The organism is Kitasatospora sp. NPDC092286 (genome assembly GCF_044755565.1).
GTDB lineage: Bacteria > Actinomycetota > Actinomycetes > Streptomycetales > Streptomycetaceae > Kitasatospora.
Genome location: NZ_JBIVRD010000018.1, coordinates 94,017 through 150,871 on the forward strand (window position 1 = coordinate 94,017; position 56,855 = coordinate 150,871).

Sequence of the window (56,855 nt, forward strand, 5' to 3'; positions counted from 1 at the left end):
GGCCGTCGGCCCCCCCCCCCGGCGCGGCTGAGCCGCGCCGCCGCGGCCGCGACGGGCCCCCCCCCCCCCGGGGGGGGGGGGCGGGCCCCATCGCCGTGCCGGCCCCGGGGGCCGGCGGCGATCAGTGGTGGCCGTGGCCGCTGCTGATCTCCTGGTGCTCCTCGGCGGTGGGCTTGGGGATCTGGCTGCCCTTGCCGTAGAAGCCGCGCGAGAGCTTCGCCCGGGTGCGCGCGAGCAGGCCGACCTTGCGGACCACCCCGTTCTCGTCCACCTCGGCCGGCAGGTCGACGGGCTCCGGCTGGTCGTGCGCGGTGAGGGTGTACAGCCGGCCCGGCGGGAGCGGGGTGTGCACCTCGACGTACTCGCCGTGCGGCAGTCGCTTGATGACGCCGCTCTCCCGGCCGTGCAGCACCTTCTCCTTGTCCCGGCGCTGGAGGCCGAGGCACCAGCGCTTGGTGATCACGAACACCACCACCGGTGCCACGAAGAAGCCGATCCGCACGGCGTTGGTGATCGCGTTGATCGACAGGTGGAAGTGGGTGGCGAGCAGGTCGTTGCCACCACCGGCCAGGAGGACCAGGTAGAGGCTGATCCAGGCCGCGCCGAAGCCCGTTCGGACGGGCGCGTTGCGCGGCCGGTCGGCGATGTGGTGCTCACGCTTGTCGCCGGTGACCCAGGCCTCCAGGAACGGGTAGCTCCAGATGACGAGCAGGACGGTCGGGAAGACCAGCAGCGGGACGAGCACCCCCATGTTCAGGGTGTGGCCGCCCCAGACGCCGATCTCCCAGCCCGGCATGATCCGGACCAGGCCCTCGGAGAAGCCCATGTACCAGTCCGGCTGGGCGTCGGTGGAGACCTGGTCCGGCCGGTACGGGCCGTACGCCCAGATCGGGTTGACGGTGGCGATCGCCGCCATCGCGGAGACGACGCCGAAGACCAGGAAGAAGAAGCCGCCGGCCTTGGCCATGTAGACCGGCATCAGCGGCATGCCGACCACGTTCTCCTGGGTGCGGCCGGGTCCGGCGAACTGGGTGTGCTTGTGATAGAAGACGAGCATCAGATGGGCTGCCAGCAGGCCCAGCATGATCCCGGGGATCAGCAGGATGTGCACGGTGAACAGTCGCGGCACGATGTCCGTACCCGGGAACTGCCCGCCGAACATGAACATCTGAAGGTAGGTGCCGACCAGCGGCACCGCCAGCACCGCGCCCTCCATGAACCGGATGCCGGTGCCGGAGAGCAGGTCGTCGGGCAGCGAGTAGCCCATGAAGCCGTCGAACATGCCGAGGATGAGCAGCAGCGCGCCGAAGATCCAGTTGATCTCGCGGGGCTTGCGGAACGCGCCGGTGAAGAAGACGCGCATCATGTGCACGAACATGCCGGCGACGAACACGATCGCGGCCCAGTGGTGGATCTGCCGCATCAGCAGACCGCCGCGGACCTCGAAGCTGATGTCGATCGTCGAGGCGTACGCCTCGGACATCTGGATGCCCCTGAGCGGGATGTACGACCCGTCGTAGATGGTCTCGGCCATGCTGGGCTTGAAGAAGAAGGTCAGCCAGACGCCCGTCAGGATGATGATGACGAAGGTGTACAGGCAGATCTCGCCCAGCATGAAGGACCAGTGGTCCGGGAAGATCTTGCGCAGGTTGGACCTGGACAGGGTGTAGATGCCCAGCCGTCCGTCGGTCCAGTCGGCGAGGGCCTCGGCCTTGTTCGCGGGTGCCGCGCGTGTGCTGGTGACCGGTCCCGGGCGCGACTGCTGGTCGGTTCTCACGACGGGCTCCCCGGCGTCCGCTGCGTGTCGCCCGGCAAGCCCACCTGCGGAGCTGCCGGCCGGCCAAGTGATGTGATCATGGGACCTCTCGATACGGGTTCGCCGGGTTCGCCGGCACGCGGGTCCGCCGACCCGCTGGCCCCGTTGCTCAAAGTGATGGATCGCTTACTCTGCCATGCTGTCGGCAGGGGGCCGACTGTGCACGTCCATCGGCGCGTCCGGCCGGTCGTGTCGGGGCGGAACGGGCGCGCCGACGGGGAGGGAACGGCCGGTGAACGCCCGCCCGCAAGGCCGGAAGTGGTGCGCCCGAGTGCTGTTGGCGGGGTGGTGAACCGTTTCGGCGCGCGCCGTGCGCCGGGCCGCCGACGTCCCCGGCCTACGCTGCGCCAATGGTGGATCACCGTGAACTCTTCGAGGACGTGACCGCGACCCTGGCCGGAGCCGGGTTCGACACCGCGCGGGGGCCTTCCGGCCTGAGGGTCGGCCACTGGCCGCAGGGCGTGGTCGTCGGCTGGCCCTCCCGGGAGGAGCCCGCCGCCGGGGAGGACCCTCCGGCGAGGCTGCCCGCCGAGGGCATCCGAGCGGCCGTCAGCGGGGCCGTCGCCGCGGTGCTGCGGGAGTCCGGCTACCGGGTGGCGGACGCCGGCGGCGACGCGGTGCTGGTGACGGCCGGCCCGGAACGGGCCGCCGCCGAGCCGGCGGACCCGCAGGGGGAGACCGCCTCCGGGCCCGAGCAGTGGTGGGGCTGAGGCCCGGCCGGCTGCCGGGGTGTCAGTGGCGGCGCCTAGATTGAGGGACTGTCGGCGGGCACCGCCCGCCGCGATCACCTCCACCGCTTCGCCGCCGCCCGGAAGGGGCCTTCGCCATGCCAGCTGCCTTCGTCGAAGAGCAGGTCACCTACCTGGAACTGTCCGAGGACTCGGGTGGCGCGCACAAGTTCTACGAGGTGCGGACGGCCGGTGCGGCCGTGACCGTCACCTACGGGCGGATAGGGGAGTCCGGGCAGACGAAGACGACCTCCTACCCGACGGCGGAGAAGGCGGCGGCCGCGGCCGCGAAGAAGCTCGGGGAAAAGGTCCGCAAGGGCTACGCCCCGGCCGTGCGCGGCGTGCGCCAGCGGCGGGCGGTCACCCGGCGGGCGATCGTCAGCAGTGGTTCCACGGCCCGTCAGGCGCCGGTGCTCTGGCGGTTCCGCTCGGGCGCGGCGGCGTTCGGGATCTTCGTCGGCGAGGAGCGCGCCTGGGTCGGCAACGAGCGCGGCGACGTCTTCACGCTGACCCACGACGGCCAGGTCACCGGCCGTTACGGGCTTCCGGACGGCGTGAAGTGCATCGTCGCCGACGACTGGTGGATCTACGCGGGCTGCGACGACGGCAAGGTCTACGACCTGGGCGGAAAGGTGCCCCGGGTGGCCTACGAGATCGCCGAGGACGTCGACATCTACTGGCTGGACATCCACGACGGCGTGCTCGGTGTGGCCGACGCGCGCGGCGGGATCACCACGGTCGACCACGAGGACGAGTTCCAGTGGCGCCGCAAGGCCGACGGCCAGGCCGGCTGGATGGTGCGCTGCGACGCCGACGGCGTCTACCACGGGCACTCGCGGGGGGTCGCGCGCTACGCCGCGCGCGGCGGCGAGCCGCTCTGGCACACCGCGACGGAGGGCGGGGTGCTGTTCGGCTGGCAGGAGCGCGACGAGGTCTTCGCCGGCACCTCGCGCGGCTGGGTGCACCGGCTGAACAAGGCGGACGGCTCCGAGTCGGCCCGCTACCGCTGCGACGCCGCCGTGTTCTCCTGTGCCGCCTCGCCCGACGGCCGGTTCGTGTTCGCCGGGGACAACCACTCCTCGGTGTACTGCTTTGCGGCGGACGGCACCCGCCTCTGGAAGCTGGGAACGGGCTGCGGCTCGGCCTACAGCATGCAGTACCGCGACGAGCGGCTGTACATCGTCACCACCGATGGCTCGCTGGCCTGCCTGGACGCCTCCGAGCAGGCGGTCCGGGCGGCGGAGGACGGCCGGGTACCGCTGGCGGCGGAGGTCAACGGCTCGTCCTGGGCGGCCGTGACACCCGGCGCCGAGGTGGAGGTCGTCACGGCCGGCTCCGCGACCGGGATCGAGGTGGAGTGCGTGCAGGAGGGCGGCCGGCTGCGCGTCCGGGTGGTGTCGCCGGGGTTCGACGCGAGCCGGCGGGTGCAGTTCCCGAAGGACATCCGGGTGGCGGGGGCCCGCTACCTGGTCGCGGAGGTGCTGGCGTCGGGCGGCGGCGGCTTCTACCGCGTCCGCGGCGACATCAAGCGGCTTCTGTAGCCGCCGGGACCGCGTGGAGTCACGGTCGCCGCGGCGAACCGATCAGCGGGGTGCGCGCCGGCGCGGCGGGCACCACGGGCACCACGGGATCGCAGCCCGTGCCGTACGGGCCGCCGCCCGGGTGGAGGGAGCCGGGCGGCGGCCCCGCCGTCGGTTTTCCACCGAACGGACGCTGTCGCCCGGCCGGGGAAGGGACCGGCCGGGCGACAGCGTCCGTTCGGCGTCTCCCGGGGGTGTGGCCGGGCGAGGGCCCCGGAGGTCGACCCGAACGGCCGCCCCGGTCTGCCGCCTTCGGGGCGACCGGGTCGGCCCTGCGGAACGGCGGAGCCGCCGCAGGGCTGTTATGACTCTCGTGGGTGGCATTTGTGCCGCTCATCCCGTTTACGAGGAGGCATCCTCATGGGTGCTGCGACAACGAGCGCCACCGAGACCGACGTGGTGCACATTCTCTGGATCAACGCGGGGCTCAGCTGCGACGGCGACTCGGTCGCGCTGACCGCCGCGATGCAGCCGAGCATCGAGGAGATCGTCACCGGAGCCCTGCCCGGTCTGCCGAAGATCGCCGTGCACTGGCCGCTGATCGACTTCGAGTGCGGCCCGGTGCAGGGCGCGGACAACTTCGTCGAGTGGTTCTTCAAGGCCGACCGCGGTGAACTCGACCCGTTCGTGCTGGTCATCGAGGGGTCCATCCCCAACGAGACGATCAAGCCGGAGGGGTACTGGTGCGGCTTCGGCGACGACCCGGAGACCGGCCAGCCGATCACCACCAGCGAATGGCTGGACCGGCTCGCCCCGAAGGCCACGGCGGTCGTCGCCATCGGCACCTGTGCGACCTACGGCGGCATCCACGCCATGGCCGGCAACCCCACCGGTGCGATGGGCGTGCCCGACTACCTGGGCTGGGACTGGAAGTCCAAGGCCGGCCTGCCCATCGTCTGTGTGCCGGGCTGCCCCATCCAGCCCGACAACTTCGCCGAGACCCTGACCTACCTGCTCTACCAGCTGGCGGGCTCGGCGCCGATGATCCCGCTGGACGACAAGCTGCGCCCGACCTGGCTCTTCGGCGCCACCGTGCACGAGGGCTGCGACCGCGGCGGCTACTACGAGCAGGGCCAGTTCGCCACCGAGTACGGCGCGCCCGAGTGCCTGGTCCGGCTCGGCTGCTGGGGTCCGGTGGTCAAGTGCAACGTTCCCAAACGGGGCTGGATCAACGGCGTCGGCGGCTGTCCCAACGTGGGCGGCATCTGTATCGCCTGCACGATGCCGGGCTTCCCGGACAAGTTCATGCCGTTCATGGACCCGCCGCCCGGCTCCCACGTGTCGAGCAACGCCAGCTCCGCGTACGGCGCGGTGATCCGGCGGCTGCGCTCGATCACGGCGAACACGCTCGACAAGGAACCCAAGTGGCGCCACTCCGGCCGCCGGCTGACGACCGGCTACCGGGCCCCGTGGTGACCCGGCGGGCCGCGCCGAGGGCGCGGCCCGCCTTCGCTGACCTCCCCTACGCAGAAGGGCACGACAGACACGATGGCGACACCGACGACGAAGGCGGCCGGCGACGGCAGCGGCCTGGTGGAGATGTCCTGGGATCCGATCACCCGGATCGTGGGGAGCCTCGGCATCCACACGAAGATCGACTTCAAGCAGAAGCGGGTCGCCGAGTGCTACAGCACCTCGTCCGTGTTCCGCGGCTACAGCGTCTTCATGCGCGGCAAGGACCCGCGCGACGCGCACTTCATCACCAGCCGCATCTGCGGCATCTGCGGTGACAACCACGCCACCTGTTCGGTCTACACGCAGAACATGGCGTACGGGGTGAAGCCGCCGCACCTGGGGGAGTGGATCATCAACCTCGGCGAGGCCGCCGAGTACATGTTCGACCACAACATCTTCCAGGAGAACCTGGTCGGGGTGGACTACTGCGAGAAGATGGTCCGCGAGACCAACCCCGGCGTGCTGGAGCTCGCCGAACGCACCGAGGCGCCGCACGCGGGCGACCACGGCTACCGGACCATCGCCGACATCATGCGCTCGCTCAACCCGATCGAGGGCGACTTCTACCGCGAGGCGCTCCAGGTCAGCCGCTACACCCGCGAGATGTTCTGCCTGATGGAGGGCCGCCATGTGCACCCCTCCACGCTGTACCCCGGCGGCGTCGGCACGGTGGCCAGCGTGCAGCTGTTCACCGACTACCTGACCCGGCTGATGCGGTACGTCGAGTTCATGAAGAAGGTCGTCCCGCTCCACGACGACCTCTTCGACTTCTTCTACGAGGCCCTGCCCGGCTACGAGGAGGTCGGCCGGCGGCGCGTCCTGCTCGGCTGCTGGGGCAGCCTCAACGACCCCGAGCACTGCGACTTCACCTACCGCAACATGACGGACTGGGGCCGCAAGATGTTCGTCACCCCCGGCGTGGTGGTGGACGGCAAGCTGGTCACCAACGACCTCACCGAGATCAACCTCGGCATCCGGATCCTGCTCGGCAGCTCGTACTACCAGGACTGGCAGGGGCAGGAGCTGTTCGTCACCCACGACCCGCTCGGCAACCCGGTCGACCCCCGGCACCCGTGGAACCAGCACACCATCCCCGCCCCGCAGAAGCGCGACTTCGACGGCAAGTACAGCTGGGTGATGTCGCCGCGCTGGTTCGACGGCAAGGACCACCTCGCCCTGGACACCGGCGGCGGCCCGATCGCCCGGCTCTGGTCCACGGCGCTCTCCGGCCTCGTCGACATCGGCTACATCAAGGCCACCGGCCACAGCGTCAAGATCAACCTGCCCCGCTCGATGACCAAGCCCGAGGTCACCTTCGAGTGGAAGATCCCGCAGTGGTCCAACGCCATCGAGCGCAACCGGGCCCGCACCTACTTCCAGGCCTACGCGGCCGCCGCCGCCCTGCACTTCGCCGAACAGGGCCTGGCGGAGGTGCGCGCCGGGCGCAGCCAGACCTGGGAGCGGTTCGAGGTCCCGGACGAGTCCATCGGCTGCGGCTTCACCGAGGCGGTCCGCGGTGTGCTCTCGCACCACATGGTGATCCGCGACGGCAAGATCGCCAACTACCACCCGTACCCGCCGACCCCGTGGAACGCCAGCGTCCGCGACAGCTACGGCACCCCGGGTCCGTACGAGGACGCGGTGCAGAACACACCGATCTTCGAGGAGAACTCCCCGGAGAACTTCAAGGGCATCGACATCATGCGCGCCGTCCGCAGCTTCGACCCGTGTCTGCCGTGCGGCGTGCACATGTACGTCGGCGGCGGCCGCACGGTGCAGAAGATGCACGTCCCCACCGGTCTCAGCGGGCTCGCCTGATGACGGCGGAGCAGACCGGACAGCGGGTCCAGGATGCCCTGGACACGCTGGCGGGCCGGGGCGAGGCCGCCGTGGCCGAGGACCTGGTCCGCGAGCTGATGGCCTTCTACGGCGAAGGGCTCGCCCGGATCGTCGCGCTGCTCCCGGCGGGCGCGCTGGAAGCGGTCCTCGACGATCCGGCGGCGGCCGGGCTGCTGGTCCTGCACGACCTCCACCCGGAGTCCGTGGAGGCGCGGATCGGGCGGGCGCTCGCCTCCGTGCCGGAGCACCCCGTCCGGCTGCTCGGCTTCGAGGCCGGGTCCGGCACCCTCCGGCTGCGCCGGGACGGCGACGGCGGGTGCGGCTGCGGCGGCACCGAACAGGCCGCGCGGGAGGCGATCGAGAGCGCGCTCGCCTGCCACGCGCCCGAGGTCACGGCGGTCGAACTGGACCGTGCCCCCAAGCTGCTGCAGATCGGCGGCCGCCCGCCGGTCGGGGCGGAGGCCCGGTGAGCGCCACCCGCCAGGCCGCCCGCCCCGGCACGGCGCTGCTCCGCAGACTGCGTGAGCCGGCGCCCCCGCAGCCCGAGCGCTGCGCCTTCTGCGGCCTGCACCTGCCGTCCGGGCACCAGCACCTGGTGGACACCGAGGAACGCTCACTGGCCTGCGCCTGTACCGCCTGCGGAATGCTGTTCCGGCAGGCCGGCGCGGCCGGCGACCGGTACCGCGCGGTGCCGGACCGCTACCTCTCCGACCCCGGCCCCGGTCTGGACGAGGCCGCCTGGGCGACCCTGCGGATCCCCGTCAGCACTGCCTTCCTGTTCCGCAACGCGGTGCTGGACCGCCTGGTCGCGCTCTACCCCAGCCCGGCCGGCGCGACCGAGAGCGAACTCGACGAGGAGACCTGCCGGGCGGCGCTGACCGGCACCCGCCTGGCCGGGCTGCTGGAGCCCGACGTCGAGGCGCTGCTGCTGCGCCGGACCGGCGGACGGATCCAGTGCCTGCTGGTGCCGATCGACGTCTGCTACGAGCTGGTCGGGCGGATGCGGCTGCGCTGGCAGGGCTTCGACGGCGGGGCCGAGGCCCGCGCCGACCTCGACGCCTTCTTCCGGCGCGTGACCGGCCGCGCCAAGGCGCTGCCCGAGGAGGAGCCCGCGTGAGCGACCTCGGTTTCACCTGCACCGGGGTACGGGCCGACCCGTACGCGGCCGGGCCGACTCTGGTGTTCCGGCTGCGGATCACGGCGGCCGAGGGCCTTCGGGTGCACGCCCTCGCCCTGCGCTGCCAGCTGCGGATCGAACCGGGCCGGCGCGGCTACGGCGAGGCCGAGGGCAAGCGCCTGGCCGATCTGTTCGGCGAGCGCTCGCGCTGGGCGACCTCGATGCACCCCGTCCAGTTCGCCCACGTCCCCCTGATGGTCCCGGGCTTCACCGGCAGCACCGAGATCGACCTGCCGGTGCCCTGCACCTACGACCTGGACGTCGCCGCCGCCCGCTACCTGCGGGCGCTCGACGACGGGGAGATCCCCGTGCTGCTGCTCTTCTCCGGTACGGCCTTCGCCGGCCCGGGCGGATTCCAGGTCCTGCCGGTGCCCTGGGACCAGGAGGCCGCCGTGCGGCTGCCGGTCGCGGTCTGGCGGGACATGATCGAACAGCACTTCCCCGGCTGCGGCTGGCTGCGACTGCCGGGCGACCTGATCGATGCGCTGCTCGCCTACCGTTCCCGGCGCGCCCTGCCGTCCTGGGAGGCGACCGTCCGTGAGCTGCTGACCGCGGCCCGGATCGAGGAGGCGGTCCGGTGACGGTCATTCCGCCGGGCCTGGCGGCCCGCTTCACGGCCGCCCGGCAGATCGCCGACGCGGTCCTGCTGGAGGGCTACGTCCTCTACCCGTACCGGGCGTCGTCGGCCAAGAACCGGTTGCGCTGGCAGTTCGGCGTGCTCGTCCCGCCCGGGTACGGAAAGGACCGGGCCGAACACTCGTACCAGCGCACCGAGTGCCTGATGGAGCCGCGCGGCGGCGACCGCCTCGCGGTCGAGCTGCGGTTCCTGCGCGCCCAGCGCCGTACCGTTCAACAGACCACCGCCGACGGGTCGTTCGAGACGGTGGAGCGGCTGTCGCTGGCCGACCGGGTGCTGGTGCCGTGGGACGAGGGTGTCGAGGAGAGGATCGAACTCCTCCTGCCGGTCGACGAGTTGGCCGATGGCGAGGTGGTCCGGGCGTTCCGGCTGCTCGCGGGTGCGGACGAGGAGGCGGTCCGCGAGGACGGCCGCCAGGTCGGGCGGCTGCTGCGCCGCCGCGAACAGCTCGACGGCGTCCTGCGGCTGAGCACCCAGGAGGTGCCCGGCCCCTGCCGGGCGGTGCGGCTGACGGCGGTGGTCGAGAACACGGCCGACTGGCGGCCGCCCGACGACACCGGCCGGGATGGCGCGCTGCCCCGCGCGCTGGTCTCGGCACACCTGCTGCTCGGGCTCGAACGCGGCTCCTTCCTCTCCGTCACCGACCCGCCCGAGTGGGCCAGGGCGGCCGTCGCCGAGTGCCGCAACGAGCACACCTGGCCGGTCCTGGTCGGCGGCGAGGGCCGTGACGACATCCTGCTCTCGTCGCCGATCATCCTGGAGGACCACCCCCAGGTGGCACCCGAGAGCCCGGGCGTGCTCTACGACGCGACCGAGATCGACGAGATCCTCGCCCTGCGCACGGCCGCCCTCACCGACCAGGAGAAGCGGGAGGCCCGGGGCACCGACGACCGGGCGGGCGCCGTGATCGACCTCGCCGACTCGATGCCCGCCGAGGTGCTGGAACGCCTGCACGGCACGGTCCGGGCGCTGCGCGAGGTCACCGCGCCCCCGGCCGGCCCCGACACGGACCGGCCCTGGTGGGATCCGGGAAACGACCCGGCCGTCGACCCGGACCACGACCAGGTGCTGGTCGACGGCCGGCAGGTCGGTGCGGGCAGCCGTGTCCTGCTGAAGCCCGGCCGCCGCCGCACCGACGCCCAGGACCTCTTCCTGCACGGCCGGACGGCGCTGGTGGAGGCGGTGCTGCACGACGTCGACGGCTCGGTACACCTGGCCGTCACCGTCGAGGGCGACCCGGGCGCCGATCTGTGGCGGGCCCAGGGCCGGTTCCGGTACTTCCAGCCCGACGAGGTCGAGCCACTGGAGGGAGCATGAGCGCGGACCGGGTCCTGGTCGCCGGGGTCGGCAACATCTTCCTCGGCGACGACGGCTTCGGCGTCGAGACCGTGGCCCGGCTGCGTGCCCGGCCGCTGCCCGAAGGGGTGGAGGTGGTGGACTTCGGCGTCCGCGGTGTCCACCTCGCCTACCAACTCCTGGACGGCTACCGGACGCTGGTCCTGGTGGACGCCACCGCCCGTGGTGGTCCGCCCGGCACCGTCTACCTGATCGAGGCGGACACCGGCCCGGTGGAGCCGGTGGACACGGCCCTGCTGGACGGGCACCGGATGGGGCCGGACGCCGTTCTCGCCCTGCTCGGCACCCTCAGCGCGGGCACCGGGGGCGCACCTCCGGGCCGGGTGCTCGTGGTCGGCTGCGAACCGCGGCTGCTGGAGGAGGGCATCGGTCTCAGCGCCCCCGTCGCCGCCGCCGTGGACCGGGCCGTCGAACTGATCCTGCGTGTCCTCGCCGAGCCGGAACAGGGCCGCGAGGACACCCGTCAAGCGGAGAGAAAGGTCTCACCATGCTGAAGAACCTGATCGGAGCGGCCGTGCTGGCCGTCCTCGCGGCCGCGGTCTGGCAGAGCCTGCCCGACCTGAAGCGCTATCTGCGGATCAGCCGGATGTGAACGAACCGGCGCTGCTGCGAAAGGGGTAGCCCCACCGGCGGTGGCGGCGCGGCTGCGGGCCGGCGCCGCCACCGCGGCCTGTAATGGGAGCCGTTGCCCACCGGACCCGCAGGGACGAGGCCGATGCACGAGATGTCGATCGCGATGGCCGTCGTGGAGCAGGTGGCGGAAGCGGCCGGCGCCCACGGAGCCCACCGGGTGGCGGCCGTCCGGGTCCAGATCGGCGAACTGGCCGGCGTGGTACCCGAGGCACTCGGCTTCTGCTTCGAACTCGCCTGCGCCGAAACACCGGTGGAGGGGGCGGAGCTGCACATCGAGAGCGTCGCCGGACGGGCGGGGTGCGCGGGCTGCGATGCCCGATGGCTGACCGGGATGCCGCCGGACCTGTGCTGCCCCCGCTGCGGCGGAGCGCGGACGGAACTTCTGGCGGGGCGCGAGTTGCAGATTCTCGGGGTCGACTGGGCGGACACCCCGGTCCCTGCCCCGGCCGACCAGGAAGGCTGAAGCCGATGTGCCGCACGGCCGATCTCCGACAGGCGATCCTCGCCCGGAACGACGACGGCGCCCGCGAGTTGCGGGCGGAACTGACGGCGCGGGGCGCCGCAGCCGTCAACCTGCTCTCCAGCCCCGGAAGCGGGAAGACCGCCCTGCTGGAGGCGGAGCTCACACTCGCCCGCGAGCGGGGCGTACCGGTGGCAGCCCTCACCGCCGACCTCGCCACCGAGAACGACGCCGTCCGGCTGGCCCGTTCCGGGGTCCCCGTCAAACAGGTCCTGACCGACGGACTCTGCCACCTGGAGTCGGCGATGCTCCGGAGCCACCTCGCCGGCTGGCTGCCCGATCAGACCCGCCTGCTGTTCGTGGAGAACGTCGGCAACCTGGTCTGCCCGGCCTCGTACGACCTCGGAGAGACGCTGCGCGTCGTACTGGCCTCCGTCACCGAGGGGGAGGACAAGCCGCTGAAGTACCCGACGGCGTTCGGGCTCGCCAACCTGGTGGTGGTCACCAAGACGGACATCGCCGAGGCGGTGGAGTTCGACCAGGACGCCTTCCTGGCCAACGTGCGGCAGGTCAACCCCGGGGTGGAGGTGGTGTTCACCTCGGCCAGGACCGGCGCGGGCGTCGGCGCGCTGCTGGACCGGGCGCTGGCCGTGCTGGACGGCGCCGAGGTGCACCGGCCGGTGATGGCTCAGGCGTCGGCTCACGGGCACTCGCACGGGCACTCGCACGGGCCCGGGGGTGGGCATTCACACTCGCACGAGCACGCGGACGGCGGCGGGCTTCTGGCGATCCAGGTGTCCGACCCGGTGGGGGAGCGGTTTTGACGGTGCGTCACCCGGAGGCGTCCGAGCGGCGCCGGGTCGTGGTGCGTGGCGTCGTCCAAGGGGTCGGCTTCCGGCCGTTCGTCTTCTCGCTGGCCACCGGGCTCGGGCTCGCCGGGCACGTGACCAACACCGAGGACGGGGTGCTCGCCGAGATCGAGGGGCTGCCGACCGCCCTGGAGGCTTTCTGCCACCGGGTGGCGAGCGAGGCGCCGCCGCTGGCCGAGGTGGTGTCGGTACACCACGAGACCGTCCCCGCCTCGGGCGCGGAGGGGTTCACTATCTCCCCGTCGCGCAGTGCAGGGCGAGGTCGCACGTTCGTCCCGCCCGACGTCGCCACCTGCGCGGACTGTCTGGCAGAGCTGGGCGACCCGGCCAACCGCCGCCATCGGCACCCGTTCATCACCTGCACCAACTGCGGGCCGCGCTTCACCATCGTGACCGGGCTGCCGTACGACCGGGCCGCCACCACCATGGCCGGGTTCCCGATGTGCCCCGACTGCGCCCGCGAGTACGCCGACCCGGCCGACCGGCGCTTTCACGCCCAGCCGATCGCCTGCCACGCCTGCGGTCCGCGGCTGGGCCTGGTGCTGCCCGGCCGGGCCGACCTCGCCCGGGAGGAGGCACTGGTCCGGGCCAGGGAACTGCTCGCGGCGGGAGCGATCCTCGCCGTCAAGGGGCTCGGCGGCTACCATCTGGCCTGCGACGCGCGGAACGCCGGGTCGGTCGCCCGGCTGCGCCGCCGCAAGAACCGCGGCGACAAGCCCTTCGCGGTGATGGCCGGCGAACCGGACGACCTGGACGGGATGGTCCATCTCGACCAGGAAGAACGGGAGTTGCTCACCTCGGCCGTCCGGCCGATCGTCCTGCTGCGGCGCCGGGGCGGAGCCGTCGCCGAGATGGTGGAGAAAATCGCCCCGGGCAGCCCCGACCTCGGTGTCCTGCTGCCCTACACTCCGTTGCACCACCTGCTGCTCGGTCTGCCCGGCGATCCGGCCGGGCCCCGGCTGCTGGTGATGACCAGCGCCAACAGCTCCGGCGAGCCCATCGTGACCGGCGACCGTGAGGCCCTTGAGCGGCTCGCGCCGCTCGTGGACGGCTGGCTGACCCACGACCGGCCCATCCAGGTGCCGGTGGAGGACTCCGTCCTGCGGATCGTCGACGGGCAGCAGCTGCCGCTGCGCCGCTCACGGGGCATCGCCCCGCTGCCGGTTCCGCTGCCCGTCCCGGTCCGTCCGTCGCTCGCGGTCGGGGGCGACCTGAAGAACGTGTTCGCCGTCGCCGAGGGCGGCTACGCCTGGCTCTCCGGCCATGTCGGGGACATGGACGACCTCGGCACCCTGCGGGCCTTCGACCGGGCCGTCGGGCAGCTGAGCGGGCTGACCGCCATCACGCCGGAGCTGCTGGTCGCGGACCGCCACCCCGGCTACCGCTCGGTCCAGCGGGCCTTGCGCGGCGCCGGGACCAGGCCGGTGGCGAGGGTGCAGCACCATCACGCGCATGTGGCGGCCGCGATGGCCGAACACGGACTGGACGGTTCCCGGCCCGTCATCGGCATCGCGTTCGACGGCACCGGATACGGGGACGACGGGGCGATCTGGGGCGGTGAGGCACTGGTGGCCGACTACGACGGCTTCGAACGGTTCGGACACCTCGGCTACGCCCAACTCCCCGGCGGTGACGCGGCGGTGACGCGCCCCTACCGGATGGCGCTGGCCTGGCTGCGCCGGGCCGCACTGCCCTGGACGCCGGAACTGCCGTGCGTGCGCACCTGCCCGGCCGGCGAACTGGTCGTACTGGAAAAGCAGTTGGAGTGCGGACTGAACTGTGTGCCGACCTCCAGCATGGGCCGTCTCTTCGACGCCGTCTCCTCGCTGGCCGGCGTCTGTCACCGGGCCGGGTACGAGGCGCAGGCGGCGATCGAGCTGGAGGCGGCGGCCGTCGCGTACGGCCCGGTGCGGGGAGGCGGCTACCGCTTCGCGGTGACGCCGGGGGAGGAACCGTCGCGCGCGGACCCGGCCCCGGTGCTGGCCGGCGTGGTGGACGACCTGTGCGCGGGCGCGCCGACCGGACTGATCGCGGCCCGGTTCCACGACGCGGTCGCGGAGCTCGTCCGGAGCTGGTGCGGCGAGGCGCGGGACCGGTACGGGATCGGGCTGGTGGTACTGACCGGCGGGGTGTTCGCCAACGCGGTGCTCGCCTCGGCCTGCGCCCGGGGCCTGCGCGATGACGGGTTCAGCGTGCTGCGGCACCGCAGGGTGCCGCCGAACGACGGAGGACTGGCCCTGGGCCAGCTGCTGGTGGCGGCGAGAGTCACCACCTGAGACGGAGGAAGCCCATGTGTCTGGCGGTACCCGGCAGGGTGATGGAGATCGAGGAGCGGGACGGTACCCGGATGGCCGTGGTGGACTTCGGCGGCGTGGTCAAGGAGGTGTGCCTGGAGTACCTGCCGGACCTTGAGGTGGGCGAGTACGCCATCGTCCACGTCGGGTTCGCGCTGCAGCGGCTGGATGAGGAGTCGGCCCGAAGGACGCTCGACCTGTTCACCGAACTCGGCCTGTTGCAGGAGGAGTTCGGTGACCCGTGGGAGGCGGCTGGTGGTGCGCCCGGGGCGTTCGACGCGGCCGGGCCGTCCCGGCCCGAGACGAAGGAGGAGTGGCGGTGAAGTACCTGGAGGAGTTCCAGAACCCGGAGCTGGCCAGGGGCCTGCTCGACGACATCAGAGCGGCGGTCACCAGGCCGTGGGCGCTGATGGAGGTCTGCGGCGGTCAGACGCACACCATCATCCGGCACGGCATCGACCAACTTCTTCCAGAAGGAGTGGAGTTGATCCATGGGCCGGGGTGCCCGGTCTGCGTCACACCGCTGGAGGTGATCGACAAGGCACTGGAGATCGCCGCCCGGCCCGAGGTCGTCTTCTGCTCCTTCGGGGACATGCTGCGGGTGCCGGGCACCGGCCGTGACCTGTTCCGGGTCCGGAGCGAGGGCGGCGACGTCCGCATCGTGTACTCGCCGCTCGACGCGCTGCGGATCGCCCGGGAGAACCCGGACCGTCAGGTGGTGTTCTTCGGCATCGGCTTCGAAACCACCGCCCCGCCCAACGCCATGGCCGTCTACCAGGCCCGGCGGCAGGGGCTGCGGAACTTCTCCATGCTGGTCTCGCACGTCCGGGTGCCGCCCGCGATCGACGCCATCATGGCTTCGCCGGACTGCCGGGTCCAGGGCTTCCTCGCCGCGGGCCACGTCTGCAGCGTGATGGGCACCGACGAGTACCCCGCGCTGGCCGCCCGCCACCGGGTGCCGATCGTGGTGACGGGCTTCGAGCCGCTCGACATCCTGGAGGGGATCCGGCGCACGGTGCGGCAGTTGGAACGCGGTGAGCACACCGTCGACAACGCCTACCCCCGGGCCGTCCGCGCCGAGGGAAATCCGGCGGCCCGCGCGATGCTCGCGGACGTCTTCGAGGTCACCGACCGTGCGTGGCGCGGTATCGGCGTCATCCCGCAGAGCGGCTGGCGGCTCTCGTCGCGCTACCGCGAGTACGACGCCGAGTACCGCTTCGACGTCTCGGGGATCACCACCTGCGAGCCTGCGCAGTGCCGCAGCGGCGAGGTGCTGCAGGGGTTGCTCAGGCCGAACGAGTGCGAGGCCTTCGGCACGACCTGCACGCCGCGTACGCCGCTCGGCGCCACCATGGTCTCCAGCGAGGGGGCCTGCGCCGCGTACTACCTCTACCGCCGGCTCGGCACGCCGGCCGGCGCCCGGGAGGCGAGTCCCGTTGCCTGACACCGACCTTGACATCGACCTTGACCTTGGTCCGGGCCGCGACGGAGGGCTGGACGGCGGCATCTCGCCGGGCGGCGGTGCCATCACGCGCACGGCTGTCGTCGATTCGGACGGCGCCGGGGCGGATGCCGCGCCGGACTTCGCCGGGTGGACCTGTCCGGTGCCCTTGCGGGACCACCCGAGGGTGGTGATGGGCCACGGCGGCGGCGGTGCGCTCTCGGCGGAACTGGTCGAGAACGTGTTCGCGCCCGCCTTCGGAAGCCGGACGCTCGCGGCCCTCGGAGACTCCGCCGTCCTCACCCTCGGCGGGGCCAAACTCGCCTTCTCCACCGACTCGTTCGTGGTACGGCCGCTGTTCTTCCCCGGCGGCAGCATCGGGGACCTCGCCGTCAACGGGACGGTGAACGACCTCGCCATGAGCGGGGCCCGGGCGGCGTACCTCTCCTGCGGGTTCATCCTGGAGGAAGGCGTCGAGATGAGTGTGGTCGGGCGGGTCGCCGAAGCCCTCGGCGCGGCCGCCAGGGCCGCCGGGGTCGAGGTGGTGACGGGCGACACCAAGGTGGTGGAGGCCGGCCGGGGCGACGGCATCTACCTCAACACCGCCGGAATCGGCCTGATCCCGGCCGGGGTCGACATCCGGCCCCAACGGGCCGTGCCGGGCGATGTGGTGATCGTCAGCGGGGAGATCGGCCTGCACGGCGTGGCGATCATGAGCGTCCGGGAGGGCCTGGAGTTCGGGGTCGAGGTCACCAGCGACTGCGCCGCCCTGGGCGGTCTGGTCGAGACGATGCTCGCCGTCACACCCGACCTCCACGTGCTGCGTGACCCCACCCGGGGCGGGGTCGCCGCCGCGCTCAACGAGATCGCCACCGCGGCCGGGGTCGGGGTGGTGGTGCGGGAACGCTGCGTCCCGGTTCCCCCGCAGGTGGCCAACGCCTGCGCGATCCTCGGGCTCGACCCGATGTACGTCGCCAACGAGGGCAAGCTCGTCGCCTTCGTGCCGCGCGCACACGCCGACGCCGTCCTCGCGGCCATGCGGGCGCACCCGCTGGGCGCGGCGGCCGCGGTGATCGGTGAATGCGTGCCCGACCACGCCGGGATGGTCGTGGCCCGGACGGCCCTCGGGGGCACCCGGGTCGTCGACCTCCCGCTCGGGGAGCAGCTTCCGCGGATCTGCTGAGCCCCGGGGAGCTCCGGAAGCCCTGGGAACCCTGGGAGACCTGGGAGCCCGGGGGCTTCGGGAACCTGGGGAGCTTCGGGTGGCGGCGTGCCGATGCGGTCGTCGGCGCGCCGCTTCGGCGGGTGGCGCGGGGGTGCTTTGTGGTGGGCGGGTCAGGGGGCGGTCTGGGGGCGTGACCTGGCGCCGGGGGCGTGCGACAAGGCGGGCACGCGGCGGACGGTTCCGGTCGCGAGCAGGCGGTGCCGCAGGAGCGGCGGCGCTCCAGGACGTGGCTCAGGGCCTGGACGCGGTCGGCGCCGCCACCTGACCGGGACCGGCATCACCCGTCCTGATCGGTCACACGGTGGGGTGGGAAGCCCGGCGCGGATCCGGCTGCGGAGGCCTCGTCGGCGGCGTCCGACGGCGCTTCAGTCGCTCTGGCCGACCGGACAGGTCCGCTGCGAAGAACCCGTCCGGCGCACGGAGCACGACGGCCCGCGGGGAGGCGGGATTCTTTGCGGCACCGGCCCGTTCCACAGGGGCCGAGGGCTCCCGCGCCGGATGACGTGGCGCGGTGGGAGCGCCCCCCGGTAGCGGGTCGCGTCGGCCGGTCGACGGCCGGAGCCGGTCGGGTGGTACGTGACGGCTGTGCGGGTGACCTTGCGGCGGCGTCGAAGGCGACGCGCCGACAGCGGTGTGCGTCGGTAATGGGGCGTCGCTCGCGGGCGGCGCTTGTCATGTCGTCGAACCTGAGAGTCGCCCATGCCTTCCAACACTCGTCTGCGCCGCCTCGTCCCCGTTGCCTTGTGCACCCTGGCCGCGGCCTTCCCCGTCTCGGCGGCCCAGGCCGCGCCGCCGGGCGGGCCGGCCGGCGGCGACGGGGGCGGCCCGGTGGACTGGCACCGGCTGGCAGCGTGTGAGAGCGGGGGGAACTGGCGTATCAACACCGGCAACGGTTACTACGGGGGACTGCAGTTCGACCAGCCGACCTGGCGGGAGAACGGCGGCCTCGGCTACGCACCGCGGGCCGACCTCGCCGCCCCCGAGGAACAGATCGCCGTCGCCCAACGGCTGGCCGCGCGACGGGGCCTGACCCCGTGGCCGGTCTGCGGCGCCACGGCCGCGCGCCACCACGCACGGCCCCCGGTCCGCCCGGTCGTGCCGCCGCCCGTCGACGATGCCGTCCACGACCGGAGCGGGACCGTCGAGGAGGCTCCTCTCCCCGACGGGGACGCCACCGGTGCCTTGCCCGGACCGGGGGAGGTGTGGACGGTCGGTGAGGGCAACACGCTCGGAGCCATCGCCGAGCGGCTGGGCCTGCCGGGTGGCTGGCCGGCGCTGTACGAGCTGAACCGGCTGGTCATCGGTGCCGATCCGGACCTGATCGAGCCCGGTGAGCAGCTGCGAATTCCCGGCTGAGCCGCCGCGTCGGCTTCCGGCGGCGAGGCGGTGCGGGCCCTGGGCGGGCGCGCCGGTCGATCTGACGGGGCGTCTGCCGGGTCTCGTCCCATGAGTCGGAGGCGGGCGCCGGGGCGGGGCGATGCCCGGACAGCCACTGTCCGGGCATCGCCCCGCTCGTCGTTGACGAGACCGGGTGCAGGGGCGGCGCCGGGTTCAGGGGGTTCTCGCAGCCGGTTCCTGGCGCGCAGTAGGGTCCGTTCCGGGAATGGGATCAGGTGGAACGGATGCGGGTCCTGCTGTTGGACGCGGCTCCGGGAGAGTTGCTCGACCGGGAGCTGGAGCGTCTGCTGGGCCACGGGCTGGCCGTCACGCTGAACCTCCGGCGGGTGGCCGACCGGGCCGGCGCGCGGGCCGCCTGGTCGGGCCGGGTGGACTTCGCCGACGTCGACGCCTTCGACGAGTCGGCGCTGATCGCCGAGACCGCCCGGGACGGACGTGGCTACCACGCGGTCAAGTCCCGCGCGGGCGTGCCGCTGCGGGCGGCCTTCCTCGCGGCGGCGACCGATCCCGTGCTGGACCACCGACTACGGGTGATCGGCCGGGCGGAGCTGGCACTGATGCGGCCGGGGTCGATCCTGCTGAACACCGCCCGGGGCGGGATCGTCGACGAGCAGGCGCTGGCCGACGCGCTGAGCGATCCGGCGCACCCGCTCGCGGCGGCGGCCGTCGACACCTTCGAACACGAGCACGCCGCCTTCGCCTCACCGCTCTTCGGCCTGCCGAACGCGCTGCTGACCCCGCATGTCGCCGGGATGACCAGGAGGAGCGCCATGGCCACGGCCGCGATCCGTTGTGCGGATCGCATCGCCGCCCTGCTCGCCGACCGCCCGGACGGTGTGCCTGTGGTGACCGGCTGACACCTGCGGTCCACCGGCGTGTCCCGGATGGTGATCGCACGGCGAGCGTGTCCCGGTGCGGGGTCGGGTGGACCGGCCGTCCGGCGTTGCGCTTCGCTACGGTGCCGCGCCGTCCGTGGCTTCGGCGCGGTCGTGCGCGGCGCGGACCGCCGAGGTGTGTGGATCGGTGCGACGGTCGTACCGCCAGAGGGCGGGCAGGGCGGCGGTGAGGACGCCGGTGGAGGCGACGCAGGCCAGGCCGCCGGAGCGGAGAGCGGTCCGGATCCCGTAGCGGGCGGCGAGGCCGCCGGCCCGGATGTCCCCGAGGGCGGGCCCGGCGGATCCGATGAGCGTCTCCAGCCCGGCCGCGCGGCCGCGCAGTTCGTCCGGAATGGACTGGTTCCAGATCGCCGTCCGGAAGGTGTCACCGGTCCAGTTGGCGGCGCCCGCGACCAGCAGGCAGAGCAGGACCGTCCAGACGGTCGGGCTGACGGCGGCCGCGACCATGGCGGCGCCGACGAGCACGCCGGAGAGCACGACCAGTCGGCCCTGCCGGTGCACCCGCTCGGTCCATCCGCTGGTGGCCGCCGCCAGCAGGCTGCCGGCAGCGGCGGCCGAGTACAGCAGTCCCAGGGCCCAGAGGGCGTCCAGCTCCTGGGCCAGGAACGGGAAGAGCGCCGTGGGCAGGGCGAAGACGGTGGCCGCGAGGTCCACCAGGTAGGTGCCCATCAGATCGGGCCGCCGGGCGGCGTACCGCGCGCCCTCGGCGAACTCCTTCAACCGGGGTGCCTCGGCGTCGCGGGCGGACGGGATCGGTCGTACCCGGGCGAGCAGGGCGATCGAGGCCAGGAAGGTGACCAGGTCGATCAGGTAGGCGACCGGGACACCGGCGGTGGCGATCACCACCCCGGCGGCGGCCGGGGCGGCCAGCCCGGCGATGCTCCAGCGCAGGGAGAGCAGTGCGCCCGCCGCGACCAGCTGGTCGTGCGGGACCAGGCGGGGGATCATCGCTTCCACCGAGGGCTGCTGGAGCCCCTGCAGCGCGGCCGCGCAGCCCGCTGCCGCGTAGAGCGGCCAGAGCATCGGGCTGCCGAGCAGCGCGTTGACCAGCAGCAGGGCGCTCAGGACGGCCAGCGCGATCTCGGTGGTCAGGGCGACGGCGCGCCGGTCGGCGCGGTCGGCGAGCACTCCGCCGTAGAGGCCCAGCAGGACGGTCGGGACCAGTTCGACGGCGCCGACCGCGCCGACGGCGAGTGGTGAACCGGTGAGATCGGCGATCTGCAGAGGGATCGCCGTCATGGTGAAGACCGAGCCCAGCAGGGTGATCGTGCCGGAGGTCCAGGTCAGCCGGAAGTCGCGGGAGGACCGCCACGGCGCGGTGTTCGGCAGCAATCGGGACCTGTGGCGGTCCGTACCGGTGCTCATGGCGGCATCGATCCCCTCGGGGCGCCCGTCCTTATCGTTGATAAATTCCGGGGTGGAACTTAGCGGCGATAAGGTGGGGTGCCAAGCGGATAGCGGCGGACTGGAGGACGGGTTGGCACTGCAACGCGAAGAGGTGGTGCGGACCGCCTTGCGCCTCCTGAACGAGGTGGGCATCGACGGGCTCACCACACGCCGCCTCGCGCGCGAACTCGGTGTCCAGTCCCCGGCGCTGTACTGGCACTTCAAGAACAAGCGGGAACTGCTCGACCTGATGGCGGAAGCCATGCTGGCCGAGGCCCTGCCACCCGACCGCCGACCGGCTCCGGAGAACTGGCCGGACTGGATCGCCCAGGACGCGCGCGCCAAGCGCCGCGCCCTGCTCGCCTATCGCGACGGCGCCCGGGTGCACGCCGGAACTCTTCCTGCCGAGGACGAACTTCCGGCCGTCGAAGCCCAGTTGAGTGCTCTCTGTCGAGCGGGCCTGCGGCCGCGCAGTGCGCTGCGGCTGCTGCTCGCAGTCGACCGGTACATCATGGGCTGGGTCACGGAGGAACAGGCGTGGCGGCAGGACGCCGATGAGCGGGCCCGCCCGCCGTTCCCGGACGAGGCGCTGCGTGACCTGCCACTGCTGCGGGAGGCGGCTGACGTCCTGCGGATGACCGACCATGACGCCGACTTCGAGTACGGGCTGCGCATCCTCATCGAGGGGTTCCGGGTGGAGGAGGGGCGTGCTGAAGGCGCGCTGGAGTGAGGGGCCTGTGGAGTGAGGTCCTCGGGGTAGGGGGTGGGGGTTTCGGGGGTGGCGGCAGTCCGGGGTCAGGCCTTGCGGGTGCTGAGTGCGAGCGCCTCGCGCAGTCGTCCGTCCGATGCGGCGAGCAACCGGGCGGCGGTCGGTGCGTCCACGTCGGCGAGGACGACCAGGACTGCGTCCTTCGCCCTGCCGTCGGTGGCGGTCAGCGCACGCCGGACGGTCTTCTCGTCGGCGCCGGTGGCCTGGGCGACGATCCGCTCCGCCCGATCGCGCAACTTCTCGTTGCCCGCCCGGAGGTCGACCATCAGATTTCCGTATGTCTTGCCGAGGCGGACCATGACGGCCGTGGACAGCAGATTCAGCACGAGCTTCTGCGCCGTGCCCGCCTTCAGCCGGGTCGAGCCCGCCAGTACCTCGGGCCCGACCTCCACTTCGATGCCCAGCGCGGCCGCGGCCACCAGGTCCGACCCCCGGGTGCAGGCCAGCCCGAGTGTCAGGGCCCCCGTCGTGCGGGCGTGCCGGACGGCCGCCACCGCGTACGGCGTACGGCCTGATGCGGAGATGCCCACCACGGTGTCGTCCGGCGTCAGCTTGAGCTCTTCCAGGTCGGCGAGGGCGAGTTCCGGACGGTCCTCGGCGCCCTCGACGGCGGAGACCAGGGCCTGCGGGCCGCCGGCGAGCAGGCCGACCACCTGGCCGGGCGCGGTGTTGAAGGTCGGCGGGCATTCACTCGCGTCCAGCACGCCGATCCGTCCTGCCGTGCCCGCCCCCGCGTACACGAGTCGTCCGCCCCGGGTCATCCGGGTGACGACGGCGTCGACCGCGGCCGCGATCTGCTCCAGCTGTCCGGCCACGGCCTCGGGCACGCTGCGGTCCTCGCTGTTCATCAGCCGGACGAGATCGAGCGTGGCCATCAGATCGATCCCGGCCCACTCCGGCCGCACCGCCTCCGTCACCGGTAGGCGTTCTCGCTTCGCTTCGGGCAGGGGTTCCGGATCCATGCAGGCAGCCTCCCCCGTGTGTCCTCCGCCAACCCGAGTGGTCGCCGAGGGGTGTGCCATCCGGCGCGCGCAGCTATAGAGGTGGGCGGGGCGGTAGAAGGCTGGACGTGAGGCTGCCTTTGGAATCGGGAGTGACGGCGTCCCCCGTGGCTCCCGGCGAGTGTCACGCCATCCAGAAGAAGACCGCTGTCATCCGCCGTTCCTCCAGAGCGGTGCCGTAGTAGGTGGTGGCGCTGTGGATGAGGTTGGCGTGGTAGAGGAGAAGGCGGTTGAAACGGTTGGGGACGCGGACGTCCTCGGTGAAGGCGTCGACGGGGACGTGCCGGGTGCCGAGTGCCTCGACCAGGTTGTTGTGCGGGGGGTTGACGATGTTTCCGCCGAGGCGGCCGCCGGGGAACTGCTGACGGTAGAAACTGGTGCCGGCCTCCTTGGGGGCGTCGGGGCTGAGATAGAGGACGGCGGCGTAGCGGCACAGCACGCGGGAGTCGGTGTGCGGGCGGGACTCCGACTCGCCGGCGCCGACGAGTTGGACGCAGTTGTGGTTGAGGGTGCCGCCACCGGGGGCGCTCTGGACCCAGAGCCGGGGCGCGCGGGTGGCCTTGCGGACCAGCGCCTCGACACGGGCCAGCTCGCCCGGCTCCAGACCGGGCATGGTGCGCAGCCCGGGCCAGCTCTCGGGACGGTAGGGGTAGCCCTCGGTCCAGTCGCCGCGAGCGAGGCAGCGCTCCCGAACGGCGTCCGGGTCGGGCAGGACGTCGTCCAGGGTCCAGTAGTCCCGGCCGGGGGTGGGTTTGCGATAGGGCAGGACCGGTAGGGCCACTCGCCTGGTGGGCTGTTGGGGCATGGGCCGACCATAGGGGGCGGGGTCGCCAACATTCTGCCGTGAGCAGGTCAACCTTTCGTCAACTGCTGCTCCTCTCCGGTGCCTTTCGGCCTCTGTGTGGGTTTCGCCGGCTTCAGGCCGGAGGTCTGATGGCGTACCGGCCGAGCGCGCTCTCCAGCTGGTCGAAGGCGCGGACGGCGGCCGGGCGGACCGCGGCAGCCACCGCGGCATGCTTCTCGCCGGCCAGGATGCGGCGGAAGGCCTCGGCGAACAGTGCCCGGTGGACGGCGGCGAGCAGGCCGGCGGCGACACGGGCGGTGAAGTCGGCGGGTGGGGAGTCGGTGGCCGCGGCGAGGGCGGCGGCCAGGGCGTCCTCGCTCTGCTCGTGGATCTCGCGCAGCCGCGCGAGCAGGGTGGGGCTCTCGGTGATGGTGCGTGCGAACGACGGCCCGGAGAAGCCGAGGACGGGGTCGTGCCGGTCGATCGCGGCCAGGCACTTGCGGCGCAGCGAGGCCAGCGCCGACTCGCCCGGTGTGCGCTCGGTGACGGTTCGTGCGAGGCGGGCGGCCATCTCCTCGTGCAGGTCGAGGAGCAGGTCCTCCTTGCGCGGGAAGTGGTTGGTGACGGTCATTTTGGCCACCCCGGCGGCCGCCGCCACTTCGGCGATCGTCGTCCGGTCGAAGCCCCGCTCGATGAAGAGCCCGGTCGCGGCCCGGGAGATCGCGTCGCGCGTGCGGCGCTTGTTGAGCTCGCGCAGGTTGGGGGTGTCCTCGGTCATGGGGTGAGCGTAGCGCAAGGAGTCTGGGTCGAGCACAGAAATTATGCTTGACCCAATGAGTGGGCCGGACCTAAGTTCTATGACGTCTCGCCGTGCCATCACCTTTGAGAGAAGGAGCACCCATGGTCACCAAGCCCCCCGCACTCCGTCTGCTGAGCGTGCACGCCCACCCCGACGACGAATCCAGCAAGGGTGCGGCCACACTGGCCCGGTATGCCGCCGAGGGGGTGGACGTGCTGGTCGCCACCTGTACCGGTGGTGAGCGGGGAACCGTTCTCAATCCGGCGCTCGACCGTCCTGAGGTGCGCTCGGACCTCGCGCGGATCCGCCGCCGGGAGATGGCGGCCGCGCGCGAGATCCTCGGCGTGGAGCAGCGTTTCCTCGGCTTCACCGACTCGGGCCTTCCCGGCGCCGGAGAACGGCTGCCCGACGGGTGCTTCGCACGTCAGCCGGTCGCGGTCGCCGCGGAGCCGCTGGTCGCCCTGATCCGTGAGTTCCGCCCGCACGTGGTCGTCACCTATGACGAGACGGGCGGATACCCGCACCCCGACCACGTGATGGCCCACCGGGTCACCGTCGAGGCCCTCGGGGTGGCGGCCGATCCCGACCGCCATCCCGAGCTGGGGGAGCCCTGGCAGGTGGCCAAGCTCTACTACCACCTGGCGCTGTCCCGGGCCTGGTTCCAGACCCTGCACGACGCGATGACGGCGCGGGGCGTCGAGTCGGCCATGGGCGAGCTGCTCGCCGGGTGGCCCGACACCCCGCCCGCGCTCGCCATCACCACCCGGATCGCCTGCGCCGAGCAGTTCGCCGTACGGGACGCCGCGTTGCTCGCGCATGCCACCCAGATCGAGTCCGGCGCGGGATTCATGGCGCACCCGCGTGACATCGAGCGCGAGGTCTGGCCGACCGAGGACTACCACCTCGCGCGGAGTCTGGTGGCGAGTCGACTCCCCGAGACCGACCTGTTCGCAGGTCTGCGCCCCGGGGAGGCCGGCGGATGAGGGGCTTCAGCGGTCAGGGCCGCAGCCGCGAACGGTGCGTGGTGGCGCTGTCCTCGGGCGTGCCGGTGGCGCCGTGGACGGTGCGGCCGCAGGCGGTAAGGCCGGCACCACTGTTGGCGCCGCTGTCAGCACTGGCCATCGGCGAGGACGAAGTGGCCGGGGCCGGTGACTGCCCGCCAGGTGAGCGTGACCGAGTCGCTGCCGGCGGCGGTGGCGGTCAGCGTGGTGGGGCGCCGACAGAACAGCCATGGGGACTCCTGGTAGGGAGGAGTTCGATCGGATGCCGTGCCGCGTACGGGCGACGGGAGGTGCGTGACAGTCAGCCGCGCTCCGGCCACACGTCATGGCCGATGCCGCCATGGCGCGGCCACCACCGTGGTGTGGAATCGCACTTGAGTGCCGCAGGAGAACAGGGCAGGTTGATGGCATGACGACTTATGAGCTCGGTGACGAAGCGTCCCTGATGGACCAGCAGCCGCGCACGCGCACCCATCAGTGGTCGGCCGGCCCGCCGGTGTCCGCGTTCCCGCATCTCACGGGGGAGGAGATCCTGCGGGAGATGCTCGCGGGCCGGATCCAGGCGCCGGCGATCGGGAGCACCCTGGGCTTCCGTCTGGTCGAGGCGGGACCGGGTACGGCGGTGTTCGAGGGTGAGCTCGGTGACCACCTGTACAACCCGATGAACACCGTTCACGGCGGCTACCTCGCCACCCTGCTCGATTCGGCGCTCGGCTGCGCCGTGATGAGTCGGCTGCCCGCCGGTATCGGCTATACGACCACGCAGCTGAACGTCCATATGGTGCGTCCGCTGTTCGCCGATTCCGGGGCGCTGCGTTGTGAGGGTGTCGCCCTGCACGTCGGCCGGATGGTGGCGACCGCCGAGGCGCGGGTGACAGGCGTCAAGGACGGCAAACTGTACGCGCACGCCACCACCACCTGCGCGGTCCTGGCCCCGCGACCGGCCGCCTGAGCCCACGGCCCGAGTGGTGATCGCAGGCGGGCTGTTGCCGCACAGGCCGAGACAGAAGGGCCCCGGTCGCCACGGGCGCGTCCGGGGCCAGGAAGGGCGAGGGCGTCAGAGTACGGCGAGCACCCCGCACAGTGCGAGGAAGCCGCAGATACCGAAGTTGACCAACCTGTGGGAGAGGAACACTGCGGCGAACTCGCGGATCGTCGCGCTCGGCCAGTAGTAGGCGGCCGTGGGCGAGCCGAACACCTGACCGTCCACACCGGACTTACGGGCGGTCAGCGCGGCACGGAAGGCGTGGAAGTTGTTGGTGACGATCACACAGCGGTACTCGGGGTTGGCCTGCTCCATGATCACCTTGCTGTACAGCAGGTTTTCCTCGGTGGTGCGTGAGCGGTCCTCGCGCTCGATGTGCTCCTCCGGAAAACCGCGCTCAAGGAGGTAGTCGGCCATCGCATGCGACTCCGGCAGCTTCTCGTCCGGGCCCTGCCCGCCTGAGGTGATCAGCACCGGGGGGTTGCCGCGGGCGGCCTGCCTCTCGTAGACGTCGCGCCCCCGGTTCAGCCGGCTGGCCAGGAGTGGCGGCACCCGGTCGCCGCCGATCAGGCCGGAGCCGAGCACCACCACGAAGTCCACGTCCCGGCGCGGCCGGTGACGTCCGTAGAGGAAGGCGTAGCCGACGAAGCAGACGAACAGGAAGGAGATGTATCCGACCACCAGCATGGCGGTGCCCGCGAGAATGCCCAGCCGATAGGAGCGGGTGAGCAGCGCCGCGCCGAGCAGCCCGATCACCGCCAGGATGCCGAGGCCCGCGAGGAGTGAGAGCAGGTTGGCCGGCCTCCTGCCCTCCTTGCGGATCATGGTCAGTCCATTGGTGATCAGAAAGCCGATCAGCGCCAGGGTGCCGATCGTCGGCAGCAGAACGATCGCGGCCGCTGCCAGCTCGACGATCAGAGTGGGGGCCTTGCGCAGTTCGGTGAGCAGGGCCAGAGCGAGGAGGGAGACGGCTATGCCGAGCAGGACGGCGTTGCTGAACTGGCGACGGTCGCGCAAGACCCCGAACCCGCACAAGACGAAGAACAGGGCAGCTGGAGCGTAGGCGATCATGCTCGTATCGTATGGCCCCGCAGTCGACGGATGATCCCCCTGGGAAACGGACGCTCCCGGTCTCTCAACTCTCCCCGGCCTGCTCAGCCTTGCGGGACTCCCCGGACTCCCCGGTTCCTCCGGTCTCCCCGGCGGGCGGCGGCTGCCCAGCTCGTCCGGCCCGGCGTACGCCCGGGACCGCTGCCGTACCCGCGCAGGCCAGCATCACCAGAGCGGCGGTGACCAGCAGTGGTCCGGTGCTGCCCCAGGCGTCGGCGGCCAGCGGGGCGAGCGTGTAGCCGAGTGGCGCGGCGGCCAGCGAGAGCAGCCAGTCGTAGGAAGTGACCCTGGCCAGGACCTGTGCGGGGAACTCCTGTTGAACCACCGTCTGCCAGACCGGGCTGAGGAAGCCGAGGCCGGCCATCGCGAGCGCGTACGCGGCGACGGTGGCCGGAGCCGGGGCGGCCGCCGCGAGGGCGAGCAGTGGCAGGGCGTAGAGGGCGAGACCCAGGTTGGCCAGCAGTACCGGGCGGCGCGGCCGGACCCGTCCGGCGAGCAGTGAACCGGCGAGCATCCCGATCGCCCCGGCCTGTGTCAGCGCGATCCAGACACCGTCCCCGCCCAGCCGCTCGGTGGCGATCAGCGGGCCGAGGGTGAGCAGGACCGCGGCGGCGCCGTTCCACGTGCCATGAGCGATCAGACTGGTCCAGTACCAGTCCCGGGAACGTAGTTCGACCCATCCCTCGGCGAGATCGGTGAGGAGCGAGCGACGCTCGGCCGGGGTGTGCCGGACGGTGATCCGGGCCAGGAGTGCGGCACTGACGACGAAGGAGACGCCGTCCAGGACGAACGCCCAGCCGGCGCCCGCCGTGTACACCAGTACACCGGCCAGTGCGGGGCCGCCGAGCCGCGCTGCGCTGCTGGCGGAGGCCAGCAGTGCGTTGGCCCGCATTCGGTGCGGGCCTTCGACGGTGGCCGCGACCAGGGGGGAGGCGGTCGGCATGGCGAACGCGGAGGCGACGCCGCCGAGTGCCTCGGCGACCGCGATGTGGGTCAGGCTCGGCTCCCCGCCGAGCAGTTCGACGCCGACGAAGAGCTGCGCGGCGGCCCGGACCAGGTCGGTGGCCAGGGCCACCACCCGCGGGTTGAAGCGGTCCCCGATCACGCCACCCAAGGGGAGCAGCAGCAGCCGCGGCACCATCGCGCAGCCCAGGACCAGGGCGAGCGCACCGGAGGAGCCGGTGGCCCGCGTGATGGCTATCGCGAGTGCGGCGGGGACGACGGCATCGCCGAGAGTGGAGATGGTCCGGTCGATGAAGAGCAGCCGAAAGCCACGGAGCCTCAGTGGGTGGTGGGTCACGCGAGCAATGTATTTCGGTGTCAAAAGTTCTGCAATGAAATATTCGGTGCCGAATATCTTGGTGGTGGTCGGCGATGCTTAGACTCGTGCCATGGAACACCCCGAGCGGCGACCGGATGAACCGCGTGACTGGACCGACGGTCACGTCGACCGCTGGCGGCCCGTCCTGCCCCACCTCGATCCCGACATCGAGGGAGCCGTCACCCGGATGAGCAAGCTCTCCCGGCACCTGGGACGCGTCCGGGAGGAGGGGGTCGCCGACTACGGCCTGCAGAAGCACGAGTTCGACACCCTCCATGTTCTCGCCGGTCGCGGTGGCCACGCCGCCCCGTCCGAACTGCGGGTCGACCTCAACCTGGCGCCCGCCTCGGTGACCGGCCGTCTGGAGGCCCTGGAACGCCGGGGGTTCGTGGTGCGCACGCCCTCCACCGAGGACCGCCGCCGGGTCGATGTCGGGCTGACCGAGGCCGGCCGGGCGGCCTGGCGGGAGGCCCTGGACGTCGTCGGCCGGGAGGAGCGCCGACTGCTCGGCGTCCTGGCGCCCGACGAGCGCCGACAGCTGTCCGACCTGCTGCGCCGGGTGCTCCTGGCGCAGGAAGCGTCCTCGGCCGAAGGCCGCCGGACGCGCCACCGTCGGGCCGGGCGGCACTCCTCCGGCCCCAACGTGGCGGACCAGGACTGATCAAGATCGCGCCGGGTCGCCCGGCGCTGCCGTCGGTGCGCGCCGTTGACAAGGCGTCACTGTTCGCGGCGGCCGGGTTCGGGTGTCGCGAACCGCTCGATCGCCTCGAAGATCGCCTGCCGCATGGCCGGGCTGCCGGTGTGGCCGGATTCCTGGATGACCGTCAACTCGGCGTCCGGCCAGGCCTTTGCCAGCGACCAGGCGGTGTACAGCGGGGAGCCGAGATCCAGCCGGCCGTGGATCAGCGCGCCCGGGATGCCGGCCAGCCTTCCGGCGTCGCGCAGGATTTGGCCGTCCTTCAGGAAGGCGTCATGGGCGAAGTAGTGCGCGGTGATCCGGGTGAACGCCATCAGCGCGTCGTCGGGCCGGTCGGTGTACGCGTTCGGCTTGCCGAGTGACTCGTGCGCGATCACCGCGTCCTCCCAGGTCGCCCAGGACTTCGCGGCCTCGGACCGGACCGCGTCGTCCGGGCTGTTGAGCAGTCGGCTGTACGCGGCCACCAGGTTGCCGTCCTGTTCGCCGGGCGGCAGCGCGGCCCGGAACGCCTCCCAGGGACCGGGCAGCAGCCGGCCGACACCCCGGTACAGCCAGTCGATCTCTTCCGGGCGGGTCATGGTGACCCCGCAGATCACGATCTCCGACACCCGCTCGGGATGCGCCTGCGCGTACGCGAGGATCAGCGTCGAGCCCCACGAACCGCCGTACAGCAGCCAGCGGTCGATGCCCAGATGCTCGCGCAGCCGTTCCATGTCCGCGATGAGGTGCGCGGTGGTGTTGTGCGCCAGTCCGGTCGCCGGGTCGGCCGCGTGCGGCCTGCTCTGCCCGCATCCGCGCTGGTCGAACAGCACGAGGTGGTACCGCTCCGGATCGAAGTACCGCCGGTTGCCCGCGCTGAGCCCGGACCCGGGCCCGCCGTGGACCACCATGGCGGGCTTGCCCTCCGGGTTGCCGGACACCTCCCAGTGGATCTCGTTGCCGTCACCGACCTCCAGCAGCCCCTGTGCGTACGGTTGGCCGAGCGGATACAGGTCGGACATGGCGGAAGACCTCCGGGAGCGGGCGGCGGGACGCCCGTGAGGCTACCCGGGCCGCCCGAGATCCGTCGACGCCGAGGTGGGAGCGGAGCCTGGAGGCCGCGGCGTTCTCAGAGGCCGGAACCGAGGTCGAGCGCCGTGCCGAAGGAGGCGTAGCCGAGGCAGGCGAGCAGCCAGAGGCCGAGTCCGCCGGTGACGGCGGCGGAGCGGCGGCCGAGGCGGGTGCGCTGTTCCTTGGGGCGTCGGAGCCGGCGGATGCCGTGGGCCACGCCGAGTACGGCGAGCGCGGCGAAGGCACAGGACGCTGCGGGGCTGTGTCGGCGGGCCAGTTGGGCGAGGACGAAGACGGCGGCCAGGGAAGCGGTGGTGGCGACGCCCAGCACCACGGTGCCGACCGCCTCGATCGTCAACTCGCCGAGGAGGTGGAGACAGCCTTTCGCGGCCCCGGTGGCCAGTCCGGTCTGGCCGCCCTGCACGGGCGTCGGGTCGCCGGGCATCATGGGGCCGGCCGGCGGTTCGGGCGGCGTTTGGACAGCCGACTCGGCCGGCGGTTCGGCAGTCGGACGGGCCGACGGGTCGGCTGGCGAAGGGCCGGGCTGGGCAGTCCGCACCGTGGAGTCCTCGTGCATGGCAGTCGCCCCCGTGTCCGCATCAACCCTCTTGGGCCCGGCGATCATACAGATGATCGGATCAGCGGTGGTCTGCCGGTGGCAGCAGGGTGGCGAGTCCGTCGAGGACGCGTTCGAGGCCGAACGCGAAGCGGGCGTCCATCGAGGGTTCGGTGAGGTCGTCGGCCAGGGCGACCAGGTTGGGAAAGGCGTCCGGCGGCAGTGCCCGGAAGCGGTTCGCAGCGGCGGCGGCGATGTCCCGGCGGCTCGTTCCCGTCGTCTCGTCGGCGGAGATCGGTGACTGTTCCTGGAGCACGAAGCCCTGGACGTAGGCGCCGAGCAGATAGGTGGCCAGGGCCGCGTCGGCGTTGGAGAAGCCGGCCTCGCGCAGCCGGTCCAACTGGTCCTCCAGCAGCCGCAGCAGGTTGGGGCCGGGGGCGAGGCGGCCCGCGACGACCTTGGCGGCGTCGCGTCGGCTCAGCAGGAGTTGCCGGTAGCGCCGGCAGTACTCGCGGAACTGGCCGCGCCAGTCGCCCTCGCGCGGCGGCGGCTCGCCGCCGGCCATGATCGCGTCATTGAGGAGGTCGAGCAGTTCCTCCTTGTTGCGGACGTGCCAGTACAGCGAGGCCGCCTTGACGCCGACCTCGGCGGCGACCTTCCGCATGGACAGGCCCGCGAGGCCTTCCCGTTCCAGGACCCGCAGGGCCGCCTGGGCCAGGGTCTCTCTGGTCAGGCCGGGCTGGGTGTCGTTGTTCTCCGGCATGGATGTGTGTCGCCTCCCGCGGATCCGGAAATCCCGCTTGCAATCTAACACCGTTAGGGGCAGTCTGTGCGTGCCGGTCAGCCCCTAACGGTGTTAGGGGCCCATCTGAGGGAGAGGTTTCCGATGGAGGGGTCGAGCGCCCGACGCAAGAGGCTTGCGCTCTTGACGCTGTGCGTCACCATGTTCATGTCCATGCTGGACAACGTCATCGTCAACAACGCCCTGCCCCGGATCGGGCAGGACCTGGGGACCGGCATCAGCGGCCTTCAGTGGGTGGTCGAGGGCTACAGCCTCGTCTACGCGGGTCTGCTGCTCACCGGCGGCGCGCTCGGTGACCGGTACGGCCGTACCCGGGTCTTCCGGCTCGGCCTCGCCCTGTTCACCCTCGGCTCGGCGTGCGCGGCGCTCGCCGGGACGATCGGTGTGCTCATCGCCGCCCGCATGCTCCAGGGGGTGGGGGCCGCGCTGCTCACCCCGGGCAGCCTGGCGATCCTGGGGCACGTCTTCACCGACCAGCGGGAGCGCGCCCGGGCGATCGGTCTCTGGTCGGGCGTCTCCGCGCTCGGCCTGTCGGTCGGGCCGGTGGTCGGCGGGCCCATGGTCGAGGCGTTCGGCTGGGCCAGCGTGTTCTGGATCAACGTCCCGATCGGCGTGGGCGGGCTGCTGCTGGCGGGCCGGGTGCTGCCGGCCATCGCGCCGCGCGAGCGCCGCGTCGACCTCGCCGGGCTCGCGCTCTCCGCCGCCGGCCTGGGGGCGCTGGTCTACGCACTGATCGAAGGTCCGGCCCGGGGCTGGACCGACACCCGGGTGCTCGTCTGCGCGGTGGCGGCGGCGGTGCTGCTGGTCGCCTTCGTGCTCCTCGAACTGCGGGTGGCCGAGCCCATGCTGGAGCTCCGGCTGTTCCGTGACCGGGTGCTCGGCGGCGCCATGCTCAGCGGTTTCGTGGTCAGCTTCGGGATGTTCGGCGCGCTGTTCTTCCTGCCGCTGCTGATGCAGGACGTGCTGGGCTGGTCGCCGTCGGCCGCCGGCTATGCCGGGCTGCCGATGACCGCGATGATCGTCCTCGCGGCGCCGCTCTCCCAGCGGCTGACCACCCGTTACGGTCCCCGGCTTCCCGTGGCACTGGGCCTGACGCTGTGCGCCTTCGGCCTCGGCGGCCTCGCCCTGTACGGCGGGCAGGCCCGCTACCCCGAATACCTGTGGACCCTGTTCGCGATGGGTCTGGGCATGGGCCTGACGTTCACCCCCGTCTCCATCGCCGTCCTCCAGCGGGTCGAGCCGCCGCAGGCCGGCATGGCCTCCGCGACCATCAACACCCTGCGCGAGCTCGGCGGAGTGGTCGGCGTCGCGGTCCTGGGCGCCGTCCTGACCTACCGTCTGAACGGAGCCCTCACCGAGAACCTGGGCCGGCTCGGCATCCCGCCCGGCGCGGTCGGGCCGGCCGCCGACGCGCTGGCCGGTGCGGGCGGTGGGAGCGGTGTCCAGGGTTCCGGCGCGGCGGCCGAACTGCCGGGCCCGGTCCGGGCGGCGGTGGAGGGCGCCTTCGTCGAGGGCGTGCACCTCGCGGTGCTCTGCGGAGCGGGGGTGCTGGCCATCACCGCCCTCCTGGTCACGGTCCTGCTCCGCCCGGCCGTCCGGCCCGCGGTGCCGGACCAGGGCGGTGAGCCGGCGTCGGCGCCGCTGACGGACGCCCGGCGCGGCTGACCGGCGCTACTGACCCGCGCCACTGACCCGCGCGGCCGGGCGAGGCTCATCGAGCGGCGTCCTCCACGGCGGTCTGGGCGGAGCGGGCCAGTTCCCGGCGGGCCGCCCACCGGGGGTGCGACGCGGAGGGGGCCTGGGCGGGGGCCTGGATCGGAGGCAGGAAGTCCACCTCCGCCACCAGCCCGCGCACCGCGACCACCCGGGCGAGCGAGGTGAGCAGACCGTCCTCGCCGACGAAGGCGGGCGCGCTGGTCGGCCGTCCGTCCGCCAGCCGGTAGCGGATCGTCACCGGCTGGACGGGGGCGCCGACCTGGACCGCGGCCTGGAAGAGGGCCGGGCGGAACCGGCCGCTCTCCCTTCCGCACCAGGTGGAGCCCTCCGGGAAGACGATCACGGGGTGGCCGGCCCGCAGCTCCCCGGCGACCGTGTCGACGGTGGCCGGGAGGGTGCGCAGCCGGTCGCGGTCGAGGAAGACGGTGCCGCCCCGGGCGATCAGCGCCCCGAGAACGGGCCAGTGCCGTACCTCGGTCTTGGCCAGCGACCGGCCGGGCCGGCCGGTCGCGATCAGCGGAATGTCCAGCCAGGAGACGTGGTTGGCGACCACGAGCACCCCGCCCCCGGCGGCGGGTGCCGGCCCGGGCCGGAGGGTGACCCCGAGCGAGCCCAGCAGGGTGCGCGCCCAGAGCCGGACCAGCCGGTCGCGTGCCGCGCGGGGGAGGGCGCGCACCGGAGGGATGAGCGCCAGGCCCGTGACCAGGACGGCCAGGCAGGCGGTCAGCCGCAGCGCCCGCCGGGGGAGGGCGACCACCGGGCCCGGCTCGGCCAGGCACGCCTCCGGGGTGCAGGGCGCGGTGGGCAGCCAGACGCTCATGAGGCCGGGTGCGCGGGCCGGGTGGCGAGCCCGGAGAGGAAGTGCCGCAGGTAGCGCGGGTCGGTGCGTTCGAGCGACAGCAGCACGTAGAGGTCGGCGGTGGCGAAGTCCGGGTCGTGCGCGGGGGCGCCGCAGACCCAGGCGCCGAGCCGCAGGTAGCCGCGGAGCAGGGCCGGCAGCGGCGCCCGCTCGGCCCGTGGCACACCGGTCGCGTCCCAGGGGCGGTGCGGGGTCACGCGGTACTCCTCGGGGGCGAGGTGCTTGGCGCTGACGGTGTCCCAGACCCGGGCCGCGGTGGCACCGCCGTCGTCCAGCGATATCGAGCAGCAGCCGCCGACCCAGGTGTTGCCGGTGTCGGCGAGGTAACGGGCGATGCCGCCCCACATCAGGTTGATGACGGCGCCGTTGCCCCGGTGGTCGGGGTGGATGCAGGAGCGGCCCAGCTCCACCAGGCCGGGACGGAGCGGCGCGAGGCCGGCCAGGTCGAACTCGCCGTCGGAGTAGAGCCGGCCGGCCCGTCGCGCGGCCTCGGGGCGCAGCAGACGGTAGGTGCCGACCACGGCGCCGTCCTCGCCCTCGCGGACCAGCAGGTGGTCGCAGTACGCGTCGAACGGGTCGACGTCCAGGCCCGGAACCGGGCTGTGCAGCACGGCGCCGAGTTCGGCGGCGAACACCTGGTGGCGAAGCCGCTGGGCGGCGCGGACGTCGTCCTCGTCCCGGGCGAGGCCGACGGTGTACCCGGCGCCCGGCTGGGGCTGGGGCTGGGGCTGGGGCTTGGGCTGGGGCGGCTGGAGGGCGCCCGGTCGGACCGGGCGCGGGACGGGCGCGGCTGCGGCGTGGCCGGGGGCGACTGCGGACGGAGTGTACGTGGGGACGGTGGTCATGGCGCGGACCCTCCAGGGCAGTACGGACGGAGGTGCCACGGGTCGTCGTGGCACCGGGCCCGGCTCGCACGGCTGGACGGGCGCGGCGAGCCGGTATCCGTATGTTTTTCCGAGCCGGCTGGCGTTCACGTTGCGGTTCGGCGGAGGGTAGATGTGCAACTGCTGAATGGGGCCACCCGGTATCCATAGGACACCTGACGGGCACCCGGGGGTTGCCGCCCGCTTCCCGGCGAGGGGTGGACAAGGGGGGCACTGGTGGTGCGGCGGGGGCGCGCGCCGCACCACCAGTGCCCCTGCGGGCCTCGGGCGTCAGCCCGCGCGCCACCCCTGCGGGTCGACGCCGCCCGGAACGACGGGGGCGGGGCCGTACGGTTCGCGGGTGAGCACGAAGGAGCCCAGGTCCAGATGGCTCACCGAGCCGTCGGCGGCCCGCACCACGCGCAGTGTCTCGCCCGCGTAGTAGTTGTCGAGCCCCGTCCAGCTGCCGTCCGGCTCGGGGCGGAAGGACGAGCTCCGGCCGCCGCCGCCGGCGAGCGAGGCGAGCTCCAGGACGCGGTCGGCCTTGAGCCGCAGTGCGTGGGCGGTGGCGCCCCAGTACCACGGGCCGGTGAGCGCCAGCAGTTCCTCGTCCACGCTGGGCAACGGCCGCCAGGGCTCCGGCAGCCGCGGCTCGTGCTTCGCGGTGAGGGCGATCAACTCCGCGGCTACCAGCGGGGTGTTGGCGCCGCCGGTCGCGTTGCTCAGCGCCAGTGCGGCCAGGCCGTCCGCCTCGCTGATCCAGAGTCCGGCGGTGAACCCGGGCATCGAACCGGTGTGGCCGTACAGCACCCGGCCCTCGTGGCGGAACAGCTGTAGGCCGAGGCCGTAGGCGCCGGACCAGTCGGCGCTCTCCGGGCCGACGGCGGGCCGACGCATCTCGGCCAGGGTGGCGGCGGCCAGCACCTTCTCGTCGCCGCCGGCCAGGAAGGCGGCCCAGCGGGCCAGGTCGGTGGCGGTGGACCAGAGCTGCCCGGCCGGGGCCATCAGACCGGTGTCGGTGAGCGGCTCGGGCAGCATGACGTCCGCCCAGGGGTGGACGGCGAAGCCGCCCGCGTGCGGGTGCTCGGGGAGCAGGGTGGTGCGGTCCATGCCGAGCGGCTCCAGCACCTCGTACCGCAGCACCTCGCCCCACGGCCTGCCGCGCAGCCGTTCCACCAGGGCGCCGAGCAGGGCGTAGCCGGGGTTGGAGTAGTGGTGGCGCCGGCCGGCCGGGTGCTTGAGCGGGGCGTCGGCCTCCAGGATGTCGTCCAGAGCCGGGCGCAGCGAGCCGTCGGTCCGCTCCCACCAGGGCCCGGGTGTCTCGGCGGCGAGACCGGCGGAGTGCGCCAGCAGCTGGGCGATGGTGGCCCCGCCCGCCGGGGTGCCGGGAAGATGGCGTTCGAGCGGGTCGGCCAGGTCGAGCAGGCCCTCGTCGCGCAGTCGCAGCACCAGCACGGCGACGAAGGTCTTGGTCAGCGAGCCGATCCGGTACTGCACCCCGGGAGTGGGGGCATGGCCGTCGATCATGCTGCGGGCGCCGCTCCAGACCAGTCGGCCGTCCCGGACCACCGCGGCGATCAGGGACGGTGTGCGGCCTTCGGCCTGCGCCACCGCGATCCGGTGCAGCAGGGCACGGCGGGTGGCGGGGAACAGCTCGTCAGGCTGGTCGGTCATCTGATCCTCTGAATTCCTCGGCGGCATCGGGTGGTTGTGAGCGCGGCCGACGCACCGCCGGTGAATCACCGGTATGCACCGCGGTGTCACGCGCGAGCCGGACGGCGCCCCCAACCTAGCCCGGTCATCGTCTCCGCTCCACCCCTTTTCACCGGTGCCGTCCTGGAATGTCGGCTGCCCGGACCCGGACCTGCCCCACCGTTCGTCCGCCGGAGGGCAGTTGGCCCTGGACATCGGTCCAGGGCCCAACGCGCCGCTTTCCCGGCGTCAGCCGACCGGGAGCGGTGGCAGCTCGGGGCGGTGGAGCCAGGCGTCGAGCAGAGGCCCCAGCGGGGCGTCCGTGTAGCGGGAGACGTGCGCGGTGAGGCCGGCGGTGCTGACGACACCGTGGCGGTTGAGGGTGGCCCAGTCCTTGAGCATGCGAAAGAAGGACGGGTCGCCGAGGGCCTGCCGCAGGGCGTGGACGGCGAGGCCGCCGCGCTGGTAGAGGCGGTCGTCGAACATCAGCTTCCGGCCGGGGTCGGCGAGCCGGAGGTCCTGCGGGAGCCCGGCCAGGAGGGTGTGCGCGGCGGCGGCGCGGGTGGCGGCGGTCGGGCCGCCGGCGTGCTCGGACCAGAGCCACTCCGCGTACTTGGCGAAGCCCTCGTTGAGCCAGATGTGGCTCCAGTCGGCGATCGTGAGGCTGTTGCCGAACCACTGGTGGGCCAGCTCGTGGGCGATCAGGCGCTCGCGGTCCCAGCCCCCGCCGAGGTGGTTGGTGCCGAAGGTGGCGACGCCCTGCGCCTCGACCGGGACGTCCAGCTCCTCGTCGGCGACGACCACCGCGTACTCGCCGAACGGGTACGGTCCGAAGACCTCCTCGAAGTACTCCATCATCCGCGGCTGCTGGTCGAAGCCCGCGCCGAACCCGTCCGCCAGCCGCTCCGGCAGGTAGCCGGTCTGCGGGACGGCGGGGCGCTCGGCGAACCGGACCGCCCGGTACTGGCCGATCGAGACGGTGACCAGGTAGGTCGAGGTCGGCTCGCTCTGCTCGTACACCCAGGTGGTGCTGGACGCCCGGGTCGTCCGGGTCAGCAGCCGGCCGCCGACCACCACGGTGTACGGGGACGGTGTGGTGATCGCTATCTGGTAGCCGGCCTTGTCGGCGGGCCGGTCGTTGCACGGGAACCAGGACGGCGCTCCGACGGGCTGGCTGGCCACCAGCGCGCCGTCGGTCAGCTCCTCCCAGCCGAGGCCGCCCCACGGGCTGCGCACCGGGCGGGGGTTGCCGGTGTAGTGCACCTCGACGGTGAACGCCGCACCGGCGGCGAGCGCCTTCGCCGGGCGGATCCGCAGCTTGCCGCCCCGGTGGGTGTACCGGGCGGCCCTGCCGTCGACCAGGACCCGGCCGATCCTGAACTCACCGAGGTCGAGCGCGAACTCGGCCAGGGCGACGCCCGCGACGGCGCTGAGCCGGGCGGTGCCGCCGAGTCGGTTGGGGCCGGGACGGTAGTCCAGGGCGAGTTCGTAGCGGTGGACCCGGTAGCGCGGATCCCCGCTGTTGGGGAAGTAGGGGTCCGGGGCGGCGCTGGGGGCCGCCGGGGCGTGCTCGGGCTGCACGGGGCGGGGTTTCACCGGGTCGTGTGCTCCCTGTGAGATGGCGGACGTGGGGGGACGGGGGACGTGCGGGGTGTCGGGGACGCCGGCGGCGGGGCGGATGGTCATGGCGTGGTCTGCCACGCCTCGATCGGGTTGCCCAGCCACCGCGTGTCGGCGGGGACGGACTCGGCGCGCATCACCAGCGAGGCCGGGCCCAGCGTGCTGCGCGCGCCCACCGTGCTGCCGGGCAGCACGATGCCGCCCGGGCCCAGGGTGGCGCCCTCGCGGAGGATGACAGTATCCATCCGCATGATCCGGTCGTGGAAGAGGTGGGTCTGCACCACACAGCCCCGGTTGATGCTGACCCCGTCCCCGAGAGTGACCAGGTCGGCCTCCGGCAGCCAGTAGCTCTCGCACCAGACGCCCCGCCCGATGCCCGCGCCGAGCGCCCGCAGCCAGACGTTCAGCAGCGGTGTGCCGGGCACCGAGCCGACCAGCCATGGCACCGCCAGCACCTCGACGAAGGTGTCCGCGAGCTCGTTGCGCCACACGAAGCCGCTCCACAGCGGATGCTCCACCGCCCGGAACCGGCCGACCAGCAGCCACTTCGCCGCCACCGCGACCAGGCAGGCCACCCCGCCGGCCGCCAGCAGCACCAGACCGGAGAGCAGCGCGGCCACCGCCGGCGACCAGCCGTCGGCCAGCCAGGACAGCGTTGCCAGCGTCAGCGCGCCGAGTGCCCCGGACGCCAGCACCGGCAGCAGCCGGGCCACCTCGACCAGCCCGCGCGCCCAGAGCAGCCGGGCCGGCGGCTCGTAGGTGAGGCTCTGGTCGGCCTCGTCGGCCGAGCGCGGCAGGCGCATCGGCGGCATGCCCAGGTACGAGCCGCCCTTCTTCGCCTTCTTCGGCGTCGCCGACAGGACGCCCACCAGGCCGCGGGCCGGCACGGCCCGCCCGGGCGCGGTCATCCCCGAGTTGCCGAGGAAGGCGCGCTCGCCGACCTTCGCCTCGCCGAGCCGCACCCAGCCGCCGCCCAGCTCGTACGGGGCGATCAGGGTGTCGTCGGCCAGGAACGCGCCGTCCCCGACCGTGGTCAGGCTGGGCAGGGCCAGCACCGTGGACACCTCGGCGCCCCGGCCGACCTTCATCCCGAGCGCCCGCAGCCAGAACGGGGTGATCAGACCGGCGTACAGCGGGAACAGGATCTCGCGGGCCTGGTCCATCAGCTGCGTGACCGTCCAGGCCTGCCAGCCGACCCGGCCGTGCAGCGGGTGCACCCCGGGCGTCAGGCCGATGCTCAGCAGCCGTACCGCCGCCACCAGCTGCGCCGCGTACAGCAGGCCGTACGCCAGGGTGGCGGGCAGCAGGGCGAGCAGGGCGCCGCCGAGCGCGGTGCCGAGGCCGTCGCCGGGGTGGACGAAGCGGGCGAGCACCGCGAGCGCGGCCAGCGCGGGCAGCACCGGCTGCAGGCTGAGCGCCGTGCCGCTGACCCCGTAGAGCACGGCCCAGCGGACCTGGCGCGCCGGGCGTTCCTTGGGCCAGGCCCGTTCGGCACGGCCCAGTTTGACGGCGGGTGCGCCGCCCCAGCGCTGGCCGGTCGGGACCTGTGCGGTCACGCTGGAGCCGGCCACCACCTGGGCGCGCTTGCCGACCCTGGCACCGGGGAGCAGCGTCGAGCGCGTCCCGACCACGGCGCCGGAGCCGACCTTGATCTGGCCGACCTCCAGACGGTCGCCGTCCAGCCAGTAGCCGCAGAGGTCCACCTCGGCCTCCACCGCACAGCCCCGGCCCAGCTTGAGCATGCCGGTGATCGGCGGCAGCGAGTGCAGGTCCACCTCCGGGCCGACCCTGGCGCCGAGCGCCCGCGCGTAGCGCACCAGCCAGGCCCCGGAGAGCCCGGTGGCGCCGCTCATCTCGGCGAGCCGTTCGGCCGTCCAGAGCCGCAGATGGGTGCCGCCGCCGCGCGGATAGCTGCCCGGTCGCAGACCGCGCAGCAGCAGCCGGGCGCCGCCGGCCGCGATCGCCAGCCGGCCCGCCGGGGTGTACAGGGCGAGTGCGCCCGCGCCCACCGCCCACCAGGACGCGGTCGGCGCCCACGGGTAGTCGCCGAGGTGGGTGAGGACGTTGCCGAGCGCCAGCAGCGCGACCGTCCAGCGCAGTCCGACCACGGTGAACAGCGGGATCAGCAGGAGCAGCTGGAGCAGTTTGGCCCTGGTCGGCACCAGGGCGATGGTGCGGGTCTCGCCGCTGTCGGCCGCCGTGCGCTCCAGGTGGCGGGCGAGCTTGCGCAGCGTCGGCTGCTGGTAGATGTCCAGCACCGCGGCGCTCGGGTAGCGGGCGCGCAGCAGGGTGGTGAGCCGGGCCGCTGCCAGACTGCCGCCGCCGATGGCGAAGAAGTCGTCGCGCGGGCCGCTCACCGGCACGCCCAGGATCTCGCTCCACTGCTCGGCCAGCCAGGCCTCGGTGCCGTACAGCTGCTCGGTCGGCCCGGCGGTCTCCAGGCCGGGCAGCGGCCAGGGCAGGGCGTTGCGGTCGACCTTGCCGGAGGTACGGGTGGGCAACGAGTCGACGGGCGCGAGGAGCGGCACCAGGGCGGCCGGGAGCTCGGCACGCAGCCGTTCGACGGCCTGTTCGCGGTCCCAGCCGTCCTTGGTGACCAGGTAGCCGACGAGCAGCTGGTTGCCGCCGCGCGCGGTGCGGACGGCGGCCGCCGCCCCGGCCACGCCGGGCAGGGCCTGGAGTGCCGCGTCGACCTCGCCCAGTTCGATCCGGCGGCCGCCGAGCTTGATCTGCTCGTCGGTGCGGCCGAGGAAGAGCAGGCCCGCCGGATCGGCCTGGACGAGGTCGCCGCTGCGGTAGGCGCGGTCCCAGCCGAGCGAGGGCAGCGGTGCGTACTTCTCGGTGTCCTTGACCGGGTCCAGGTAGCGGGCCAGGCCGACGCCGCCGATCACCAGCTGGCCGGTGCCGCCCGGCGTGACCGGGGTGCCCGCCTCGTCGACCACGGCGAGGTCCCAGCCGTCCAGCGGCAGGCCGATCCGGACCGGACCCCCGCCCGTCAGCAGCGCCGCGCAGGCCACCACGGTGGCCTCGGTCGGGCCGTAGGTGTTCCAGACCTCGCGGCCCTCGGTGACCAGGCGCTGTACCAGCTCGGGCGGGCAGGCCTCGCCGCCGAAGATCAGCAGCCGGACCTCGTTCAGCGCCTCGGCGGGCCAGAGCGCGGCCAGGGTCGGGACGGTGGAGACCACGGTGATCTCCTGCTCGGCGAGCCAGGGGCCGAGGTCGGCGCCGCTGCGGACCTGGGAGCGGGGGACGGGCACCAGGCAGGCGCCGTAGCGCCAGGCGAGCCACATCTCCTCGCAGGAGGCGTCGAAGGCGACGGAGAGGCCGGCCATCACGCGGTCGCCGGGGCCGATCGGCTCGTCCTGGAGGAACAGCGCGGCCTCGGCGTCCACGAAGGCGGCGGCGTTTCGGTGGGTGACGGCGACGCCCTTGGGGCGGCCGGTGGAGCCCGAGGTGAAGATGATCCAGGCGTCGTCGGAGGGGTCCGGACGGCCGGGGCCTACGGGCTGCCGGTGCTCTCCGGTCACGGTCAGCGCGCGTTCGGCGCCGAGCACGGCGGCGACCGCGGCCTCCTCGAAGACCAGCTGTGCGCGTTCGTCCGGGTCCTCGGCGTCGACGGGCACGTAGGCGGCGCCGGCGGCCAGGACGGCGAGGATGGAGACGTAGAGGTCGTTGGTGCCGGACGGGACGCGGACGCCGACCCGGTCGCCCGGGCCGACCCCGGCGGCGGCCAGCCGCCGGCGCACCTGCTCGACCTCGGCGGCGAGCGCGCGGTAGCTGAGCACGGTGTGACCGTCGTCCAGGGCCGGCTCGTTCGGGTGGGCGCGGACGGTGGCGTCGAGGACGTCGACCAGGGTGCGCGGGGCGGCGGCCGGGCGGCCGGGGAAAAGGGCCTGCGGTACCGGTGGGTGCTGGTTCGTCCGGCTCGGTTCAGCGGTCATGGCAGTCCGTGCGCTCCTTGTCCTCGCCCCGTCCCGACCGATGTCCGGTCCCTGGGGGCGGTGGGGGCACTCGTCTGACGGGTGACCCCACTCCGGGGCCGGAACGGGCAACCCGACCGATGCTAGTCCTGGGTGGTGAGGGCCGTACTGCCTGACACTCCACCCAACTTGCTCTGGAATGACTGAATCTGATTGTTTGTCAGTCAATAACTGAGCCTCCGTTGAGTCGACATGACGGCTCATCAGTAGAATTGACGGATCGTCAGTTCGGTTTTTCGGCAGTGATCCACGCCACACCGGATTCGCGCTCCCTCCGGGTGGCGGGCCCGCCTTCCGGGGCCGTGCTCGGATCTGTCCGGCCGTTCGTCGGGCCCGCCTTCCGGGGCCGTGCTCGGATCTGTCCGGCCGTTCGTCGGGCCCGCCGTGGTGTGCGGAGGGGTCAGTGGAACCGGTCCAGGTGCTCGCGGAGGAACGCCTCCAGGGTGCGCGGGGCGCGGCCGGTCAGCCGGGTGGCGATGTCGTCGGGGACCTCCGGCCTGGCCGCCGCGAGCTGCTGGATCTCCACGACATGGGCGGCCAGCCAGTCCGGCATGCCGGCCCGCTGGACGAGGTGCGCGTGCAGCTCCCCGGGTGCCAGGTCGAGATAGCGCACCGGCCGGCCGAGCAGCTGGCTCAGCAGCCCGGCGAGTTCCGGGTGGCTGTACGCCCGCCCGCCGGTCAGGTGGTACGTCCCGCCGGCGATCTCCGGCCGGGTGAGTGCGGCGGCGGCCACGTCGCCGATGTCCCGGCAGTCGACGTAGTTGCACGGGGCGTCTCCCATCGCGCCGTGCATCAGGCCGGCCGCCGCTATGCCGGGTGCCAGGAGCAGCAGCTTCTGCATGAAGGCGTACGGACGCAGGATCGTCGCCGTGACGCCCGAGGCCCCCAGGTGTTCCTCGATCCGGTGGTGGCCGCGCGAGACGGCGACGGGGGAGTCCGGCTCGGCGGCGGGCGCGGAGATCTTGACGATGTGCTGCACGCCGCCGGCCACGGCCAGGTCGATGGCCCGCAGTTCGTGTTCGACCTGCTGGGGCCCGTTCGCCATGGTGAGGAACAGCTGGCGGGCGCCCTTGAAGGCCTCGCACAGGGAGCCCTGGTCCCCGGCGTCGGCGAACACCGGCTCGACCAGTCGGCGGGTGTGGTCGGTGAGGCCGGCCGCGAGGCGGCCCGGGTCGCGGCCGAGTGCGCGGCTCGGCACGCCGAGTTCGGCGAGACTCCGGAGTGCGGCGCCGCCGGTGGCGCCGGTGGCGCCCATGATGACGATCATGTCGTCTGCCTTTCGAGTGGGGCTGAAATGGATCCGGATCGGATCCGGAAGGGGCCCGGAGGGTGCGGTCGGTGGGGTCAGTGCTGCCGGCGGCGGTGTGCGCGGGTGCCGCGCCAGCGCCAGGTGATCATGGTGGCGGCGATCGCCGCCGACACCGGCAGGTCGAAGCGGAGCCGCCCGGGCCACGGGCTTGCGGCCAGGGCCGGGATCCCGGGCAGCCAGTGCGCGCCGGACCAGCCGAGCAGCAGTCCGAGCGCCGCGGCGCCGAGCCCGAACCCGGCCGCCAGCAGGATGCGCGGCACCCGCACGGTCCAGGAGCGTGCCGGGCGGCGGCGCAGTCGCGAGCCGACCAGGGCCGCGACCGCGGCCGAGGTGCCGGCGATGGTGGTGCCGGCCGCGATCATCAGCTCCGGTCGGCGGGTCGCGATCCCGCCGATCCCGGCCATCACGGCGGGCATGGCGTAGGCGACCAGGACCTCGCGCCAGAGCACGAAGGGGGGTGGTGTGCCGGGGGCTTCGGCGGGGCTTTCGGTGAGCGTGTCCTGCCGTCGGGGCATGGGGGTCTCCTCGCCAGGTGATTAGGTGGCTAAGTATTGGTGTTTAGGTGGCTAACTATTGGGCCGTGAGAAGGACGGGCCGCCTGTCGTGCGCAAGGCGGCCCGCCGGGTCGGGCCGGGTCGGCGTCAGTCGGCGGTCAGGGCGTTCATGCCCTCGACCAGCCGGGCCAGCAGGCCGAGAAAGACCGTGCGCTCCTCGACCGAGAGCCCGCCGACCATGGCCTGCATCCGCTCGAAGTGCTCCGGTGCCATGTCCCGCAGGCGCTGGGCGCCGCGGGTCGTCAGCATCACCACGTTGCCCCGGCCGTCATCGGTGGACGGTCGGCGGGCGACCAGGCCCTCGCGTTCGAGTCCGTCGACCAGCCCGGTCACGGTCGCCCGCGAGACGCCGAGACTGGCCGCCAGCTGGGAGGGTGACTTCTCTCCGTTGTGGTCCTCCAGGTCGGCCAGCAGCCGGTAGCGGCCGGTGGACAGGCCGAAGCGGGAGAAGTGTGCCTCTCCGGCCTGGCCGAGCCGGGCGCCCGCCGCCATCAGCCGCACCGCGACCAGTACCGCCTGCGGGTCGGCCGTCAGGCCGTAGCGGGCGATCTGTCGTCGTGCTTGGTCGAGCGTGGGTGCGCCGCTTTCGGCCGGGTGCTGCTCCATGGGAGTAATATGGCGCCTAATCAGTTGATCGGTCAAGCCTGGGCGATGGGTGTCGTTCGAAGCCGCTGTGGTCCGCCCCGGCAAGGGCGGACCACAGCGGCTCCGGTGCAGTCCCAAGGGGGGCCTGTCCGTGCTCGTCAGGCGCGGGTCGTGCTCGGGATGATCCGCGGCGGTGTCCAGTCGGCGTGCCGCAGAACCGTACGGATCATCACGCCGGGTGGGGTGAACCGGATCGCCGCGTTGCGCGCGGCGACGGTCAGCGGATGGGCGAGCTGCTGTCCCGTCCGGCCCGCCCGGCGCGCGTCGCGGGCCACCGTTCAGCTGTGCGGGCGCCGCTCGGCGTCGTAACGCGCGAGAGCCGCCTCCACCGTCGGCGCCGAGCCGAGCGCGGCGGCCAGGGTCACCGCGTCCTCCAGTGCCTGGCACGCGCCCTGGCCGAGGTGGGGCGTCATGGCGTGTGCCGCGTCGCCGAGCAGCGCGACCCGGCCCACCGCGAACGAGGGCGGCGGCGTGACCAGTTCGTTGACGTCGTGGTGCAGGACAGCCTCCGGGCGGGCGGCGCCCGCTGCGCGGTGCTTCGAGGAGGGGCGTACCGTACCGCCGTGCAACTGATCGAGATCTCCGACCTGATCGTCGCCCACGACCCGCGCACCCGCGAGCGGCTGCCCGTCCGGCGTGCCGATGTCGTCGAGCGGCTGCGGCGAACCGGGCAGCACCGCGCGGCCAGGATCGCCGAGGGCCTGCCCGCGGCCGGCGGAATCCTCGACCCGGCCGCCGTCGACCGCCGACTGGTGGCCGTCCACACCGAACTCCAGCGCCTCAGCGAGGAACTGCGCCTCGGCGACCGGCTCGCCGCCCTGCTGCGCCCGCTGCTCGACGCCGTCCGCCAGACCCGGCCGGGACCGGTACGGATCGTCGACATCGGCTGCGGCCTCGGCTACCTCGTCCGGTGGATCGCCGCCACCGGCGTCCTCGGACCGGACGTCGAACTGCTCGGCGTCGACCTCAACGCCGCCCTGGTCGCCGAGGCCGAACGGCTCGCCCGCGCCGAACACCTGCCCTGCCGCTTCGTCCACGGTGACGCCTTCCAACTCGACGAACCCGGCACGGTGTACGTCTCCACCGGGCTGCTCCACCACTTCCGCGACGCCGACCTCGACGCCTTCTTCGCCGCCCAGGGCCGGCCCGGTACGGTCGCCTTCTGCCACTACGACATCGCCGCCACCGGCCTCGCCCCGATCGGCGCCTGGGTGTTCCACCGAGCCCGCATGCGCGACCCCCTCGGACGCCACGACGGCGTGGCGTCCGCCCGCCGCGCCCATGACGACGCCACCCTGCTGCGTGCCGCCGCCCACGCCCGAGGCCTCGTCCCGCTGCTCTACGAACCGCGCGGTCACAGCAACCCGTTCTGCACGACCCTGCGTCCGGTGCTCGGCGTGCTTCCCGAACTCGTCGCCCCACTGAGCGCCGCCCTGGAGTGGGACGCCCGCCGCCTCGTCGGAGCCGCCGGGTGAGCGCCGTCCTGCTTCTCCTCCTCGGCCTCCTCGACGCGGCCTTCGCCGGCTTCCGCGCCTCCAACGGGCGCGACGGCCGGATCCGCCGTGCCGCCGGCAACCGCCGGGCCGCCCTGCGCGGTCTCGCTCACGGCGCGCCCGGCCTGCTCGCGGCGGCCGCCGTCGCCGGGGCGGTCCTGCTCGGGTCGGACGACCCGGCGGCCCGCTACCGCGAACTCGACGAGGCGGGCCTGCGAATGCTCGTGGTCTACGGGCCGTACAGCGCCCTGGTCCTGGGCAGCCTGGCCTGCTACCTGGTCGGACCGTTCCGGCTCAGCACCCTTGCCATGATCATCGGTCTTGGCCCGCTCACCCTGTTGCGCCCGCCGGTCGTCGTCGCCGGTGCGGTGGCGGCCGCCTGGCAGAGCCTTCCGGCGGCCGTGGTCGCTCTCACGGCGGGCGTCGCCGTTCTTCTGGTGGAGCCCGTCGTCCACCGCCGCTGGTACACCGAGCCGCTCTGACGGTCACTCCGGCGCCGTGTCCGGTCTCGGTTCTGACGTCCGAGCGGCGTCGAGCCTGCGGCGGGTACGGGGGCGGGGCTGGATTCGGGGCCTGCCCGGTGGTGTCTGTGGTGCCCAGGGGGTGGTCGGGTCGGCGGGTATGACGCCGCATGGCTTCCTCCTCGGTGGCTGGTCCCGAGCTTCTGCTCGACCGGGTGACGGGACATTAAGCGGTGCCACTGACAATGCGGCGGGGAAGGCGCTTCGGAAGATTCCAAGAAAAGGACGTACTGTCACATTAATTCGTATAGGGATTCCCTTGCTCAAACGCCCGTGCTAGCGTGCGGCCGTCAGCTTCTCAGAGTCGAGAAAGTGGGGTCCTGGCATGGGGCAAGAGTTCTCCCGTCGTGGATTCCTCGGCAGCGCCGGAATGGCCACGGTCGGGGTTTCCGGCGCCTCGCTGGGCCTGGCGGACGTCACCGCCGCCGCCGAGGTGGCGGCGGTGCCCGAGGGGCAGTCCGTGCTGCCGGACGACTCTCGCTACCAGACGCTCAGTCAGGGCTTCAACCAGCGCTGGGGCAGCCGGCCCGCCTACATCCGGCTGGTGGGAAACGAGGCGGACGCGGTGGCGGAGCTGAGGGCGGCGCTCGACAGCGGTCTGCGGCCGACGATCCGGGGCGGCGGGCACTGTTACGAGGGGTTCGTCGACAATGACAAGGGCGTCATTCTCGACCTCAGCACCATGCGCGGCGTCCACGCGGCGAGGGACAAGTTCGGCAGGCCGAGTTACTGCGTGGAGGGCGGTGCCACCAACTGGGACATCTACACCACCCTCTTCCGCAAGCACGGTGTCACGCTGCCCGCCGGCTCGTGCTACTCGGTCGGTGCCGGCGGCCACATCTGCGGGGGCGGGTACGGGGTCCTGTCCCGGCGGCACGGGTTGACGGTCGACCACCTGGTCCAGGTCGACGTGGTGACCGTCCGGGGCGGCACGGTCGAGGTGGCCAGGGCCCACCGGGACGACGGCGAGGGCTCGCCGGAGAAGGATCTCTTCTGGGCGCACACCGGAGGTGGTGGCGGGAACTTCGGGGTGGTCCTGCGCTACCACTTTGCCCGGAACATCCCAAGGCCGCCGCCGAGGGTCTGGCTGAGCAGCGTCGCCTGGCCCTGGGAGGACTTGGTGAACCGCCCTGAGGATTTCCGCACACTGCTGGACAACTTCGGCGCGTTCCTGATGGAGCACAGTGGAAAGGAGGAGCAGGTCTATCAGGGGTTGTTCTCCATTCTCATGCTCACCCACCGGTCGAACGGGAACGTCGTTCTGTTCAGCCAGTGGGACGAGGACGATCCGGCGCCATTGGAGGAATTCCTGGCCGCCGTGGAAAGGGGGATCAGGACCAGATCGGTCGTTCAGACCCACGTCGCCGGAGGACTTTTCCTGCCCTATCCGGACAAGCGCCGTCAGATGCCGTGGTTCCAGGCCCCCATGACGCTCAACTCATCCGGTGACAACCAACGAGGCAAGTACAAGTCGGCCTACCATCGCCGACCCTTCACCACTGCCCAGATCGGGGCCTTCTGGGCAGGTCTGACGAGGGACGTCCCGGGCGTCGACCTCGGGCGGACGCTGGTGCAGATCGACTCCTACGGCTGCAAGGTGAACGACCGGCTGCCTGCGGACACCGCCGTGCCGCAGCGGGACTCGATCATGAAGCTGCAGTACCAGACGTACTGGACGGACCCGGCCCATGACGCCGCCCACCTGGGCTACCTCAGGGGCCTTTACCGGGACGTCTACCGGGAGACCGGTGGCATCCCGGAGATCGGTGCCGACACCGATGGTGCCTATGTCAACTACCCGGACGTCGATCTCGGCCTGGCCGGCCAGGCCGACCCCGCCTACCAGCGCCTCTACTACAAGGAGAACTACGCCCGGCTGCAGCGGACCAAGAAGATCTGGGACGAGGGGGAGGTGTTCCATCACGCGCAGTCGATCACGCTGCCGAAGCCCTGACCGTCCGCATACTTCGCTGGGGCTGGGGCTGGGGCTGGGGCTGGGGCTGGGGCCGGGGCCGGGGCCGGGAGTCCGGGCTGGGTCGGCGCATCCGGTACGGCCGGGATGCGGACACTGCCGCCGGGGCGCAGGGTCGAGGTATGAGCGGAGTGATCGTGCTGGTCGAGCTGGAGTCGGCCACGGAGGTGCTGGACGCGGGAGAGGTCGACGTGGGTGCCCGGGTGCGCTGGGTGCACGCGGCGCCCTCCGATCCGGATGTACCGGAGGACCCGGGGCCACTCACATTCTGCGGAATCGACACCGGTGACCTCGAACGGGAGCCGTACCGGCCGACCGGACCGGGCCGGCCCTGGTACCCGCCGTCGCAGCGGACTCGGCGGTGCCGGGCGTGCGAGGCGGCACTCAGGGCCCGCTGACCGCGGCCCGCCCGACCGCGACCGAATCTGCGGTGTGGTGCGGCAGGGCAGGGCATGGCGCGGCACGACGCAGTACGGCCGTGGCCCGTCCTCCGGACTGACCCGACCGACTGGGTCGACCGACCGACCGACCGACCGGGTCGGCCGGACAGGCCAGGGCCGAAGTGACCTCCCGGGGCCGCTCCGCGCGGGGTTGGGCTGCGACGGTGGGGCACGCTCCTACCGGGCCGGGCCGGGCCGGGCCGCGGCAGCCGAGGCCGCTCGGTGTCTCCGGCGTGGTCACGCGATCAGGAGGCCCCCTCGATGAGTCGGCCGTCGCGGAGCTCGACCACCCGGTCGGCCAGCTCGATCAGGTTCTGGTCGTGGGTCGCGACCAGCACGGTGACGCCCTCGCTGCGGACGACCGCGCGCAGCAGCTGCATGATCGAGCGGCCGGTCTCGGAGTCCAGCTGCCCGGTGGGCTCGTCCGCGATGATCAGGTCCGGTTCGTTGGCGAGCGCGCGGGCGATGGCGACGCGCTGCTGCTGCCCGCCGGACAGCTCGCCCGGGCGCTGGTTGGCGTGGTCCGCGAGGCCGACCAGCGCCAGCAGGGTGTGGGCGCGCTCCTCGCGCTGCGCGGCCGGGATCTTCCGCAACCGCATCGGCACCCCGACGTTCTCGGCGGCGGTGAGTACCGGGAGCAGGCCGAAGGACTGGAACACGAACCCGATCCGGTCCCGGCGCAGCGCGAGCCTTCCGTCTTCGTCCAGGCCGGCCATGTCGGTGCCGTCCAGGCTGATGGTGCCGCTGGTCGGGGTGTCCAGCCCGCCGACCAGGTTGAGCAGGGTGGTCTTGCCCGAGCCCGACCGCCCCTTCAGGGCGGTGAGTTCGCCGCGCCCGATGGTGCACGAGACGCCACGCAGCGCGTGCACGGTTCGCTCCCCGGTGCCGAAACTGTGCCAGAGGTCGGTGACGGTCACCATGGGAGCGGTGACGGTGCCGACCGGTTGCTGCGTCATACGGCGGCCCCCTGGATGTGTTCCTCGGCTCTGCGGTCCGAGGTGTGGTGTGAGGTGTGATGCCTGGATGGTTTCAGGCGTATTGCATGATGTGTCCATGGCGTATTGACGGTGTGTCATGCGGGCTGACGTCGTCAATGCCGAGAATTTGCTCACTACTTACATGTTTCGCGCAAGTCCCTTCCGTTCTTGCAGTGAATCTGACAGCATCGTCCGCTATCCGGTGATCAAGCGCCGGTGATCACTGCCTCGGTGAGTGACAGGCGTTCATCCCTGGCCGGAATCTGTCCGGAACAGGCAGCCGCGCGGAACCGGGACGAACCAGGGGGAGGAACGGGATGCTCGGCTTTGTCGTGCGCCGTCTGCGCGGGCGACTGTCGTTGGCCGCCGCTGTCCTGGTCACCATGCTGATCACCACGGCGGTGCTCACCGCGCTGGTGGCGTTCAACAGCACGGTCGGCGAAGCGGGCCTGCGCCAGGCGCTGCAAGGGGCCGGCCGCAACAGGGCCAACGTGCTGGTCACCAGCGAACACGGCCTCGACGGGCGGGCCAAGGACGACGAGGCGATCGGCGTTTACGGCGGCAGGCTCTTTGGCGACTTCCCGGTCCACACCGAGAGCCTCACCCGCAGCCGCTCGTACGGACTCCCGAGCAACGGCGCCCCCCGGCCGGCCGACACCGCCGGGACGCCGTCGGGCACCGGTGGCCAGCCGGACCTCACCCTGTTCGCCAGCCTCGACCACGAGCACGTCCGACTGGTCGCCGGCAACTGGCCCGCCGCCGGGCAGGGGAATGTCCAGACGGCCGTCCCGCAGACCTCGCTGGCCCGGCTCGGCCTCACCGCCGACGCCCTGCCCGCCGAGGTCCGGCTCGACGACCGCTTCGGCGGCCCGCCGCTCACCGTCCGTGTCACCGGCGTCTACCGCGCCACCGACACCGCCGACCCGTACTGGGGGCTCGATCCTCTGGGCGGGCGTGAGATCCAGGCGGGCGGCTTCACCACCTACGGTCCGCTGTTGGTCGACGACAGCGCCTTCACCGCCGCCGGCGTCGTGCAGGACGGCCGCAGCTGGCTGCTCAGCCCGGACCTCGCCGGCATCAGCGCTTCCGAAGCTGCCGCCCTCCGTGACCGGGCCACTCTCCTCGCCGACCAGTACAAGGGCACCACCGGCCTCCAGATCAAGAGCGAACTACCCACTCTGCTGACTGAATTGGAGTCCAGCGCCCTCGTCGCCCGCTCCACTCTGATGATCGGTGCCCTGCAGCTGAGCGTGCTCGCGGCCGCGGTTCTCCTTCTGGTCGTCCATCTGATGGCAACCCGGCAGGAGAGCGAGAACGCCCTGCTGGCGGCCCGCGGTGCCTCCAGCGTCCGTCTCAGTGTCTTCACCGCCACCGAGTCGCTGCTGCTCGCCCTGCCCGCAGCGCTGCTCGCGCCCCTGTTCGCTCCGCTCCTGCTGCGCGCCCTCGCCAGCTACGGGCCGCTCGCCCGGGTACCCCTCGACACCGGCGTGAGCCCTGCGCTCTGGCCGCTCGCGGCCGCCTGCGCCCTCGCCTGCGTCCTGCTCACCATCACACCCGCCCTGTTGCGCGGCGCCGGCCGCGCAGTGCTGCGCCGCGCGGGACGGCGCCAGACGGCCGTCACCAACGCGGTCCGCTCCGGCGCCGACCTCGCGCTGCTCGTCCTGGCGGGCCTCGCCTACCAGCAGCTCAGCCAGTACAGCGGCGGGCTGTCGACGGACGCCTCGGGCCGACTCGGTCTCGACCCCGTCCTGATCGCCGCCCCCACCCTGGCCCTCTGCGCCGGCACCCTGCTGGTACTGCGGCTGCTGCCGTTCGCCGCCCGGCTCGGCAGCCGACTGGCCGCCCGTGGCCGCGGTCTGGCACCAGCCCTGGTCGGCTGGCAGCTGGCCCGCCGCCCCGGCCGGGCCACCGGCCCCGTCCTGTTGCTGGTGCTGTCCGTCTCCACCGGTGTGCTGGCGCTCGGCCAGCACAGCACCTGGTCCGCCTCCCAGCACGACCAGGCCTCCTTCGCCACCGCCGACGGCCTGCGGATATCCGCCTCGGAGACGGCCCCGATGGGACAGGGCGGCCGTTACGGCTCCCTGCCCGGAGGCGACCGGCTGATACCCGTGACCCGCGAGGAGCGGAGGCTGCCCGACGGCAGCACCGGGCACCTGCTCGCCCTGGACGCCGCCGGGTTCGCCGACCGCGTCCCGGTCCGTTCCGACCTGCTCGACGGGAAGAGCCGCCAGGAGGTGTTCGCCCCGCTCGCCCAGCCCGCGCCCACCGGGCCACAGGCCGGTCTGCCGCTGCCCGGCCACCCGCTGCGTATCGAGGCCGACATCAACATCAGCCCGAGCAAGCCGTCGGACGAACACCCGCAGCTCTGGGCGCTGATCCGCGACCGCTTCGGCAGCACCTACCGCATCATGCTGTCCGGCGTTCCCGCCGACGGCGACGCCAAGGTCACCGCGGACCTCACCGCGCTCACCGACGCCCCGCTCGGCTCCGCCGCAGCGCCGCTCACCCTGTCCGGCGTGGTCGTCGGGTTCGACGCGCAGTACGGCGGTGCGCTCCACGGCAAGCTGACCGTCCGCCGGATCGCCGTCGCCGACACCGCGACCGGCCCGGCCACGGTGGTTCCCGTACCGGCCGACCTGACCTGGAGCGCCAGCGCCTTCGTCCAGGACGGCCCTCCCCTCTCCGCCGTCCTGCCCACGGAGACCGGCGGCCAGCAGCTGTTCAAGCTCGAGTACGTGCCGGGCAGCCTGTCCGCCCGCAGCCAGCGCGTCACCGTCGTTCCCGCCGGTGCCCCCGCTCCGGTGGAGGTCCCAGGCGTCGCCACCCACGCCTATCTGGCCGCCGTCGGCTCGGCCGTCGGCGAAACCATCCGCGTTCCCCTCGGCAGCGCCGACCTGCCGGTCAAGATCACCGCCGCGGTCGAGGCGCTGCCCGTGGCGGGCACAACGGCGCTTGCCGTCGACCTCGCCACCGCCGGCCGCTTCCTCGCCGCCGGGGGCAAGGAACTACCGGGACCCACCGAGTGGTGGCTGCCCGCCACCGGCCCGGACGACCGGACACCTGGCGAGGCCGCCGCCGTGCTGCGGACCACCCCCGGTGCACAGAACCTGCAGCTGCGGGACGAGGTGGCCGACGATCTGCTCAGCGACCCGCTCAGCGCCGCCCCGCAGAGCGCGCTCGCCGCCATCGCCCTGGTCACCGCCGTCCTCGCCTCGATCGGCTACGCCGCCGCCTCGGCCGCCTCCGCCCGCGAGCGCTCCGGCGAGTTCGCGGTGCTGCTCGCCATCGGCACACCCCGGCGGTGGCTGCGACGGACGGCCGCCGCCGAACAGGCCCTGCTGGTGGGACTCGGAAGCGTCGTCGGCCTCGGCCTCGGCGCCCTGATCGTCCAGCTGATCGTCCCGCTCGTGGTGCTCACCCCCGCGGCCCGCAGGCCGGTGCCCGAAGTCCTGGTCGACCTGCCGTTCGGCTGGGCCGTGCTGCTCGCGGGCGCGATCACCGCCGTTCCCCTGTTGTCGGCCTTCGTCAGCGGACGCCGTCGTCGAGACGTGGCCGCCCGGCTGCGGCACGTGGAGGAGATGTGACCAGCCCGGCCGGTACCGGCGCGCCCGCCCCCGCCGACGCCCACCCGAAGACCGACTACCGCCCCGCGCCCTGGGTGCGCACCCGGCTGCGTTCGGCGCCGCTCGCCGCACTGCTCATGGCGGCGCTCGCCTTCGGCACCGTTTTTCTGGCCGTCGCGTTCCCACGAGTGCTCGACCGGGGGAACGACGACGCGCTGCGCGAGTTGCTGCGCAGCCGCGGCCCGGGCTGGACCAGCATGGTCGCCACCTCGAACCACCGTTTCGGCACGGCGGACCTCGACCAGGTGGCGGTGAAGCTGGCCGCCCGCACGGGAAAGACGTTTCACTACGAGTCGAGCGGCCTGGTCTACGGCGTGCGCAGCAACACGACACGCCCGCTGGTCAATCCCGGACTCGCCAAGATCGACGAGGCGGCGACCAAGCTCAACCTGCTCTATCTGAACGGCCTCACCGAGCACGCCACCCTGGCGTCGGGCCGATGGCCCGGCGGGGGCACCGAGACCGGACCGGTCCCGATCGCACTCAGCACCAACGCCGCCGCCACGATCGGCGCCAAGCTCGGCGACATCCTCGAGACCGGCGGCCCCGAGGAACCCCAGGCCGAGCTGGTCGGCCTGTACACCCCCAACGACCTGCACGACCCCTACTGGACCGATCTGTCCTGCGCCGAAGCCGCCTGCCTGTCCACCAAGGGCGGCTGGCAGACCGCCGGTGTCGTCGGCGGTGACGCTCTGTCCCGGATCGAGGTGTGGGGGTACGGAGCGGTGGACTTCTGGCGGATGCCCGTCGACACCGCCGCCCTGCGCGCCGATCTGCTGCCCGAGACCAACGCGGAGGTCGCCTCCTTCCTGGCCGGCCCCACCGGCGTGGGGCTGGCCGTCTACACCGGCCGACAGGACCTGGCCATCAACTCCACGTTGCCCCAGCTGTTCAAGCAGGCCACCGCCCAGCAGGCCGCCGCCGCTCCGGTCGCCGCGATCGGCCCGGCCGGCCTGGCCGGAGTCGCCGCCGTGGTGCTCTGCCTGGCCGCCGCTCTCACCGCCGACCGGCGCGCCGCCGAACTACGGCTGCTCCAGGCCCGCGGCGGATCGCGCGGAGGTGTGCTGCTGCGCCTGCTCGGTGAGGGCGCGGTGGTCCTCCTGCCCGCCGCGGCGGTCGCGACGGCGCTCGCCCTCGTACTGTTTCCCACCCCGCGCTGGACCGGCGCCGTCCTCGCGGGCCTCGCCACCACCCTGCTCGCCCTGCTGAGCTTCCCGGTCCGCGCGTCCGTGCTCTGGTCCGCGCCGCGTGCCCTCGGAGGACGGCGCCGGCTGGTCGCCGAGTCCGCCGTCCTGGCCGTCACCGTCGCGGCCGTGCTGGCGGTCCGGCGACACGGGGTCGCCCCGCCCGGGGAGGGCCTGGACCCGCTGCTGGTCGCCGCTCCGCTCCTGCTCGCCCTGACCGGCGGACTGCTGCTCGCCCGGCTCCAGCCGCTGCTGGTCGGAGCGCTCGCCCGGCTGGCCGGCCGTCGCCCCGGGCTCGTCGGATTCCTCGGTCTGGCCCGCGCCGCCCGTGGCACCGGCGGCCGCACGGGCCCCCCGATGCTGCCGCTGCTCGCGCTGCTGCTCGCGGTCACCACCGCGGGCTTCGGGGCCACCGTGCTGGACACGATCGACAGCGGACGGCTGCGTTCCGCCCGGATCGCCACCGGCGGCGACGCCTCCCTCGCCGTACCGATCGGCGTCAACCTGTCGCCCGGCTTCCTTGCGGCGGCGGCCGCGCTGCCCGGAGTGCGGACGGCCGTGCCCGCCTACACCGAGTCCGAGGGCTTCCTCCTTGGTACCGGTGACGGGTCCACCCGGACCACCGTGGTGGTCGTCGAGCCCGAGGCGTACGCCGAGCTGTCCCGCACCGTCGGGCGCGGCGAGTTCGACCCGGCCGTGCTCGCGGGCGGAACCGGCGGCGCCGACTCGCCCGTTCCGGCCCTCTTCAGCACCGAACTCGCGAAGAAGGGCATGGACGGTAACCACCGTCTGCGCCTGCCCAACGGTGGCGAACTCGTCACCACCGCGGCAGGAACGGTCGACGGCACGCCCGCGCTCCCGGGCCTGGGCCGACGGTTCGTCGTGCTGCCGGCCGGACCGGCGGTCGCACGGGTTCCCGAACTCGGCCACCTGAATGTCTGGCTCGCCACGGGCGACGTGGACGAGCGGCAGCTGAAGGGACTGGTGCGCACGCTGGCGGCCTCGATCAAGGAGGGCGCCGCGGCCGCGGCGGACTGGTCCCAGGCGGTGGCGCCTGCCTCGTCGCCCACCTCCGGTTCTGCCAAGCCGTCGGTGCCCGCGTCGTCCGCGCCGGCCCCGGCGTCCACGTCGGCGTCCTCCGCGTCCGCCCCGGCCCCCGCGAGCGCCGACCCCGACGCCGTACCCAACGGCTACCTGGTGAAGACCAGCGCGACCGTGGCCGCCGAACTCGCCGCCGACCCGCTCCAGCGCTCGGCGAGCCGGCTGTTCTGGGTCGCCGTGATCGGCGCCGCCGCCTTCGCCCTCCTCGCCGTGCTGCTGACGCTGCTTCGCGCCGCCCCCG

Annotated in this window: 49 protein-coding genes and 1 pseudogene (1 of these 50 only partly in view); 29 read left to right on the plus strand and 21 right to left on the minus strand. The window is 72.9% G+C overall.

Annotation, left to right across the window (positions count from 1 at the left end; genetic code table 11):
- Positions 1-121: 121 nt before the first annotated feature.
- On the minus strand, positions 122-1,777 hold the full coding sequence (locus tag ACIQIB_RS20115; protein WP_400652868.1) for a cytochrome bc complex cytochrome b subunit: 1,656 nt from the start codon (positions 1,775-1,777) through the stop codon (positions 122-124).
- A gap of 389 nt (positions 1,778-2,166) precedes the next feature.
- Here ACIQIB_RS20115 and ACIQIB_RS20120 point away from each other — a divergent pair, with 389 nt between their 5' ends.
- From ACIQIB_RS20120 to ACIQIB_RS20205, 18 genes are all read left to right on the plus strand, one after another.
- Positions 2,167-2,526: a hypothetical protein gene (locus ACIQIB_RS20120; RefSeq protein WP_363613663.1), complete on the plus strand. Its 360-nt coding sequence runs from the start codon at positions 2,167-2,169 to the stop codon at positions 2,524-2,526.
- Positions 2,527-2,642: 116 nt separating this feature from the next.
- Positions 2,643-4,085: a WGR domain-containing protein gene (locus ACIQIB_RS20125; RefSeq protein WP_363613665.1), complete on the plus strand. Its 1,443-nt coding sequence runs from the start codon at positions 2,643-2,645 to the stop codon at positions 4,083-4,085.
- 399 nt (positions 4,086-4,484) lie between these two features.
- Positions 4,485-5,540 (plus strand): hydrogenase expression protein HypE, encoded by a 1,056-nt coding sequence (locus ACIQIB_RS20130; RefSeq protein ID WP_363613667.1) that lies wholly within the window; start codon positions 4,485-4,487, stop codon positions 5,538-5,540.
- Between the two features lie 72 nt (positions 5,541-5,612).
- Entirely contained in the window at positions 5,613-7,397 is a 1,785-nt protein-coding gene (locus ACIQIB_RS20135) for a nickel-dependent hydrogenase large subunit (protein WP_363613669.1), read from the plus strand.
- Positions 7,397-7,888, plus strand: a complete 492-nt coding sequence (locus tag ACIQIB_RS20140) for a hypothetical protein (RefSeq protein ID WP_400759407.1) — start codon at positions 7,397-7,399, stop codon at positions 7,886-7,888. Before ACIQIB_RS20135 ends, ACIQIB_RS20140 begins: the two co-directional genes overlap by 1 nt.
- On the plus strand, positions 7,885-8,535 hold the full coding sequence (locus tag ACIQIB_RS20145; RefSeq protein WP_400759409.1) for a DUF5947 family protein: 651 nt from the start codon (positions 7,885-7,887) through the stop codon (positions 8,533-8,535). Before ACIQIB_RS20140 ends, ACIQIB_RS20145 begins: the two co-directional genes overlap by 4 nt.
- Positions 8,532-9,176, plus strand: a complete 645-nt coding sequence (locus tag ACIQIB_RS20150; protein WP_400759411.1) for a DUF6084 family protein — start codon at positions 8,532-8,534, stop codon at positions 9,174-9,176. Before ACIQIB_RS20145 ends, ACIQIB_RS20150 begins: the two co-directional genes overlap by 4 nt.
- Positions 9,173-10,549: a hypothetical protein gene (locus ACIQIB_RS20155; RefSeq protein ID WP_400759413.1), complete on the plus strand. Its 1,377-nt coding sequence runs from the start codon at positions 9,173-9,175 to the stop codon at positions 10,547-10,549. The genes ACIQIB_RS20150 and ACIQIB_RS20155 overlap by 4 nt, the downstream gene beginning before the upstream one ends.
- On the plus strand, positions 10,546-11,082 hold the full coding sequence (locus ACIQIB_RS20160; RefSeq protein ID WP_400759415.1) for a hydrogenase maturation protease: 537 nt from the start codon (positions 10,546-10,548) through the stop codon (positions 11,080-11,082). Before ACIQIB_RS20155 ends, ACIQIB_RS20160 begins: the two co-directional genes overlap by 4 nt.
- Positions 11,076-11,180, plus strand: coding sequence for a DUF6893 family small protein (locus tag ACIQIB_RS20165; RefSeq protein WP_400652878.1), 105 nt, complete (start codon positions 11,076-11,078; stop codon positions 11,178-11,180). The genes ACIQIB_RS20160 and ACIQIB_RS20165 overlap by 7 nt, the downstream gene beginning before the upstream one ends.
- Positions 11,181-11,303: 123 nt before the next feature.
- A complete protein-coding gene (hypA, locus tag ACIQIB_RS20170; protein WP_363613679.1) occupies positions 11,304-11,684 on the plus strand; it encodes a hydrogenase maturation nickel metallochaperone HypA in 381 nt (126 codons plus the stop codon).
- Between the two features lie 5 nt (positions 11,685-11,689).
- The gene (hypB, locus tag ACIQIB_RS20175; RefSeq protein WP_400759417.1) at positions 11,690-12,505 is read left to right on the plus strand and encodes a hydrogenase nickel incorporation protein HypB; all 816 of its coding nucleotides are present in this window, start codon (positions 11,690-11,692) and stop codon (positions 12,503-12,505) included.
- A 2-nt stretch (positions 12,506-12,507) separates the two neighbouring features.
- Complete coding sequence (hypF, locus tag ACIQIB_RS20180; protein ID WP_400759485.1) at positions 12,508-14,826, plus strand: carbamoyltransferase HypF; 2,319 nt, start codon at positions 12,508-12,510, stop codon at positions 14,824-14,826.
- Positions 14,827-14,840: 14 nt separating this feature from the next.
- Entirely contained in the window at positions 14,841-15,167 is a 327-nt protein-coding gene (locus tag ACIQIB_RS20185; RefSeq protein ID WP_363613685.1) for a HypC/HybG/HupF family hydrogenase formation chaperone, read from the plus strand.
- Positions 15,164-16,288: a hydrogenase formation protein HypD gene (gene hypD / locus ACIQIB_RS20190; protein WP_400759419.1), complete on the plus strand. Its 1,125-nt coding sequence runs from the start codon at positions 15,164-15,166 to the stop codon at positions 16,286-16,288. The genes ACIQIB_RS20185 and hypD overlap by 4 nt, the downstream gene beginning before the upstream one ends.
- Before the next feature lie 82 nt (positions 16,289-16,370).
- Entirely contained in the window at positions 16,371-17,468 is a 1,098-nt protein-coding gene (hypE, locus tag ACIQIB_RS20195) for a hydrogenase expression/formation protein HypE (RefSeq protein ID WP_400759487.1), read from the plus strand.
- Between the two features lie 741 nt (positions 17,469-18,209).
- Positions 18,210-18,866, plus strand: coding sequence for a transglycosylase family protein (locus ACIQIB_RS20200; protein WP_400652887.1), 657 nt, complete (start codon positions 18,210-18,212; stop codon positions 18,864-18,866).
- A 266-nt stretch (positions 18,867-19,132) separates the two neighbouring features.
- Positions 19,133-19,765 (plus strand): NAD(P)-dependent oxidoreductase, encoded by a 633-nt coding sequence (locus ACIQIB_RS20205; RefSeq protein WP_400653048.1) that lies wholly within the window; start codon positions 19,133-19,135, stop codon positions 19,763-19,765.
- Positions 19,766-19,861: 96 nt separating this feature from the next.
- On the opposite strand, the gene ACIQIB_RS20210 is transcribed toward ACIQIB_RS20205, so the two are convergent.
- Positions 19,862-21,169 carry an MFS transporter gene (locus ACIQIB_RS20210; protein WP_400759421.1) on the minus strand — a complete coding sequence of 436 codons (1,308 nt, stop codon included), beginning with the start codon at positions 21,167-21,169 and terminating at the stop codon, positions 19,862-19,864.
- 112 nt (positions 21,170-21,281) lie between these two features.
- On the opposite strand from ACIQIB_RS20210, the gene ACIQIB_RS20215 reads away from it, so the two are divergent.
- Positions 21,282-21,920, plus strand: coding sequence for a TetR/AcrR family transcriptional regulator C-terminal domain-containing protein (locus ACIQIB_RS20215; protein ID WP_363613011.1), 639 nt, complete (start codon positions 21,282-21,284; stop codon positions 21,918-21,920).
- A 65-nt stretch (positions 21,921-21,985) separates the two neighbouring features.
- Here the strand turns inward: ACIQIB_RS20215 and murQ are convergent, their stop codons facing one another.
- The 3 genes from murQ to ACIQIB_RS20230 all read right to left on the minus strand — a co-directional run bounded on the left by murQ (position 21,986) and on the right by ACIQIB_RS20230 (position 24,522).
- Positions 21,986-22,921, minus strand: a complete 936-nt coding sequence (gene murQ / locus ACIQIB_RS20220) for an N-acetylmuramic acid 6-phosphate etherase (RefSeq protein ID WP_400759423.1) — start codon at positions 22,919-22,921, stop codon at positions 21,986-21,988.
- Between the two features lie 163 nt (positions 22,922-23,084).
- Positions 23,085-23,765: a DUF6445 family protein gene (locus tag ACIQIB_RS20225; protein ID WP_400759425.1), complete on the minus strand. Its 681-nt coding sequence runs from the start codon at positions 23,763-23,765 to the stop codon at positions 23,085-23,087.
- Positions 23,766-23,877: 112 nt separating this feature from the next.
- On the minus strand, positions 23,878-24,522 hold the full coding sequence (locus tag ACIQIB_RS20230) for a TetR/AcrR family transcriptional regulator (RefSeq protein WP_400759427.1): 645 nt from the start codon (positions 24,520-24,522) through the stop codon (positions 23,878-23,880).
- A gap of 122 nt (positions 24,523-24,644) precedes the next feature.
- Between ACIQIB_RS20230 and mca the strand changes: the two genes are divergently transcribed.
- Complete coding sequence (mca, locus tag ACIQIB_RS20235) at positions 24,645-25,526, plus strand: mycothiol conjugate amidase Mca (protein WP_400652894.1); 882 nt, start codon at positions 24,645-24,647, stop codon at positions 25,524-25,526.
- A gap of 13 nt (positions 25,527-25,539) precedes the next feature.
- On the opposite strand, the gene ACIQIB_RS20240 is transcribed toward mca, so the two are convergent.
- Positions 25,540-25,665, minus strand: a complete 126-nt coding sequence (locus ACIQIB_RS20240; protein WP_363613002.1) for a hypothetical protein — start codon at positions 25,663-25,665, stop codon at positions 25,540-25,542.
- A gap of 288 nt (positions 25,666-25,953) precedes the next feature.
- On the opposite strand from ACIQIB_RS20240, the gene ACIQIB_RS20245 reads away from it, so the two are divergent.
- The gene (locus tag ACIQIB_RS20245) at positions 25,954-26,496 is read left to right on the plus strand and encodes a PaaI family thioesterase (RefSeq protein WP_400652897.1); all 543 of its coding nucleotides are present in this window, start codon (positions 25,954-25,956) and stop codon (positions 26,494-26,496) included.
- Between the two features lie 105 nt (positions 26,497-26,601).
- Here ACIQIB_RS20245 and ACIQIB_RS20250 read toward each other — a convergent pair whose 3' ends face one another.
- Both ACIQIB_RS20250 and ACIQIB_RS20255 read right to left on the minus strand, forming a co-directional pair.
- Complete coding sequence (locus tag ACIQIB_RS20250) at positions 26,602-27,600, minus strand: YdcF family protein (protein WP_400759429.1); 999 nt, start codon at positions 27,598-27,600, stop codon at positions 26,602-26,604.
- 64 nt (positions 27,601-27,664) lie between these two features.
- Entirely contained in the window at positions 27,665-28,939 is a 1,275-nt protein-coding gene (locus tag ACIQIB_RS20255) for an MFS transporter (RefSeq protein WP_400759431.1), read from the minus strand.
- A 91-nt stretch (positions 28,940-29,030) separates the two neighbouring features.
- Here ACIQIB_RS20255 and ACIQIB_RS20260 point away from each other — a divergent pair, with 91 nt between their 5' ends.
- On the plus strand, positions 29,031-29,621 hold the full coding sequence (locus ACIQIB_RS20260) for a MarR family transcriptional regulator (RefSeq protein ID WP_363612994.1): 591 nt from the start codon (positions 29,031-29,033) through the stop codon (positions 29,619-29,621).
- A gap of 56 nt (positions 29,622-29,677) precedes the next feature.
- Here ACIQIB_RS20260 and pip read toward each other — a convergent pair whose 3' ends face one another.
- From pip to ACIQIB_RS20275, 3 genes are all read right to left on the minus strand, one after another.
- On the minus strand, positions 29,678-30,658 hold the full coding sequence (gene pip, locus ACIQIB_RS20265; protein ID WP_400759432.1) for a prolyl aminopeptidase: 981 nt from the start codon (positions 30,656-30,658) through the stop codon (positions 29,678-29,680).
- Positions 30,659-30,765: 107 nt separating this feature from the next.
- On the minus strand, positions 30,766-31,155 hold the full coding sequence (locus ACIQIB_RS20270; protein WP_400759434.1) for a hypothetical protein: 390 nt from the start codon (positions 31,153-31,155) through the stop codon (positions 30,766-30,768).
- Between the two features lie 190 nt (positions 31,156-31,345).
- Positions 31,346-32,026, minus strand: a complete 681-nt coding sequence (locus tag ACIQIB_RS20275; protein WP_363612988.1) for a TetR/AcrR family transcriptional regulator C-terminal domain-containing protein — start codon at positions 32,024-32,026, stop codon at positions 31,346-31,348.
- A 162-nt stretch (positions 32,027-32,188) separates the two neighbouring features.
- Between ACIQIB_RS20275 and ACIQIB_RS20280 the strand changes: the two genes are divergently transcribed.
- Positions 32,189-33,730, plus strand: coding sequence for an MFS transporter (locus tag ACIQIB_RS20280; RefSeq protein ID WP_400759437.1), 1,542 nt, complete (start codon positions 32,189-32,191; stop codon positions 33,728-33,730).
- Positions 33,731-33,776: 46 nt separating this feature from the next.
- Here the strand turns inward: ACIQIB_RS20280 and ACIQIB_RS20285 are convergent, their stop codons facing one another.
- The 9 genes and pseudogenes from ACIQIB_RS20285 to ACIQIB_RS20325 form a co-directional block, all read right to left on the minus strand.
- The gene (locus ACIQIB_RS20285) at positions 33,777-34,601 is read right to left on the minus strand and encodes a lysophospholipid acyltransferase family protein (RefSeq protein WP_363612984.1); all 825 of its coding nucleotides are present in this window, start codon (positions 34,599-34,601) and stop codon (positions 33,777-33,779) included.
- Positions 34,598-35,485 carry a GNAT family N-acetyltransferase gene (locus ACIQIB_RS20290; RefSeq protein WP_400759439.1) on the minus strand — a complete coding sequence of 296 codons (888 nt, stop codon included), beginning with the start codon at positions 35,483-35,485 and terminating at the stop codon, positions 34,598-34,600. The genes ACIQIB_RS20285 and ACIQIB_RS20290 overlap by 4 nt, the downstream gene beginning before the upstream one ends.
- Positions 35,486-35,794: 309 nt before the next feature.
- Positions 35,795-37,177 (minus strand): serine hydrolase domain-containing protein, encoded by a 1,383-nt coding sequence (locus tag ACIQIB_RS20295; protein ID WP_400759441.1) that lies wholly within the window; start codon positions 37,175-37,177, stop codon positions 35,795-35,797.
- Positions 37,178-37,444: 267 nt separating this feature from the next.
- Positions 37,445-38,791 (minus strand): M1 family metallopeptidase, encoded by a 1,347-nt coding sequence (locus ACIQIB_RS20300; RefSeq protein WP_400759444.1) that lies wholly within the window; start codon positions 38,789-38,791, stop codon positions 37,445-37,447.
- 86 nt (positions 38,792-38,877) lie between these two features.
- Entirely contained in the window at positions 38,878-42,756 is a 3,879-nt protein-coding gene (locus ACIQIB_RS20305) for a Pls/PosA family non-ribosomal peptide synthetase (protein WP_400759446.1), read from the minus strand.
- Positions 42,757-43,195: 439 nt separating this feature from the next.
- Complete coding sequence (locus ACIQIB_RS20310) at positions 43,196-44,062, minus strand: NmrA family NAD(P)-binding protein (protein ID WP_400759449.1); 867 nt, start codon at positions 44,060-44,062, stop codon at positions 43,196-43,198.
- A 77-nt stretch (positions 44,063-44,139) separates the two neighbouring features.
- On the minus strand, positions 44,140-44,619 hold the full coding sequence (locus ACIQIB_RS20315; RefSeq protein ID WP_400652916.1) for a hypothetical protein: 480 nt from the start codon (positions 44,617-44,619) through the stop codon (positions 44,140-44,142).
- Positions 44,620-44,745: 126 nt separating this feature from the next.
- Positions 44,746-45,264, minus strand: a complete 519-nt coding sequence (locus ACIQIB_RS20320; protein ID WP_363612970.1) for a MarR family transcriptional regulator — start codon at positions 45,262-45,264, stop codon at positions 44,746-44,748.
- A 137-nt stretch (positions 45,265-45,401) separates the two neighbouring features.
- A pseudogene (locus ACIQIB_RS20325) lies at positions 45,402-45,824 on the minus strand (FAD-dependent monooxygenase); the annotation flags it as partial.
- A 42-nt stretch (positions 45,825-45,866) separates the two neighbouring features.
- On the opposite strand from ACIQIB_RS20325, the gene ACIQIB_RS20330 reads away from it, so the two are divergent.
- From ACIQIB_RS20330 to ACIQIB_RS20345, 4 genes are all read left to right on the plus strand, one after another.
- Positions 45,867-46,778 (plus strand): class I SAM-dependent methyltransferase, encoded by a 912-nt coding sequence (locus ACIQIB_RS20330; protein WP_400759452.1) that lies wholly within the window; start codon positions 45,867-45,869, stop codon positions 46,776-46,778.
- Positions 46,775-47,278 carry a hypothetical protein gene (locus ACIQIB_RS20335; RefSeq protein WP_363612966.1) on the plus strand — a complete coding sequence of 168 codons (504 nt, stop codon included), beginning with the start codon at positions 46,775-46,777 and terminating at the stop codon, positions 47,276-47,278. The genes ACIQIB_RS20330 and ACIQIB_RS20335 overlap by 4 nt, the downstream gene beginning before the upstream one ends.
- Positions 47,279-47,642: 364 nt before the next feature.
- Positions 47,643-49,271 (plus strand): FAD-binding oxidoreductase, encoded by a 1,629-nt coding sequence (locus ACIQIB_RS20340; protein ID WP_400759455.1) that lies wholly within the window; start codon positions 47,643-47,645, stop codon positions 49,269-49,271.
- A gap of 140 nt (positions 49,272-49,411) precedes the next feature.
- Positions 49,412-49,687, plus strand: a complete 276-nt coding sequence (locus ACIQIB_RS20345) for a hypothetical protein (RefSeq protein ID WP_363612962.1) — start codon at positions 49,412-49,414, stop codon at positions 49,685-49,687.
- Between the two features lie 287 nt (positions 49,688-49,974).
- On the opposite strand, the gene ACIQIB_RS20350 is transcribed toward ACIQIB_RS20345, so the two are convergent.
- Positions 49,975-50,685 (minus strand): ABC transporter ATP-binding protein, encoded by a 711-nt coding sequence (locus ACIQIB_RS20350; protein WP_400652925.1) that lies wholly within the window; start codon positions 50,683-50,685, stop codon positions 49,975-49,977.
- Between the two features lie 338 nt (positions 50,686-51,023).
- Between ACIQIB_RS20350 and ACIQIB_RS20355 the strand changes: the two genes are divergently transcribed.
- Positions 51,024-54,290 carry an ABC transporter permease gene (locus tag ACIQIB_RS20355; RefSeq protein ID WP_400759457.1) on the plus strand — a complete coding sequence of 1,089 codons (3,267 nt, stop codon included), beginning with the start codon at positions 51,024-51,026 and terminating at the stop codon, positions 54,288-54,290.
- Positions 54,287-56,855, plus strand: partial view of a hypothetical protein gene (locus ACIQIB_RS20360; protein WP_400759459.1) — the 5' portion only. It continues 335 nt past the right edge of the window; the window shows 2,569 of its 2,904 coding nt (coding positions 1-2,569); the start codon lies at positions 54,287-54,289; its stop codon lies beyond the right edge, outside the window. Before ACIQIB_RS20355 ends, ACIQIB_RS20360 begins: the two co-directional genes overlap by 4 nt.

Coding starts and splice junctions, on each gene's coding strand:
- ACIQIB_RS20120 (WP_363613663.1), top strand. CDS start 2,167: ATGGTGGATCACCGTGAACTCTTCGAGGACGTGACCGCGACCCTGGCC.
- ACIQIB_RS20125 (WP_363613665.1), top strand. CDS start 2,643: ATGCCAGCTGCCTTCGTCGAAGAGCAGGTCACCTACCTGGAACTGTCC.
- ACIQIB_RS20130 (WP_363613667.1), top strand. CDS start 4,485: ATGGGTGCTGCGACAACGAGCGCCACCGAGACCGACGTGGTGCACATT.
- ACIQIB_RS20135 (WP_363613669.1), top strand. CDS start 5,613: ATGGCGACACCGACGACGAAGGCGGCCGGCGACGGCAGCGGCCTGGTG.
- ACIQIB_RS20140 (WP_400759407.1), top strand. CDS start 7,397: ATGACGGCGGAGCAGACCGGACAGCGGGTCCAGGATGCCCTGGACACG.
- ACIQIB_RS20160 (WP_400759415.1), top strand. CDS start 10,546: ATGAGCGCGGACCGGGTCCTGGTCGCCGGGGTCGGCAACATCTTCCTC.
- ACIQIB_RS20165 (WP_400652878.1), top strand. CDS start 11,076: ATGCTGAAGAACCTGATCGGAGCGGCCGTGCTGGCCGTCCTCGCGGCC.
- hypA (WP_363613679.1), top strand. CDS start 11,304: ATGCACGAGATGTCGATCGCGATGGCCGTCGTGGAGCAGGTGGCGGAA.
- hypB (WP_400759417.1), top strand. CDS start 11,690: ATGTGCCGCACGGCCGATCTCCGACAGGCGATCCTCGCCCGGAACGAC.
- ACIQIB_RS20185 (WP_363613685.1), top strand. CDS start 14,841: ATGTGTCTGGCGGTACCCGGCAGGGTGATGGAGATCGAGGAGCGGGAC.
- ACIQIB_RS20200 (WP_400652887.1), top strand. CDS start 18,210: ATGCCTTCCAACACTCGTCTGCGCCGCCTCGTCCCCGTTGCCTTGTGC.
- ACIQIB_RS20205 (WP_400653048.1), top strand. CDS start 19,133: ATGCGGGTCCTGCTGTTGGACGCGGCTCCGGGAGAGTTGCTCGACCGG.
- ACIQIB_RS20210 (WP_400759421.1), bottom strand. CDS start 21,169: ATGAGCACCGGTACGGACCGCCACAGGTCCCGATTGCTGCCGAACACC.
- murQ (WP_400759423.1), bottom strand. CDS start 22,921: ATGGATCCGGAACCCCTGCCCGAAGCGAAGCGAGAACGCCTACCGGTG.
- ACIQIB_RS20225 (WP_400759425.1), bottom strand. CDS start 23,765: ATGCCCCAACAGCCCACCAGGCGAGTGGCCCTACCGGTCCTGCCCTAT.
- ACIQIB_RS20230 (WP_400759427.1), bottom strand. CDS start 24,522: ATGACCGAGGACACCCCCAACCTGCGCGAGCTCAACAAGCGCCGCACG.
- mca (WP_400652894.1), top strand. CDS start 24,645: ATGGTCACCAAGCCCCCCGCACTCCGTCTGCTGAGCGTGCACGCCCAC.
- ACIQIB_RS20240 (WP_363613002.1), bottom strand. CDS start 25,665: ATGGCCAGTGCTGACAGCGGCGCCAACAGTGGTGCCGGCCTTACCGCC.
- ACIQIB_RS20245 (WP_400652897.1), top strand. CDS start 25,954: ATGACGACTTATGAGCTCGGTGACGAAGCGTCCCTGATGGACCAGCAG.
- ACIQIB_RS20250 (WP_400759429.1), bottom strand. CDS start 27,600: ATGATCGCCTACGCTCCAGCTGCCCTGTTCTTCGTCTTGTGCGGGTTC.
- ACIQIB_RS20260 (WP_363612994.1), top strand. CDS start 29,031: ATGGAACACCCCGAGCGGCGACCGGATGAACCGCGTGACTGGACCGAC.
- pip (WP_400759432.1), bottom strand. CDS start 30,658: ATGTCCGACCTGTATCCGCTCGGCCAACCGTACGCACAGGGGCTGCTG.
- ACIQIB_RS20270 (WP_400759434.1), bottom strand. CDS start 31,155: ATGATGCCCGGCGACCCGACGCCCGTGCAGGGCGGCCAGACCGGACTG.
- ACIQIB_RS20275 (WP_363612988.1), bottom strand. CDS start 32,026: ATGCCGGAGAACAACGACACCCAGCCCGGCCTGACCAGAGAGACCCTG.
- ACIQIB_RS20285 (WP_363612984.1), bottom strand. CDS start 34,601: ATGAGCGTCTGGCTGCCCACCGCGCCCTGCACCCCGGAGGCGTGCCTG.
- ACIQIB_RS20290 (WP_400759439.1), bottom strand. CDS start 35,485: ATGACCACCGTCCCCACGTACACTCCGTCCGCAGTCGCCCCCGGCCAC.
- ACIQIB_RS20295 (WP_400759441.1), bottom strand. CDS start 37,177: ATGACCGACCAGCCTGACGAGCTGTTCCCCGCCACCCGCCGTGCCCTG.
- ACIQIB_RS20305 (WP_400759446.1), bottom strand. CDS start 42,756: ATGACCGCTGAACCGAGCCGGACGAACCAGCACCCACCGGTACCGCAG.
- ACIQIB_RS20310 (WP_400759449.1), bottom strand. CDS start 44,062: ATGATCGTCATCATGGGCGCCACCGGCGCCACCGGCGGCGCCGCACTC.
- ACIQIB_RS20315 (WP_400652916.1), bottom strand. CDS start 44,619: ATGCCCCGACGGCAGGACACGCTCACCGAAAGCCCCGCCGAAGCCCCC.
- ACIQIB_RS20320 (WP_363612970.1), bottom strand. CDS start 45,264: ATGGAGCAGCACCCGGCCGAAAGCGGCGCACCCACGCTCGACCAAGCA.
- ACIQIB_RS20340 (WP_400759455.1), top strand. CDS start 47,643: ATGGGGCAAGAGTTCTCCCGTCGTGGATTCCTCGGCAGCGCCGGAATG.
- ACIQIB_RS20345 (WP_363612962.1), top strand. CDS start 49,412: ATGAGCGGAGTGATCGTGCTGGTCGAGCTGGAGTCGGCCACGGAGGTG.
- ACIQIB_RS20350 (WP_400652925.1), bottom strand. CDS start 50,685: ATGACGCAGCAACCGGTCGGCACCGTCACCGCTCCCATGGTGACCGTC.
- ACIQIB_RS20355 (WP_400759457.1), top strand. CDS start 51,024: ATGCTCGGCTTTGTCGTGCGCCGTCTGCGCGGGCGACTGTCGTTGGCC.